The sequence below is a fragment of the Luteimonas sp. RIT-PG2_3 genome (genome assembly GCF_054902115.1).
This window is the reverse complement of the sequence record NZ_JBUBPF010000015.1, coordinates 1-57,671: the sequence shown is the minus strand read 5'-3', so window position 1 is coordinate 57,671 and position 57,671 is coordinate 1. Positions and strand designations below refer to the sequence as shown.

Annotated in this window: 45 protein-coding genes and 1 riboswitch (1 of these 46 running past the window's edge); of the genes, 20 read left to right on the top strand and 25 right to left on the bottom strand. The window is 67.7% G+C overall.

What is annotated here, in order from left to right; all coding sequences use genetic code 11:
• The 6 genes from ACYX7E_RS17340 to ccoN form a co-directional block, all read right to left on the bottom strand.
• Positions 1-499, bottom strand: partial view of a 4Fe-4S dicluster domain-containing protein gene (locus ACYX7E_RS17340; RefSeq protein ID WP_462081854.1) — the 5' end (the start) only. The gene continues 1,058 nt to the left of window position 1, outside the view; the window shows 499 of its 1,557 coding nt (coding positions 1-499); it begins with the start codon at positions 497-499; its stop codon lies beyond the left edge, outside the window.
• A 334-nt stretch (positions 500-833) separates the two neighbouring features.
• Complete coding sequence (locus ACYX7E_RS17335; RefSeq protein WP_462081853.1) at positions 834-1,133, bottom strand: hypothetical protein; 300 nt, start codon at positions 1,131-1,133, stop codon at positions 834-836.
• A complete protein-coding gene (ccoP, locus tag ACYX7E_RS17330; protein ID WP_462081852.1) occupies positions 1,130-2,074 on the bottom strand; it encodes a cytochrome-c oxidase, cbb3-type subunit III in 945 nt (314 codons plus the stop codon). Before ccoP ends, ACYX7E_RS17335 begins: the two co-directional genes overlap by 4 nt.
• Positions 2,074-2,214 (bottom strand): cbb3-type cytochrome oxidase subunit 3, encoded by a 141-nt coding sequence (locus tag ACYX7E_RS17325; RefSeq protein WP_462081851.1) that lies wholly within the window; start codon positions 2,212-2,214, stop codon positions 2,074-2,076. The genes ccoP and ACYX7E_RS17325 overlap by 1 nt, the downstream gene beginning before the upstream one ends.
• The gene (ccoO, locus tag ACYX7E_RS17320; protein ID WP_462081850.1) at positions 2,211-2,852 is read right to left on the bottom strand and encodes a cytochrome-c oxidase, cbb3-type subunit II; all 642 of its coding nucleotides are present in this window, start codon (positions 2,850-2,852) and stop codon (positions 2,211-2,213) included. Before ccoO ends, ACYX7E_RS17325 begins: the two co-directional genes overlap by 4 nt.
• A 12-nt stretch (positions 2,853-2,864) precedes the next feature.
• Positions 2,865-4,334 (bottom strand): cytochrome-c oxidase, cbb3-type subunit I, encoded by a 1,470-nt coding sequence (gene ccoN, locus ACYX7E_RS17315; RefSeq protein ID WP_462081849.1) that lies wholly within the window; start codon positions 4,332-4,334, stop codon positions 2,865-2,867.
• 251 nt (positions 4,335-4,585) lie between these two features.
• Here ccoN and hemN point away from each other — a divergent pair, with 251 nt between their 5' ends.
• The 5 genes from hemN (at position 4,586) to ACYX7E_RS17290 (ending at position 11,120) form a co-directional block, all read left to right on the top strand.
• The gene (gene hemN / locus ACYX7E_RS17310) at positions 4,586-6,004 is read left to right on the top strand and encodes an oxygen-independent coproporphyrinogen III oxidase (RefSeq protein WP_462081848.1); all 1,419 of its coding nucleotides are present in this window, start codon (positions 4,586-4,588) and stop codon (positions 6,002-6,004) included.
• Between the two features lie 32 nt (positions 6,005-6,036).
• Positions 6,037-6,789, top strand: coding sequence for a helix-turn-helix domain-containing protein (locus tag ACYX7E_RS17305; RefSeq protein WP_462081847.1), 753 nt, complete (start codon positions 6,037-6,039; stop codon positions 6,787-6,789).
• 178 nt (positions 6,790-6,967) lie between these two features.
• The gene (locus tag ACYX7E_RS17300; RefSeq protein WP_462081846.1) at positions 6,968-7,783 is read left to right on the top strand and encodes a YggS family pyridoxal phosphate-dependent enzyme; all 816 of its coding nucleotides are present in this window, start codon (positions 6,968-6,970) and stop codon (positions 7,781-7,783) included.
• On the top strand, positions 7,780-8,679 hold the full coding sequence (gene pdxK / locus ACYX7E_RS17295) for a pyridoxine/pyridoxal/pyridoxamine kinase (protein ID WP_462081845.1): 900 nt from the start codon (positions 7,780-7,782) through the stop codon (positions 8,677-8,679). The genes ACYX7E_RS17300 and pdxK overlap by 4 nt, the downstream gene beginning before the upstream one ends.
• A gap of 140 nt (positions 8,680-8,819) precedes the next feature.
• Entirely contained in the window at positions 8,820-11,120 is a 2,301-nt protein-coding gene (locus ACYX7E_RS17290; RefSeq protein ID WP_462081844.1) for a nitric-oxide reductase large subunit, read from the top strand.
• Positions 11,121-11,228: 108 nt separating this feature from the next.
• On the opposite strand, the gene thrC is transcribed toward ACYX7E_RS17290, so the two are convergent.
• The 3 genes from thrC to thrA all read right to left on the bottom strand — a co-directional run bounded on the left by thrC (position 11,229) and on the right by thrA (position 16,110).
• Positions 11,229-12,518 (bottom strand): threonine synthase, encoded by a 1,290-nt coding sequence (thrC, locus tag ACYX7E_RS17285; protein ID WP_462081843.1) that lies wholly within the window; start codon positions 12,516-12,518, stop codon positions 11,229-11,231.
• 123 nt (positions 12,519-12,641) lie between these two features.
• Positions 12,642-13,595 (bottom strand): homoserine kinase, encoded by a 954-nt coding sequence (locus ACYX7E_RS17280; RefSeq protein WP_462081842.1) that lies wholly within the window; start codon positions 13,593-13,595, stop codon positions 12,642-12,644.
• A 34-nt stretch (positions 13,596-13,629) separates the two neighbouring features.
• Positions 13,630-16,110 carry a bifunctional aspartate kinase/homoserine dehydrogenase I gene (thrA, locus tag ACYX7E_RS17275; protein WP_462081841.1) on the bottom strand — a complete coding sequence of 827 codons (2,481 nt, stop codon included), beginning with the start codon at positions 16,108-16,110 and terminating at the stop codon, positions 13,630-13,632.
• 545 nt (positions 16,111-16,655) lie between these two features.
• Positions 16,656-16,751: riboswitch (TPP riboswitch) on the top strand.
• Between the two features lie 82 nt (positions 16,752-16,833).
• On the opposite strand from thrA, the gene thiC reads away from it, so the two are divergent.
• From thiC to ACYX7E_RS17245, 6 genes are all read left to right on the top strand, one after another.
• Positions 16,834-18,750, top strand: a complete 1,917-nt coding sequence (gene thiC / locus ACYX7E_RS17270) for a phosphomethylpyrimidine synthase ThiC (RefSeq protein ID WP_462081840.1) — start codon at positions 16,834-16,836, stop codon at positions 18,748-18,750.
• 226 nt (positions 18,751-18,976) lie between these two features.
• Positions 18,977-19,582 (top strand): DUF4136 domain-containing protein, encoded by a 606-nt coding sequence (locus ACYX7E_RS17265; protein WP_462081839.1) that lies wholly within the window; start codon positions 18,977-18,979, stop codon positions 19,580-19,582.
• A gap of 260 nt (positions 19,583-19,842) precedes the next feature.
• Entirely contained in the window at positions 19,843-22,341 is a 2,499-nt protein-coding gene (locus ACYX7E_RS17260) for a winged helix-turn-helix domain-containing protein (RefSeq protein ID WP_462081838.1), read from the top strand.
• A gap of 138 nt (positions 22,342-22,479) precedes the next feature.
• On the top strand, positions 22,480-23,376 hold the full coding sequence (locus ACYX7E_RS17255) for a helix-turn-helix transcriptional regulator (RefSeq protein WP_462081837.1): 897 nt from the start codon (positions 22,480-22,482) through the stop codon (positions 23,374-23,376).
• A 677-nt stretch (positions 23,377-24,053) separates the two neighbouring features.
• Entirely contained in the window at positions 24,054-26,930 is a 2,877-nt protein-coding gene (locus ACYX7E_RS17250; protein ID WP_462081836.1) for a TonB-dependent receptor plug domain-containing protein, read from the top strand.
• Between the two features lie 392 nt (positions 26,931-27,322).
• Positions 27,323-30,022 carry a TonB-dependent receptor domain-containing protein gene (locus tag ACYX7E_RS17245; RefSeq protein WP_462081835.1) on the top strand — a complete coding sequence of 900 codons (2,700 nt, stop codon included), beginning with the start codon at positions 27,323-27,325 and terminating at the stop codon, positions 30,020-30,022.
• A gap of 121 nt (positions 30,023-30,143) precedes the next feature.
• Here the strand turns inward: ACYX7E_RS17245 and ppa are convergent, their stop codons facing one another.
• The 5 genes from ppa to ACYX7E_RS17220 form a co-directional block, all read right to left on the bottom strand.
• The gene (gene ppa, locus ACYX7E_RS17240) at positions 30,144-30,686 is read right to left on the bottom strand and encodes an inorganic diphosphatase (RefSeq protein WP_462081834.1); all 543 of its coding nucleotides are present in this window, start codon (positions 30,684-30,686) and stop codon (positions 30,144-30,146) included.
• Positions 30,687-30,844: 158 nt separating this feature from the next.
• Positions 30,845-31,594 carry a murein L,D-transpeptidase catalytic domain family protein gene (locus tag ACYX7E_RS17235; protein WP_462081833.1) on the bottom strand — a complete coding sequence of 250 codons (750 nt, stop codon included), beginning with the start codon at positions 31,592-31,594 and terminating at the stop codon, positions 30,845-30,847.
• Between the two features lie 102 nt (positions 31,595-31,696).
• Complete coding sequence (locus tag ACYX7E_RS17230; RefSeq protein WP_462081832.1) at positions 31,697-32,704, bottom strand: L,D-transpeptidase; 1,008 nt, start codon at positions 32,702-32,704, stop codon at positions 31,697-31,699.
• 176 nt (positions 32,705-32,880) lie between these two features.
• A complete protein-coding gene (locus ACYX7E_RS17225) occupies positions 32,881-34,911 on the bottom strand; it encodes a sodium-translocating pyrophosphatase (protein ID WP_462081831.1) in 2,031 nt (676 codons plus the stop codon).
• Between the two features lie 442 nt (positions 34,912-35,353).
• Positions 35,354-36,610 (bottom strand): 6-phosphofructokinase, encoded by a 1,257-nt coding sequence (locus ACYX7E_RS17220; RefSeq protein ID WP_462081830.1) that lies wholly within the window; start codon positions 36,608-36,610, stop codon positions 35,354-35,356.
• Positions 36,611-36,740: 130 nt separating this feature from the next.
• On the opposite strand from ACYX7E_RS17220, the gene ACYX7E_RS17215 reads away from it, so the two are divergent.
• Genes ACYX7E_RS17215 through ACYX7E_RS17200 form a run of 4 tightly spaced genes read left to right on the top strand, consistent with a single transcriptional unit; the run spans position 36,741 to position 39,894 of the window.
• The gene (locus tag ACYX7E_RS17215) at positions 36,741-37,319 is read left to right on the top strand and encodes an adenylate kinase (protein WP_462081829.1); all 579 of its coding nucleotides are present in this window, start codon (positions 36,741-36,743) and stop codon (positions 37,317-37,319) included.
• 23 nt (positions 37,320-37,342) lie between these two features.
• A complete protein-coding gene (locus tag ACYX7E_RS17210) occupies positions 37,343-37,855 on the top strand; it encodes a hypothetical protein (protein ID WP_462081828.1) in 513 nt (170 codons plus the stop codon).
• Positions 37,852-39,261 (top strand): UDP-N-acetylmuramate:L-alanyl-gamma-D-glutamyl-meso-diaminopimelate ligase, encoded by a 1,410-nt coding sequence (mpl, locus tag ACYX7E_RS17205; protein ID WP_462081827.1) that lies wholly within the window; start codon positions 37,852-37,854, stop codon positions 39,259-39,261. The genes ACYX7E_RS17210 and mpl overlap by 4 nt, the downstream gene beginning before the upstream one ends.
• 48 nt (positions 39,262-39,309) lie before the next feature.
• Complete coding sequence (locus tag ACYX7E_RS17200; RefSeq protein ID WP_462081826.1) at positions 39,310-39,894, top strand: LON peptidase substrate-binding domain-containing protein; 585 nt, start codon at positions 39,310-39,312, stop codon at positions 39,892-39,894.
• On the opposite strand, the gene ACYX7E_RS17195 is transcribed toward ACYX7E_RS17200, so the two are convergent.
• Positions 39,859-41,886 (bottom strand): bifunctional DedA family/phosphatase PAP2 family protein, encoded by a 2,028-nt coding sequence (locus ACYX7E_RS17195; RefSeq protein WP_462081825.1) that lies wholly within the window; start codon positions 41,884-41,886, stop codon positions 39,859-39,861. The two genes, ACYX7E_RS17200 and ACYX7E_RS17195, sit on opposite strands and share 36 nt — an antisense overlap.
• 135 nt (positions 41,887-42,021) lie before the next feature.
• Between ACYX7E_RS17195 and ACYX7E_RS17190 the strand changes: the two genes are divergently transcribed.
• Both ACYX7E_RS17190 and ACYX7E_RS17185 read left to right on the top strand, forming a co-directional pair.
• The gene (locus tag ACYX7E_RS17190) at positions 42,022-42,714 is read left to right on the top strand and encodes a phosphotransferase (protein WP_462081824.1); all 693 of its coding nucleotides are present in this window, start codon (positions 42,022-42,024) and stop codon (positions 42,712-42,714) included.
• Between the two features lie 219 nt (positions 42,715-42,933).
• Positions 42,934-43,752, top strand: coding sequence for an SDR family oxidoreductase (locus ACYX7E_RS17185; RefSeq protein WP_462081823.1), 819 nt, complete (start codon positions 42,934-42,936; stop codon positions 43,750-43,752).
• 73 nt (positions 43,753-43,825) lie between these two features.
• Here the strand turns inward: ACYX7E_RS17185 and ACYX7E_RS17180 are convergent, their stop codons facing one another.
• On the bottom strand, positions 43,826-44,959 hold the full coding sequence (locus ACYX7E_RS17180; RefSeq protein ID WP_462081822.1) for a trans-sulfuration enzyme family protein: 1,134 nt from the start codon (positions 44,957-44,959) through the stop codon (positions 43,826-43,828).
• 136 nt (positions 44,960-45,095) lie between these two features.
• Between ACYX7E_RS17180 and ACYX7E_RS17175 the strand changes: the two genes are divergently transcribed.
• Both ACYX7E_RS17175 and ACYX7E_RS17170 read left to right on the top strand, forming a co-directional pair.
• Entirely contained in the window at positions 45,096-45,533 is a 438-nt protein-coding gene (locus ACYX7E_RS17175) for a VOC family protein (RefSeq protein ID WP_462081821.1), read from the top strand.
• 126 nt (positions 45,534-45,659) lie between these two features.
• A complete protein-coding gene (locus tag ACYX7E_RS17170) occupies positions 45,660-46,871 on the top strand; it encodes an acetylornithine transaminase (protein ID WP_462081872.1) in 1,212 nt (403 codons plus the stop codon).
• A 105-nt stretch (positions 46,872-46,976) separates the two neighbouring features.
• On the opposite strand, the gene ACYX7E_RS17165 is transcribed toward ACYX7E_RS17170, so the two are convergent.
• The 7 genes from ACYX7E_RS17165 to thiE form a co-directional block, all read right to left on the bottom strand.
• The gene (locus ACYX7E_RS17165; RefSeq protein WP_462081820.1) at positions 46,977-48,881 is read right to left on the bottom strand and encodes a serine hydrolase domain-containing protein; all 1,905 of its coding nucleotides are present in this window, start codon (positions 48,879-48,881) and stop codon (positions 46,977-46,979) included.
• Positions 48,878-50,227, bottom strand: a complete 1,350-nt coding sequence (locus ACYX7E_RS17160) for a sensor histidine kinase (RefSeq protein WP_462081819.1) — start codon at positions 50,225-50,227, stop codon at positions 48,878-48,880. The genes ACYX7E_RS17165 and ACYX7E_RS17160 overlap by 4 nt, the downstream gene beginning before the upstream one ends.
• On the bottom strand, positions 50,224-50,955 hold the full coding sequence (locus ACYX7E_RS17155; RefSeq protein WP_462081871.1) for a response regulator transcription factor: 732 nt from the start codon (positions 50,953-50,955) through the stop codon (positions 50,224-50,226). Before ACYX7E_RS17155 ends, ACYX7E_RS17160 begins: the two co-directional genes overlap by 4 nt.
• A gap of 2 nt (positions 50,956-50,957) precedes the next feature.
• The gene (locus ACYX7E_RS17150; RefSeq protein ID WP_462081818.1) at positions 50,958-52,088 is read right to left on the bottom strand and encodes a type 1 glutamine amidotransferase domain-containing protein; all 1,131 of its coding nucleotides are present in this window, start codon (positions 52,086-52,088) and stop codon (positions 50,958-50,960) included.
• A 960-nt stretch (positions 52,089-53,048) separates the two neighbouring features.
• Positions 53,049-53,696: an HAD family hydrolase gene (locus tag ACYX7E_RS17145; RefSeq protein WP_462081817.1), complete on the bottom strand. Its 648-nt coding sequence runs from the start codon at positions 53,694-53,696 to the stop codon at positions 53,049-53,051.
• A gap of 62 nt (positions 53,697-53,758) precedes the next feature.
• Complete coding sequence (gene hemL / locus ACYX7E_RS17140; protein WP_462081816.1) at positions 53,759-55,060, bottom strand: glutamate-1-semialdehyde 2,1-aminomutase; 1,302 nt, start codon at positions 55,058-55,060, stop codon at positions 53,759-53,761.
• Between the two features lie 95 nt (positions 55,061-55,155).
• Positions 55,156-55,806: a thiamine phosphate synthase gene (thiE, locus tag ACYX7E_RS17135; protein ID WP_462081870.1), complete on the bottom strand. Its 651-nt coding sequence runs from the start codon at positions 55,804-55,806 to the stop codon at positions 55,156-55,158.
• Positions 55,807-55,947: 141 nt separating this feature from the next.
• Between thiE and ACYX7E_RS17130 the strand changes: the two genes are divergently transcribed.
• Complete coding sequence (locus ACYX7E_RS17130) at positions 55,948-56,139, top strand: rubredoxin (RefSeq protein ID WP_462081869.1); 192 nt, start codon at positions 55,948-55,950, stop codon at positions 56,137-56,139.
• A 59-nt stretch (positions 56,140-56,198) separates the two neighbouring features.
• Here ACYX7E_RS17130 and ACYX7E_RS17125 read toward each other — a convergent pair whose 3' ends face one another.
• The gene (locus ACYX7E_RS17125; protein WP_462081815.1) at positions 56,199-57,044 is read right to left on the bottom strand and encodes a SirB1 family protein; all 846 of its coding nucleotides are present in this window, start codon (positions 57,042-57,044) and stop codon (positions 56,199-56,201) included.
• A gap of 53 nt (positions 57,045-57,097) precedes the next feature.
• The gene (locus ACYX7E_RS17120; RefSeq protein ID WP_462081814.1) at positions 57,098-57,550 is read right to left on the bottom strand and encodes a DUF192 domain-containing protein; all 453 of its coding nucleotides are present in this window, start codon (positions 57,548-57,550) and stop codon (positions 57,098-57,100) included.
• Positions 57,551-57,671 lie beyond the last annotated feature (121 nt).

Here is a 57,671-nt window from a genome sequence, read left to right as displayed (position 1 = left end):
CGGTCCACAGCGCGAAGACCGCCCACAGCAGGTGTTTGCTGCCCTTGCGCAGCAGCTTCTCGCGGTTCCAGGGGCCGGCGTCGAGCTTCATGCGCTTGCTGCGGTCGCCTTCGGTGCGGCGCTCCATCCACAGGAAGACTTCGGTCCACACCGTCTGCGGGCAGGCATAGCCGCAGAACAGCCGTCCGGCGAGCGCGGTGAAGAAGAACAGCGCCATCGCCGCGATGATCAGCAGCAGCGCCAGGAACAGGAAGTCCTGCGGCCAGAACGTCAGGCCGAAGACATGGAACTTGCGCGCGGGCAGGTCGAACAGCACGGCTTGGCGCCCGTCCCAGCGCAGCCACGGGAAGGCGTAGAACATGCCCAGCAGCCAGATCACGGCGGCGATGCGCAGGTTGTTGAGGCGCCCGGAGACGTCGCGGGGATAGATCTTGCGCTCGCTGACGTACAGCGAGTTGCCCTGGTCATCGATGACGTCCAGAGGAATCCTGCGTGTCATGCCGCACCCGGAGACAAGGGGCGCAATGCCTGCGCTGACGCGGACAGCCATCGGTCGGGCGGGTGGTCGCGGAGATCGCTGCGCGCGCGATCCGTGCGGCGCGTGGGGAAGCTTGGCTGGATGCGTTTCATCTGGCTCACGGGGATCGCAATGCCGGCGGACGACGACATGCGGAAAGGACGGCAGCAGCGCTGCTGCTGCGGATTGTCCGCGCGTGGTATCGACGGTGGCAGTGACCGAGTGTCGCAGCGTGCCTGGATAGCGCGCCGCACGTGCGCGGCGATGCGTGGCGAGGCGGTCGGCAGTCGCACGGCGAGCGGCAGTGTGGCAGCGATCATCGGTCGGGCGGCAAAGCGCGGTTGAAACGGCTGGCCGGTCGCAGCAGGATCCAGGTGAACAGGCTCGACGACGCGGTCGCCAGCCAGAACATGAAGAAGCCCAGCGTATAGCCCAGCTCCCGCGTCATCGGCAGGTCGGGAAAGGTCATGTCGCGCAGCGTCAGCGGATCGACGATGGCGAAGAACACCATCGTCGCCACGCCCGCGGCGAAGAAGCTCGGCCACAGGATCGCACCGATCCGCTGCGCCAGCGGGCGCGGCGGATGGTCGAAGCGGGGCTCGGAGAAGTCGGTCATTGCGCCTGGGTCTGTGCCTGGGTGCCGCTGCCATTGGACAGCGACCACACATACGCCGCAACCAGTCGCGAACGCGTTTCGCCCAGCAGCTCGCGGTGCGCGGGCATGGTGCCGTGACGCCCTTCGTTGATGGTCTTGCGCATGCTGTCGGTGGTGTTGGCGTACAGCGTGCTGCGCTGGGTCAGGTCGGGTGCGCCAAGTTCCTGGTTGCCCTTGGCGTCCGGCCCATGGCAGGCGATGCACAGGCCCTGGTAGAGCTTCTCGCCGCGCGCGGCCAGATAGTCGCCGCGCAATGCGGCTTCCGGATCGGCCTGGCGCATCACGCGCACGTAGGCGATGACCTGGTCGACCGCAAGCTCGCCGCCGATGCCTTCGAGCACGCTGCCCAGCGGCGGCATGATGCCGTCGCGTCCGTCGAGCACGGTCTGCAGGATGCGGTCCGGGCTGCCGCCCCAGTTCCAGACCTTGTCGGTCAGGTTGGGATAGCCCGGTGCGCCGGTTGCCGACGAGCCATGGCAGGCCGCGCAGGTGTTGGCGAAGATCGAACGTCCCAGCGCCAGCGCCTGCGGATCGCCGGCGAGCTGGTCGATCGGGCGATTGGCGTAGACGCCGAAGGTTTCCTCCAGCCGCGCGTCGTTGCGGGCCTTGTCGGCATCGTGCTCGCTGGCCGAACTCCATCCGCTGGTGCCGGCCAGGTTGCCCAGGCCCGGATACCAGACCAGGTAGCCGATGCTGAAGACGATGGTCAGGTAGAACAGGTTGATCCACCACTTGGGCAGCGGCTTGTTGTATTCGGTCAGGTCACCGTCCCAGACATGGCTGGTGTCTTCCGGGCGCGGGTCGCCGGGACGGCGTTTGGCCGTCCACCACAGCAGCCAGACGCAGCCGACGATGTTGAGTGCCACCAACGCGATGACATACCAGGACCAGGCGTTGCTCATCATTTGCGCGTTTCCTCGTCTTCCGCCAGCGGCAGTTGCGCGGCGGCATCGAAATCCGATTTGCGTTTGGGGCTCCAGGCCCAGATCCAGCCGCCGAGGAACAGCACCAGCAGGCCAGTGGTGACGATGCCCGAGATCATTGCGGGCCTCCCTTCGGGGCGTGCCGCCCCAGTCCCTGCAGATAGGCGACGACGGCGTCGAGTTCGGTCTTGCCCGCCAGTGCTTCGGGGGCTTCGGCGATCTCCTCGTCGCTGTAGGGATCGCCCAGACGCTGCAGTGCCCGCAGGTTGCGCACGGTCTGCTTGACGTCGACGGTGTTGCGCGCCAGCCACGGATACGACGGCATGTTGGATTCGGGCACCACGTCGCGCGGGTTGATCAGGTGGGCGCGGTGCCAGTCGTCCGGATAGCGGCCACCCACGCGCGCCAGGTCCGGCCCGGTGCGCTTGCTGCCCCACTGGAACGGGCGGTCGTAGACCGATTCGCCGGCCAGCGAGTAGTGGCCGTAGCGCTCGGTCTCGAAGCGCAGCGTGCGCACCATCTGCGAATGGCAGTTGTAGCAGCCTTCGCGGACATAGACGTCGCGTCCGGCGACTTCCAGCGGCGGGTAGGGCTTGACGCCGGGCAGCGGCTCGATGGCCTCGGCCTGGTACATCAGCGGGATGATCTCGGCGAGGCCGCCGAAGGACACCGCGACTGCGATCAGCACCGCCATCAGGCCGATGTTCTTCTCGACCTTCTCGTGCGCGTGCGGTTTGTGCTCGTGTTCGTTGCTCATATGCGGGTGTCCTCAGCGGCCTGCGTCGGCGGCGATCGCCTGCGTTGGGATTGCCTGTGTCGGGTCGGGTGGCAGGACCGGCTGGTCTGCGACGACGCGTGCCTGCTGGTAGGTCTTGAAGACGTTCAGCGCCATCAGGAACATGCCCGCCAGCACCACCACGCCACCGAGCAGGCGCACCAGGTAGTAGGGGTAGGTGAAGTTGAGCGCCTCGACGAAGCTGTAGGTCAGCGTGCCGTCGGCGTCGGTCGCGCGCCACATCAGGCCCTGCATGACGCCGGCGATCCACATCGAGGCGATGTACAGCACCACGCCGATGGTGTGCAGCCAGAAGTGCGCGTCGATCCACTTGATCGAGTACATCTGCTCACGTCCCAGCAGCTTGGGCAGCAGCGCGTAGATCGAGCCGATCGAGATCATCGCCACCCAGCCCAGCGCGCCGGCGTGCACATGGCCGACCGTCCAGTCGGTGTAGTGCGACAGCGAGTTGACGGTCTTGATCGACATCATCGGTCCCTCGAAGGTCGCGATCATGTAGAACGACAGCGCGACGATCAGGAACTTCAGGATCGGGTCGGTGCGCAGCTTGTGCCACACCCCGGACAGGGTCAGGATGCCGTTGATCGCGCCGCCCCAGCTGGGCGCCAGCAGGATCAGCGAGAACACCATGCCCACCGACTGCGCCCAGTCCGGCAGCGCGGTGTAGTGCAGGTGGTGCGGACCGGCCCACATGTAGACCGCGATCAGCGCCCAGAAGTGCACGATCGACAGCCGGTAGGAATAGATCGGACGGCCGGCCTGCTTGGGCACGTAGTAATACATCATGCCCAGGAAGCCCGCGGTCAGGAAGAAGCCGACCGCGTTGTGGCCGTACCACCACTGCACCATCGCATCGACCGCACCGGTGTAGACCGGGTAGGACTTGGCCAGGCCGGACGGCATCGACAGGTTGTTGACGATGTGCAGCAGCGCGATCGCGATGATGAAGGCTGCGAAGAACCAGTTGGCCACGTAGATGTGCTTGACCCGGCGCTTGGCGATCGTGCCCAGGAACAGCACCGCGTAGGCCACCCAGACCACTGCGATCAGGATGTCGATCGGCCATTCCAGCTCGGCGTACTCCTTGCCCTGGGTCAGGCCCAGCGGCAGGGTGATCGCGGCCGCGACGATGACCGCCTGCCAGCCCCAGAACACGAAGGCCGCCAGCCGGTCCGACAGCAGCCGCACGTGGCAGGTGCGCTGCACCACGTGCAGGCTGGTGGCGAACAGTGCGCAGCCGCCGAATGCGAAGATCACTGCATTGGTATGCAGCGGTCGCAGTCGGCCATAGCTGAGCCAGCTGATGCCATCGGTCATCTCGGGCCAATACAGCTGGGCGGCGATGATGACGCCCACCAGCATGCCGACGATGCCCCAGACCACGGTCATCACCGAGAACTGACGCACCACCTTGTCGTTGTAACGCTCACTTGCGGCCTGCATATGGCCCACCATCTGCTGTGTACGGGTGGCGCCATGGTGGGGCGAGGCGCAGCGCGGCACATTGATCTGGATCAACGACAGCCGGCCGCAAGCGTGATTCCGGGCCGACGCGGGGCAGATTCCTGTGCCGATTTGTGGGAATGATTCGCAATCGCGCGTCCCGGGCGGCGATTCCCGGTTGCGGCTCCGCGTGCCCGGCACTTGATTCTGATCAAGGCGCGATCGCGATCCGGTCCGGATACTGCCGACCCATGAAGCCATCCGATACCACCGCCGCCCGTTCCTGGACCTTCGAGCCAGAGTTGTTGCGCCGCTACGATCGTCCCGGCCCGCGCTACACCTCGTACCCCACGGCGCCCAATTTCCAGGAGGGCTTCGGCGAGGGCGACTTCCGGACCGTCGCCCGCCGCAGCAACGAAGACCCGATCCCGCGCCAGCTGTCGCTGTACGTGCACATCCCCTACTGCCAGAGCCCTTGCTTCTATTGCGGCTGCAACCGCGTCATCACCCGCGATGCCGCCAAGGGCAGGATCTACCTGGACCGGCTGCAGCGCGAGATCGCGATGATCGCGCCGTTGTTCGAGCGCGACCGCGAGGTGATTCAGCTGCATCTCGGCGGCGGCACGCCCAATTTCCTGGCGCCGCAGCTACTGGGCGAGCTGGTCGACAGCCTCGGCCGCCAGTTCGGCTTCAGCCATGACCCGCGTCGCGACTTCTCGATCGAGCTCGACCCGCGCTTCGTGACCCCCGACGACATCGCGATGCTGTCGGCGATCGGCTTCAACCGCGCCAGCCTGGGCGTGCAGGATTTCGATCCCGTGGTCCAGCAGGCGATCAACCGCGTGCAAGGGGTGGACCAGACGCTGGCGGTCATCGATGCCTGTCGCCGCTACGGCATGCGCTCGATCAACGTCGACCTGATCTACGGCCTGCCCGGGCAGACGCTGCAGGGCTTTGGCACCACGCTCGATACCGTGGTCGCCGCGCGCCCGGACCGGCTGGCGATCTACGGCTACGCGCACCTGCCGCAGATGTTCAAGGCCCAGCGCCAGATCGACGAGGCTGCGCTGCCGTCGCCGGAGGACAAGCTGGCCCTGCTGGGGCTGGCGGTCGACAGGCTCGCGCAGGCCGGCTACGTCTACATCGGCATGGATCATTTCGCACTGCCGGACGACGACCTGTCGCTGGCCCAGCGCAATGGCAGCCTGCATCGCAACTTCATGGGCTACACCACGCATGCCGATACCGACCTGGTCGGCCTGGGCGTCAGCGCGATCAGCCATGTCGGCGACAGCTTCACCCAGAACCAGCGCGACCTGCCGGGCTGGGAGGCGATGGTCGATGCCGGCAAGCTGCCGATCTGGCGCGGCCTGATGCTCGGCAACGACGACGTGCTGCGCGCTGACGTGATCCAGCAGCTGATGTGCCAGGGCGAGATCGACGTGGTGCAGATCGAGCGCAGCTACGGCATCGCCTTCCACGACTACTTCAGCGAGGCCATGGCTGCGCTGCGGCCGTTGCAGCAGGACGGCCTGGTGGCCTGCCCACCGGGCAGCGGGCGCATCACCGCGACCGCGCGCGGGCGCGCATTGCTGCGTATCATCGCGATGTGCTTCGACCGCTATCTCGGGGGGCCGTCGCAGGCGCCGCGCTACTCCCGGGTCATCTGATGCAGTGCATGGACCGTGCACGGGAGGCAGGTTTGCGACAGACGCCGCACGACGCGCGCGCGGCCGGCGTCATCGCCGACGATGGCGACGACCTGCGTTTCTGCAGTACCTGCGCGTTCTCGGCAGCCTGCCTGTCCGAAGGCTATGCCAAGCCGGACCTGCGCGACCTGCACGTGCTGGTCGAGCATGTCGGCCCCTACCGGGAGGGCGACTACATCTTTCGCGAGGGCGATGCCTTCAACGCGATCGCCGCGGTGCGCGCCGGCACCGTCAAGACCTTCGTCAACGATGCCAGCGGCCGCGAGCAGGTACTGGGCTTCTTCCTGCCCGGCGAGGTCATCGGCCTCAACGCGATCCATGCCGAGCGTTATCCCTGCAACGCGGTGGCGCTGGACACGGTGATGCTGTGCCGGTTCTCGTTCCCGATGATGGCGACCCTGGCCGGACGCATGCCCGGCCTGCAGCGCCACCTGTTCAACCTGCTGAGCCAGGATATCGGCAAGGCCTCGCTGCTGGCCGGCAACTTCACCGCCGAGGAGCGGCTGGCGGCGTTCATCGTCACGCTGTCGCGGCGCTTCGCCGAGCGCGGCTTCTCGCCGCACCGGATGCGCCTGACGATGGCACGCACCGATATCGCCAACTACCTGCGGCTGGCGCCCGAGACCGTCAGCCGGGTCTTGCGGAAGCTGCAGGACGAAGGCGCGCTGCGCGTCGACCGCCGCGACATGGACATTCTGCAACCCGAGGTGCTGCAGCGGCTGGCGCACCACGTGCTGCGCAGCTGAGGGTCGGCGGAAGCACGCTGGCGCCGGCTTGGCCTGCTGTCGGCTCGCATGTCGCCTGCGGAAAGCGGAAAATGGGCGCTGGTTCCCGCCAGCCCGGCCGAGGATCCATCGCCTGCCAGGTGCGGGCGGCACGGCTGGCGGACATGTGACAGGTTGAGTGCGGCTTCTTGCAAGGGTGATGGCATTGGAGAGTTCGGACGTGGTGGCGATCGACGACGCGGCGCTGCTGCGCCACAACCTGGCGCAGATCGAGGCGCGGATCGCGCAGGCCTGCGCACGCGCGGAACGCGATCCTGCGACCGTGCGGCTGCTGCCGGTCAGCAAGACCGTCGACGCCGAGCGGTTGCGCCTGGCGCATGCGATCGGCATGCGCGAGCTGGGCGAGAACAAGGTGCAGGAGGCGCTCGGTAAGTCCGAGGCGATGGCCGACCTGACCGACCTGCGCTGGGTGCTGATCGGCCACCTGCAGACCAACAAAGCCAAGTACGTCGCGCGCTTCGCCAGTGAGTTCCAGGCGCTCGACAACCTGCGCGTGGCCGAAGCCCTCGACGCGCAACTGCAGAAGCAGGGGCGCGCGCTGGATGTGCTGGTCCAGGTCAATACCTCGGGCGAGGCCAGCAAATTCGGCCTGCCGCCGGACGAGGTCGCGGCCTTCGTGCGCCAGTTGCCGACCTTCTCATCACTGCGCGTCCGCGGCCTGATGACGCTGGCGTTGTTCTCGCCGGACGAAGCCCTGGTACGCCCGTGTTTCGTCGGCCTGCGCGAACTGCGCGATCAACTACGGCAGGACGCGCCGGATGGCATCGGCATGGACGAGCTGTCGATGGGCATGTCGGGCGACTTCGAGCTGGCGATCGCCGAGGGCGCGACCACGGTGCGCGTCGGCACGGCGATCTTCGGCAGCCGCGCGCTGCCCGACAGCCATTACTGGCCCGGATTCGCCGCTGCGCCTGCTGCAGCGGCCAAGCCCGACGACGGCACGTCCTCGCGATGACCACTGGGCGGACGACGGCGACCACGCCCGTGCCCACGCAACCGCCCACGCCGCCACCCGCGGTCGGCGAACGCGTCGTCGACGTGGTGTCGGTGCAGTCGCAGGTCGTCTACGGCAGCGTCGGCAACAGCATCGCGGTGCCGGTGTTGCAGGCACTCGGCCTGCAGGTCGCGCCGGTGCCGACGGTGCTGCTGGGCAATACCCCGCATTACCCGACGATGCATGGCGGGCCGGTGCCGCTGGACTGGTTCGGTGGCTTCCTCGAGGACATGGAAGCGCGCGAGGTCATCACCCGCGCGCGTCTGCTGCTGGTCGGCTACCTCGGCAGTCCCGGGCAGGGCCTGCTGCTGGCGCGGTGGCTGGATCGCATCCTTGCGCTGAATCCCGGGCTGCAGGTGCAGATCGACCCGGTGATCGGCGATCACGACTACGGCATCTATACCGATCCCGCACTGGTGCCGGTCTGGCGGGACCACCTGTTGCCGCGCGCCAGCGGGCTGACGCCGAACCATTTCGAACTCGAGCAGTTGTGCGGCGCCTCGCTGCGCAGCGTCGACGACTGCATCGGGGCCGCGCGCGGACTGCTCGGTGCGACCACGCGCTGGGTCGCGGTGACCAGCGCCGCGCCGGCGACCTGTCGCGACGGCAAGCTGCAGGTCGTCGTCGTCTCGCACGATATCGCGCAGGTGATCGAGCATCCGGCGATCCCGCATGCGGTCAAGGGCGTTGGCGACATGTTCGCCGCGCTGGTGGCCGGTCGCCTGCAATCGGGCGCGCCGTTGCTGCCGGCGGTCGCGCGCGCCTGCGACGATGTCGTCGCGGTGCTGCGCCATGTGCAGGCACAGGGCTGGCAGGAACTCGCGTTGCCAAGGCACCTCGGACGCCTGCTCGACTGAGGCCTGCGTGACGGGCAGCGGGCATCACGCCGTCCACGCAACACGAATGCATCGCCGATCCCGCGTCGGGTTGACGTGGATCAGGGCAGCGCCCAGACCTCGGCAGGAAGATGCGGCTGGTTATCCAACGGACCAGCCTCATGAATTCAACACGCAAGCTGTGGGCAGGACTGGCGGTCCTGCTGCTCAGCTCATTCGCCGTATTGCTGTGGGTCGGCAGCGAGGTGCACCGCCAGGCGCCACCGATGCCGGAACAGGTGGTCAGCACCGACGGCACCGTCCTGTTCACGCGGGCCGACATCGAGACCGGCCGTCAGGTCTGGCAGTCGTTCGGCGGCCAGCAACTGGGCTCCATCTGGGGCCATGGCGCCTATGTCGCGCCCGACTGGGGCGCGGACTTCATGCATCGCGAGGCCGAGGCGATCCTCGATCTGTGGGCACGGCGCGAGCATGGCGTCGATCGTTACCTGGACCTCGACGCACCGACGCAGGCGGCCTACGCGACGCGCGTGCAGGGATTGCTGCGGCCCAATACCTGGGATGGCACGGCCGGCACGATCACCGTCGATGCGGACCGCGCCGCAGCGATCGCTACGGTGTCCGCGCACTACGCCAGCCTGTTCGGCAATGCGCCCGAGACCGCCGCGCTGCGCGAAGCCTATGCGATGCGCAACGATACCGTGGCCGACGCCGCGCACCGCCAGGCCCTGCCGGCCTTCTTCTGGTGGGCGGCCTGGGCGCAGGTGACCGAGCGTCCCGGCGACAGCATCAGCTACACCGCCAACTGGCCGCACGATCCGCTGGTCGGCAATACGCCGCCGCCGGGTGCGTTCCTGTGGACGGTGTTCAGCGTGCTGTTCCTGATCGCCGGCATCGCGCTGCTGGGCTGGCATTACGCGGTCAGCCACGGCGACGGGATGGCGCCGGTGCTGCCCAGCACCGACCCCTTGGCATCGATTACGATCACGCCGTCGATGCGGGCCACGGCCAAATACTTCTGGGTGGTGATCGCATTGTTTCTGGTGCAGATCCTGCTCGGCGCCACCACCGCGCATTACCAGGTCGAAGGCCAGCAGGCCTATGGCTTCGCGCTGGCCGAGATCCTGCCGTATGCGCTGACACGCACCTGGCATACCCAGCTTGCGGTGCTGTGGATCGCCACTGCATGGCTGGGCATGGGGCTCTACATCGGACCAGCGATCTCGGGCCATGAGCCGCGGTTCCAGCGCCTGGGTGTCAACGTGCTGTGGACCTGCCTGATCGTCATCGTGGTCGGCTCGTTCACCGGGCAATGGTTCGCGGTGATGCAGAAGCTGGGCCTGGCGCACAACTTCTGGTTCGGCCACCAGGGCTGGGAGTACGTCGACCTGGGGCGCTTCTGGCAGTGGTTCCTGTTCATCGGCCTGCTCCTGTGGCTGGTCCTGGTCGGGCGCGCGCTGTGGCCGGCGATCCGGCACGGCGGGCAGTCGCGTTCGATCGTCAGCCTGCTGTTCCTGTCGGTGGTCGCGATCGGCATCTTCTACGCGGCCGGCCTGATGTGGGGCGAGCACACGCACCTGTCGATGGTCGAGTACTGGCGCTGGTGGGTCGTGCACCTGTGGGTCGAGGGCTTCTTCGAAGTGTTCGCGGTCGCGGTCATCGCGTTCCTGTTCACGCGGCTTGGCCTGCTGCAGATCCGCAGCGCGACCATCGCGGTGCTGTTCGCGACGATCGTGTTCATGGCTGGTGGCGTGCTGGGCACGCTGCATCATCTGTACTTCACCGGCACGCCGACCTCGGTGATCGCCATCGGCGCCAGCTTCTCGGCGCTGGAAGTGGTGCCGCTGGCCTATGTCGGCTTCGAGGCACACCACAGCTACAAGCTCGGCAAGGCCACGCCTTGGATGCACAAGTACAAGTGGCCGATCATGTTCTTCATCGCGGTGGCGTTCTGGAACCTGGTCGGCGCGGGCCTGTTCGGCTTCCTGATCAATCCGCCGCTGGCGCTGTACTACATGCAGGGCCTCAACCTGACCGCGCTGCATGGCCACACCGCGTTGTTCGGCGTCTACGGCATGCTCGGCATCGGTCTGATGCTGTTCTGCCTGCGCGGACTTAAGCCTGATCTTGTCTGGGACGAGCGCCTGCTGAAGTCGTCGTTCTGGGCGTTCAACATCGGACTTGCCGGCATGGGCCTGCTGACGCTGTTGCCGCTGGGCATCCTGCAGCTCAATGCCGCGCTGACGCATGGCTACTGGTACGCGCGGTCGGCCGAGTTCATGCAGCAACCGCTGATCGAGATGCTGGTCTGGATGCGCGTGCCCGGCGACACGCTGTTCAGCGTCGGCGCGCTGTTGCTGGCCTGGTTCGTGCTGCGCCTGTGGGTGGCGCCGCGGCGCGTGCCGCAGCCGGTCGTGGCATCGCCAGGCCCGGCCAGGCCGGTGTCCACGCCCGGCGCTTGAAGAGGCGTAGCGCAGGCACGCACCTGCGCGACCGCTGCCGGTCGACGTGCATGGGTGGACGTCGGCCGGCAGCGAGGGCGGTGGGGCCCCGGAAAGACGGTGGGGGCGTCAGCCCAGCAGCACGGCCCGCAACGCGTCGTAATCGGCGGCCAGCGCGGTGGCCGTGGCCGGCTGCGCGAGGCTTTCGGCCAGGGCCGGCGGCGGTTCGACGACATGCCCGACCAGCGGCTCGACGATGCTCTCGAACTTGGCCGGATGCGCGGTGGCGACCACGGCCCAGTCGCGGGCATCGCCGGCGGCGCGCAGGTCCTGCAGCAGCTTCAGGCCGGTCGCGGTGTGCGGGCAGGCAACGACGCCGTGACGCGCGGGTGCCTCGCGCAGGGTCTGGGTGATCGTCGCGTCGTCGACGGACTCGGCGACGAAGGCCTGGCGCAGCGAGGCGTCGTCGGCATGCCAGTAGCGCAGGCGTTCGAAGTTGCTCGGCGCACCGACATCCATCGCATTGGCCAGCGTCGATCGCGTCGGCTGGGCGGCGTAGTCGGCGCCATCGAAATAGCGCGGCAGGGTGTCGTTGGCATTGCAGGCCAGGCGGATCTCGCCGATCGGTGCGCCCATCGCGCGTGCGACCACGGCGGCGCAGGCATTGCCGAGGTTGCCGGTGGGAATGATCAGGTTCAACGGTGCGCCATGGTCTGCGGCATGCGCCGACGCGGCATGCGCGTAGTACGCCGCCTGCGGCAGCAGTCGGCCCAGGCTGATGCTGTTCGCCGAGCCCAGCCGGACCTGCTGGCGCAGTGCCTCATCGCCGAGCGCCTGCTTGGCCAGCCGCTGGCAGTCGTCGAAGGTGCCGTCGACACTGAACGCGCGGACGTTGTCGCCCCAGCAGCCCAGGCCATGCGCCTGGCGCGGCGAGACCTTGCCGTCGGGATACAGGATGACGACGTTGAAGCCTTCGCGGCGATGGAATGCCGACGCGACCGCGGCGCCGGTATCGCCGGAGGTCGCGACCAGGATGGTGGTCGGCGGATCATTCCGATCTTCGCGCAGCGCGCCGAGTGCGCGTGCGAGGAAGCGCGCGGCGTAGTCCTTGAACGCGGCAGTCGGGCCATGGAACAGCTCGAGCAGGAAATCCTGAGAACCGTTGAGCGCACGCAGCGGCGCGTCGAACGAGAACGCCTCGGCGCAGATCGCCGGCAGCCGCTCGCGCAGTGCGGACTCGGCGAAGTAGGGCGCAAGCACCTGCTGCGCGGTCAGCGCCAGCGTGGCGGCCGGCTGCGCGAACGGAACGGTCGGGATGCGCTCGGGAACGTACAGGCCGCCATCGGGCGCGAGGCCGGCGACCAGCGCGACATCGACGGGCGTGGGAGCGGTGTTGCCGCGTGTGCTGATGAAATTCATGGGTCGCTGCAGGTCAGGAGAGGGCGGGAGAGGGCGTGCATGTGCGTGCGGACGATGGCATGGCGCGGTCGCGCGCGCATCCGCATGTCCACCGGGATGGCCGGGCTGCGGCGGCCGGCCGGGTCAGACCTGTGCAATCAGATCGGCGCGCGGTCCATTGACCGGCGTGACGTAGGCGCGCGCATCGAAGCCGGCCGCCACGAAGCCGTCGCGCATCGCCGGGGCCGCGCGCTCGGCGGCCTCCCTGGAGGCGAACCATGCGAACACGCTGGGGCCGCCACCGGAAATGCTGGCACCGAGCGCGCCGTGATCGAGCGCGGCCGCCTTGACCGCGGCAAAGCCCGGAATCAATGGCGCGCGACGCGGTTCGACCAGCACGTCGCGCAGCCCGGCCTCGATCAGCGCCAGGTCGCCGCGCTGCAGTCCGATCAGGAACTGCGCCAGGTAGGTGGTGTGCTCGACGATGATCGGCAGCGGATACGGGTCGGCCAGCGCCGCACGCGAGCGGCGGGTCTCGAGCACCTGGTCGGGATGCACCACCACCGCATGCAGCGTCCCAGGTGCCAGCAGCGGGATCATCCGGGTCGCGGTCGCCATCGCCACGCCGCCCAGCAGCATCGGCGCGACGTTGTCGCCATGGCGGCTGCCGCTGGACACCGCTTCGCCATCGAGGGCGAAGCTGTACAGCGCTTCGCGCGACAGCGGGGCATCGAGCAGGGCGTTGGCGGCGACGATGGCGGCGACGCTGGACGCGGCCGAGCCGCCCAGGCCCGAGCCCAGCGGAATGCCCTTCAGCAGTTCGACCGCGAATCCGCGATCGGGCGCGTGCTGCTCGCGGAAGGCCATCAAGGCACGCCCGGCGGTATTGCGCCCGGCCTCCAGCGGCAGCAGGTCGACGCCGTTGACGTCGCCGCGGATCGCGTCGATGCGGACGATCGGCTCATCGATCAGGCGCACGATGGCGACATCGCGCGGGCCTTCGATGGCGTGGCCGAGCAGGTCGAAGCCGACGCCGATGTTGCCGACGCTGGCGGGTGCGAATGCGGTGGCTTCAGTCAACCGCTGGGGGGAAGTCATGTGCAAGGGTCGTGGTCAGGAGGGATGGGGCCGGTCACAGCGAACGGGCGATCGCCAGCACGTCGCCGAACACGCCGGCGGCAGTGACCTGCGGGCCTGCGCCCGGTCCCTGTACGACCAGCGGATTGTCGGCATAACGCGTGGTGGTGAACTGCACCAGATTATCGGTCAGTTTGGTGTGCCTGCAGGCATGGTCGTCGGGCAGGGCGACGACGCCGACGCTGGCCTTGCCCTCGCGCGACAGCTGCGCGATGTGGCGCAGGCCCAGGCCCTTGGACTGTGCCGCCTGCAGGCGCGCCTGCATCGGCGCGTCGAGTTCGTCCAGCCGTGCCAGGAACTCGTCCAGCCCGACCTGCTGCAGCGCCTCGGGCACCAGGCTCTCGACGGCGACATCGCCGATCGACAGCTCGCGCCCTGCTTCGCGCGCCAGGATCACCAGCTTGCGCGCGACGTCCAGGCCGGACAGGTCGTCGCGCGGGTCGGGCTCGGTGTAACCCAGTTCGCGTGCCTCGCGGACCAGAGCCGAGAACGGGCGGCTGCCATCGAAGCTGTTGAACAGCCAGGCCAGCGTGCCCGACAGCATGCCGTCGATGCCATGCAGGTCGTCGCCGGTATCGAGCAGGCTGCGCAGTGTCAGGATCACCGGCAGGCCGGCGCCGACGGTGGCCTCATAGCCGAAACGCGCACCGCTGCCACGCTGGGCCTCGCGCAGCGCGATATAGCGCGACCAGTCTCCGCTGCCGGCATGCTTGCTGGGCGTGACCACGTGGATGCCGGCGGCCAGCCACTGCGGATACTGCGCGGCGATGGCGTCGTTGCCGCTGCAGTCGACGATCAGCGCATGCGGGATGTGGTCGGCGCGCACGTGCGCGGCGAAGCCGTCCAGGTCCAGCGGCTGGGTGGTCTGGTCGTGCAGGCGTTCGATGGCGCCGGCGGCGTCGATCTCGAAATGATCGAGCACCATCTGCCGGCTGTTGGCAATCGCGCGCAGGCGCAGGTCGATCTGCGAACCCGCGCGCAGGCGCGGCAGCACGCTGGCCAGCTGCGACAGGAACGCGCGCCCGACCTGGCCCGGGCCGATGACGCCGATCGAGACCGTCTGCGGCGACAGCCAGAATGCCGAATGCACCGCACGCAGGGCGCGGGTGGCGTCGCTCTCGGAGATCGCGACGGAGATGTTGCGCTCGCTGGCACCCTGCGCGATCGCGCGGATGTTGACGCGCGCCTTCGCCAGTCCGCCGAGCAGGCGTGCGGACACGCCGGGCGTGCCGACCATGCCGTCGCCGACCGCGGCCAGGATGCTGATGCCGGTGGTGACGTTGACGGCCTGGGTGCTGGCATCGGCCATGTCGCCGGCGAACGCCGCGACCACTGCGTCGCGACCGCGCTCGACCTGGCTGGCGCGGACGATGCAGCAGATCGAGTGCTCCGACGATCCCTGCGAGATCATCGTCACCGAGACGCCGGCATGGTGCAGCGCTGCGAACAGCCGCTCGGCCGTGCCCGGGACACCGACCATGCCGTTGCCGACCAGTTCCAGCACGGCCATGTCGCGGACCAGGGTCAGGCCCTTGACCGGCGCGCCGTCGGGATCGCTCTCGGCGACAATCAGGGTGCCCGGTGCGGACGGGTTGAGGGTGTTGCGGATGCGCAGCGGGATGCCGCGCATCTGCACCGGCGCCATCGTCTGCGGATGCAGCACCTTGGCGCCGAAGTAGGCCAGTTCGCAGGCCTCGGCATACGACATCAACGGCAGGCAGACCGCGTCCGGCACCAGTCGCGGATCGGCCGACAGCACGCCGTCGACATCGGTCCAGATCGTCAGTTCGTCGGCATCGAACAGGTTGGCGAAGATCGCCGCCGAGTAATCGCTGCCGTTGCGGCCCAGCGTGGTCGCGCGCTGCTGCGCATCGCGTGCGACGAAACCGGTGACGACCACGCAGGTGGCCTCCGCATGGGCGGCGCGCCATGCGTTGAGGTTCGCGCGGCTGGCGTCCCAATCGACGCCGACGCCCATCTCGCCGGCATGCACGACCAGCACGTCGCGCGCATCAAGCCGCAACCAGCCGTTGGGGCGTCCGCTGAGGGCGGCCTGCACCAGTCGCGACGATGCGACCTCGCCAAGGCCATGCACGCGGGCGCCATGCATCTCGGGATCGTCGCTGCCTGCGGCCAGTGCCGACAGGTCGGCCTGCAGGTCGGAGAAGTCGGCGTCGATCGCCGCATGCAGGCCATACCGGCCATCCGGATCCAGCGTGGTCGCGGCCTGCAGGTGGCGTTCGCGCAGCGCGCTCCAGGCCGGGGCCCAGTCCGTGTTGGCGGTGGCCTCGTTGGCCAGTGCGACCAGGGCATTGGTGGTGCCCGACATCGCCGAGACCACGACCACGCGCGAACGCGGCGTCTCGCCGATCAGCGGCGGCAGGGCCTGGATATGGGCGGCATCGGCGAGGCTGCTGCCGCCGAACTTGTGGACGTGGCAGACGGCAGGCGCAGTGTTGCGTGGGGCGGACGACATCGGGAGCTCCAGTTGGGCTCCGCGTCGATTCGAGGTGGAAGCCAAGCGCTCCACACCCGGATCGGGTGCGGAGCGGCGTGATCGATCAGTTCAGCACACGCGCCCGCACCCCGGTCCGAATGGTACCGGTGGTGGTAATAATCGTCACGATTGCAACCATCCCCGCGCGAGGCGGGACGTGGCAGGTGGCGACAGGGGCGGGGGCGTGTGACATGGCCGACATCAATACCGGACGATGGTGCGGCGCGTCAAGCGTCCTTGTTGCGGGACGTGCGCTGCCCGTGTCGGGGGCCGTCGTGGCGGCCATGCGAGACACTCGTTGGCGGTCGTCTGGACGGCGGCATGCGGCAGTCAGTCGCGTAGGACGAAACGTGTCCCGGTATCCGAAGCCTCATCAGCCAAGGTAGACCGGAACTCGTTCCGGCACGCCACGGCCCCGCTGCTGTTGCGACCGCCAAGTCGTCGCAGGCGGACTGGACGTGAACGACCAACCGTCGAGGTGCCGGGACCGCCCTCCGCGTCGGCGGGCAGTTGTGGTCTAATCGCGGCCGAAGCGGGGGTACCGGCGGACGCCGGTTGAGACAGTCCCTTCGAACCTGACGCGGTTGATACCGCCGTAGGGAAGCTTCGCGACGCCAGCCCCGCCACGGGGCTGGCGATGCGTCTTCGCTTCGTCCAGCCACCGGAAATCCCTTCCGGTCCGCCACTGACAGGACGCTGCCGATGAACGCGATTGCCAAGCCCACCCAAAACGGGCCCGCCGAAGACCTGCTGCAACAGACCGAACAGTTGTCCGAGTCGGTGACCCGGCCCATTCCCGGCTCGCGCAAGATCTTCGTCGACGGCGCCGCCGAGGCCGCGCACGGACAGCAGGTGCGCGTGCCGATGCGCGAGATCGTGCTGGCGAAGACGCCGACGCTGTTCGGTGGCGAGGACAATCCACCGGTGACCGTTTACGACACGTCCGGTCCCTACACCGATCCCGATGCGCGGATCGACCTGCGCAGCGGCTTGCCGGCTTTGCGCGCGGCATGGATCGAAGCGCGCGGCGACACCGAGCGCCTGCCGCAGCTGAGTTCCGAATTCGGCCGCGGCCGCGAGACCAATGCGCGGCTCGACGGCGTGCGCTTCCCGGCCCGCGCGATGCCGCGCGTTGCCAGGGCCGGCGCCAACGTCACCCAGATGCATTACGCGCGCCAGGGCATCGTGACGCCGGAGATGGAGTTCGTCGCGATCCGCGAAAACCAGAAGCTGGACGCGGTGCGCGATGCGCTGCTGCGCTCGCAGCATCCCGGTGAATCGTTCGGCGCCAGCATCCAGCAGGTCATCACGCCCGAATTCGTGCGCGACGAGATCGCCCGTGGCCGCGCGATCCTGCCCAACAACATCAATCACCCCGAAAGCGAGCCGATGATCATCGGCCGCAACTTCCTGACCAAGATCAACGCGAACATCGGCAATTCGGCGGTGAGCTCGGGTATCGCCGAGGAAGTGGAGAAGCTGGTCTGGTCGATCCGCTGGGGCGGCGACACCGTCATGGACCTGTCGACCGGCAAGCACATCCACGAGACCCGCGAGTGGATCATCCGCAACTCGCCGGTCCCGATCGGTACCGTGCCGATCTACCAGGCACTGGAGAAGGTGGATGGCCGCGCCGAGGAACTGACCTGGGAGATCTTCCGCGACACCCTGATCGAACAGGCCGAGCAGGGCGTGGACTACTTCACGATCCACGCCGGCGTGTTGCTGCGCTACGTGCCGCTGACCGCCAAGCGCGTCACCGGCATCGTGTCGCGCGGCGGCTCGATCCTCGCCAAGTGGTGCCTGGCGCACCACAAGGAGAATTTCCTCTACACGCACTTCGAGGACATCTGCGAGATCATGAAGGCCTACGACGTCGCGTTCTCGCTTGGCGACGGCCTGCGGCCGGGCTGCATCGCCGATGCCAACGACGCCGCGCAGTTCGGTGAGCTCGAGACCCTGGGCGAGCTGACCAAGATCGCCTGGAAGCACGACGTGCAGACCATGATCGAAGGCCCCGGCCACGTGCCGATGCAGTTGATCAAGGAAAACATGGACAAGCAGCTGGCCGAGTGCGGCGAGGCGCCGTTCTACACGCTGGGGCCGCTGACGACCGATATCGCGCCCGGCTACGACCACATCACCAGCGCGATCGGCGCGGCGATGATCGGCTGGTTCGGCACCGCGATGCTGTGCTATGTCACGCCGAAGGAGCATCTTGGCCTGCCCAATCGACAGGACGTGCGCGACGGCATCATGGCCTACAAGATCGCCGCGCATGCCGCCGATCTGGCCAAGGGCCATCCGGGCGCGCAGGTCCGCGACAACGCGCTGAGTAAGGCGCGCTTCGAGTTCCGCTGGGAGGACCAGTTCCACCTTGGCCTCGATCCGGAGAAGGCCAAGGAATTCCATGACGAGACCCTGCCCAAGGACGCGCACAAGCTCGCGCATTTCTGTTCGATGTGCGGGCCGCACTTCTGCTCGATGAAGATCACCCAGGACGTCCGAGACTACGCCGCCGAGCACGGGGTCGAGGACACCGCCGCGCTGCAGGACGGCATGGCGGCGAAGTCGGCCGAGTTCCTGGCCCAGGGCGGCGAGGTCTACCGGCCTGGTTGAGCGCGGCCGACGGGTGGGCCGACAGGGCGCGCCCGTTGCATGGCGACGGCTGAACAGGTGGGGCCGCCGGTCATCTCCGGCGCCCTTGCACCGTCCGGCGGCGATTCGCTGCCGGTCGGCTGCCAGCCGGGGCGGATTCAGTCGGCGTATGCATGGCCACGACAGCGGCGTGATAGCGTTCGTCCATCACCACGTCCAGGCCCACGGCCTGCAACAGGAGCCCTCCATGAAGATTCCCCACGCCACGACCGGCCTGCGTCGATGGCTGCTGGCCGCCGCCGCACTGCTGGTGCTGGCCGGCTGCGCCACCGGCCCGCGCGTCACCACCGAAGCCGATCCGGAAGCCGACTTCTCGAAGTACCGCACGTTCGCATTCTATTCGCCGCTGGCGATCGAGAAGGACGGCTACAGTTCCGCCGCCAGCGAGCGCTTCAAGGCGGCGACCCGTGCGCAGCTCGAGTCGCGCGGCTACGTCTACAGCGCCGACAAGCCGGACCTGTGGGTCAATCTCAACTGGTACATCGAGCGTCGCACCGACGTCACCAGCATCCCGACCGTGGACTATGCGTATTACTACAGCTACCGCGCACGCGGTTACTACGCGGTGCCGTACTGGCGCGACCGCACCGATGTCTATCGCTACACCGAAGGCACGGTCAACGTCGACCTGGTCGATGTCGCGCGCAATCGGCTGGTCTGGGAAGGCATCGCGGTCGGTCGCGTCAGCAACCTGAAGCCCGAGGATCGCGACGCCCGCATCGACAGCACGCTGGCCAGCCTGTTCCAGCAGTACCCGTATCGCGCGGGACAGGCGCAGGGCAGCCTGCAGTAACGGCCGCACGCAGCCTGGCGCGGCCTGCCGCCTCGGCAGGTACGCGCCACCGGAGAAGCCGATGCAGCGCATCGGCTTTTTTCTTGAGCACAGTTCGCCCGTCGATTTCCAGTGCACAAGGTATCGGTGCTGGTCCTGCGGCCAGTCCACATTCATGGGCGTAGCGCATTCTCTGCCGGACTTTGCCGCATCCGCCCTGTGTCGTGACTTGATTCATTGCATAGGCGTTATCCTCGCCGCCCTGCCTTCACGCGCGTTGCATGACCGATCCGATCGCCAGCGTTGCCAGCGCCGTCCGCATGCGGGTGGGCGTGGCCGTGGTCGATCCCGATACCCGCGAGATCCTGATGCCGGGCGCGCGCGCCGCGTTCCGCGTCACGCCGAAGGCGATGTCGGTCCTGATGTTGCTGGCGGAAACGCCCGGCCGCGTGTTGTCGCGCCAGGAGCTGCTGTCGCTGGTCTGGCCCGACACGCTGCCGACCGACGACGTGCTGACGCAGGCGATCGCGCAGTTGCGCAAGGCCTTCGGCGCCGGTGCCGGCAAGGGCGAGGAAGGGCGCCGCTACATCGAGACGATCGCCAAGAACGGGTATCGGCTGACGGTCGAGGTGACCGCCCTGGGTGTCGAAGCGGATCCCGCGCCGACAGTGGAGGCCGAAGTCATCGCCGGCGGTGCCATTGTCGCTGGCGACCGGACGGGCGCAGGCCTGGCGACAGCGCTTGCGGCCACGCATGATGGCGCCGAGCCCGACGTCACGGCAACGGCGATCGCGAAGGCTGCCGTGCCGGAGGCGATGTCTGCATTGCCTGGCGACGCGGGGCTCCCTGCATCGATCTCCACCGACACGGGTGGTCCCGCCGCCATCGCAGCGGCTTCCGAAGCATCGCACGCGTCCCGCGCAGCCATGGCCGGAACGGAACGCGCCTCCTCCATCGGCGGAAAGCGCTGGCTGCTCGCGGCCGCCGTGCTCGCGGTCGCGGCGATACTGGCGGTCCTGATCGTGCTGCTCGGTCCGGGACGCCCGGAAGCGGGCAAGCCGGTCGCAACAGGCCCGCTGCAGCCGGTCAGTCCGGATCGGCCGTACCGGCTGATCACCACGACCGCCGGATTCGAGATGTCGCCGTCGCTGTCGCCGGATGCATCGATGGTGGCATTCTCCTCGCGCGTGAGCGCGGTGCGCGGACAGGCGTCGATCCGCGTGCAGACCACCGACAACGCGCCGTCGCGCGCGCTGACCAGCGGCGCCGAGGACGTCTTGCCGGTGTGGTCGCCGCTGGGCCACCAGATCGCGTTCGCGCGCCTCAACGACCGTCGCGACTGCGCCATCTTCCTGGTGTCGGCAGCGGGCGGTGATGAGCGCGAAGTCGCGCGCTGTGACAACAGCGAACTGCCGAGTTTCGACTGGTCCGCCGATGGCCGCGCGCTGTTGTTCGGTTCGATGAGTGGCGATCCGGGCGGACGCGGCATCCGGCGACTGGATCCGGGCTCGGGGCAATGGCAGGCCATCGACTACGACCTGGCCGACGGCGAGGTCGACTACCAGCCCAAGGAGTCGCCGGACGGCCGCTGGATCGCATTCGTCCGCAGTCCGCAGATGGGCGATCTGTGGCGCATTCCGGCGCAGGGCGGCAAGGCCGAACGACTGACCCATCTGGGCGCCGAGATCCGTGGCCTGGCGTGGCTGCCCGACAGCCGCACACTGGTGTTCGGCATGCGCGTGGACACCGAGTCGCGCCTGTATCGGCTCGATACCACGACCGGCACGATGCAGGACCTGGGTCTCGACGACGCGCAGGGCCCGGCGGTCGCGGCCAAGGGAGGGCTGATGGCCTTCGTGCATCGCAATCCGCAGTTCGGTATCTATCGTGTCGGCCTGGGTGCGCGGGCCGGCGAGGGCAAGCAGCAGTTGTTCGCCTCTTCCGGGCGCGATGCGCAGCCGGTGGTGTCGCCGACCGGGACCGAGCTGGTGTTCGCGTCCGATCGTGCCGGCCGCCTGGAATTGTGGTGGGCGGACCTGCGGGCGCCAGACAGCCTGCGGCCGATGTCGGGCATCCATCCCGATACCCAGCAGCCTGCGAGTTGGACGGTCGATGGCCAGCATGTGCTGGTGTCGGGCTGGAATGCCGAAGGCGAGTGGATCTCGGCCGAGATCACGCCGCGATCGGGGCGGCTGACGCCGTTGCCGATTCCTGGCGAGCGCGTGCTGCAGGCCATCGACATCGGCGATCCGCGACGTTTGCTGGTGCTGCAGGAAAGCGGGCAGGGTGGGACGCAACTGGTGTTGTACGACCGAACCGGGACGCCCTGGCGCCCGCTGAGCACAGTGCAGGGCGTGTCGCAGGCGCGCTACGACGCGGCGGGTAACAGTGTGTTGTTCACCCGCCTCGACGCCAGCGGACTGTGGCGGATCGATCCGGGGCTCGACACCGCTCGCCTGACCCGGGCCGTGGAGGATCAGCCGACGCGTTGGCGGTACCGCAGTTGGGCGGTCGACAGCACGGGTGGGCTGGCGTACCTGCGACCCGACCGCGACTGCAATTCGCTGCTGGGCCTGTCGCGTAGCGGGCGGGTGTCAGCGGAGACCTCGGAGCGGCAATGCCTGGATCCCGATGCCAACAACGCGGTCAATGGATTCAGCATCGACATGCGCAACAACGTCGCCTACGTCGCGCTGGCCCCCAGCGACGGCACCGATATCGGCATCATGCCGACGCCGCGCGGCGCTGCGCCGCGTGAGGGCGATGGATTAACGTATTGAAATTCAAGGTGAAAATTGTTTCGTAACTTCTTCGGAATGCTTTCGCACCGAATTCGGCAAAATCTCGTCCCACTTTCCGGCAAAGCCTGGCGCCACGTCGCATAAAGGACGCTTCGCAAGTGAAGTGGATGTCGAAAGATGCTGTCAGTCGGTTGGGCCGATCGCGGCCATGTGTTGAACGTCGAAATGCCCGAAGCCGCCGAAGCAGGTGCTGCGCGGGTGCTGGGCGCGGCGCGGCTGGGTTGCGTGAAGCTGTCGGCGCCGTTGCTGAGCGTATGGGTGCAGTTGCGTGGCAGCGGCTGGATCGAGTCGCGCGAGGGGCGTTTCCGCCTGCAGCGCGGCGACTGGATGGTGCTTGAGCGCGACTCGCATCCGTTGGTGCAGACCGATCCGCAGGGACTCTTCATCGGCGTGGCCGTCGGCGGCGAGGCGCTGGAGATGCTGGAAGCGCTGACCGATGGCGGCCTGTATGTGGGCCGTGGCAGGATGGACCTGACCCAGCTGCGCACGGTGCTGCGGTTGTGGCGCCAGGCCCGCAGCGGTCACGACGACGCGCTGTCGGTGCGCGCGTTCCTGATGCAGTTCGCCAACCTGCAGCGCGAGTTCGCAACGCGGATCAGGCGTTGCCCCGGTCGTTCACGCAGCCGCAAGCGCCAGGTGTTCGGGCGCATGCAGCGCGCCAGACTGTATCTGGAAGGCAATAGTCATCGCATCGTCCGCATCACCGAGCTCGCCGAGTTGACCAGTTTTTCGAGCTGGTACTTCTCCAAGGCGTTCCAGGGGCTGTATGACGAGACAGCGCAGTCGGTCGCGGTGCGCACGCGTCTCGATCGGGCCGCCGGTCTGCTGCGCAGTTCCTCGATGATGATCGGCGAGGTCGCCGCGGCCAGCGGTTTCGACAATTGCTGCAGCTTCGCGCGTGCGTTCCGCGCGCAGTTCGGCATGACGGCCAGTCAGTATCGCAATGGCAGCAGCCGTCCCGATGCCGGGAAGAGCGCTCCGGCGCCGCGACTGCTCGCAAACGCCAAGCCCTGAGTGGTTTGACGGGTTGAATGGCTGAAGAACGCCCTGCGCTTCATCGAAGCGCGGGGTTTTTTTGCCGTATCGGCCGGTGTCTTTTGGCCGCCGCAGGTCATCCATGGCCCGCTCTCCGCAATCCCCAGCCGAGGCGACGCACTGATGTCGGATGGGCCGATGTCTTCGACGGGGCCTACGTCGGAGACTTCACCGACGCCGCAATCCTGACGCTCGCGGCAGTGGTCACGGGCGGAGGCTGCGCCAAGCACGCCATGGATAGTGTGTGCCCGAGTCAGGGCAGGATGCCGTGACCGAGGGAAGAGCAGCCGCAGCCCGCGACCGCTGCGTCACTGAAGCCAGCAAGCCGCTGTCATTGCGGCAACATCAGCACTCGCAACAGCCCTTCAGTGACAACGATTCGTTTGAAGCATCTATTTGTGTGTCGTCCGCTTACCAGTGCCCCCCCAAAAGCACCTGCAAGTCGCACAGCTTGCGTGATTGATGAAGCGTTCGAGACTTGCCGACTGCGCAAAGTCAACGATTGCGTGATGTCTAAGTGAATCCCCGGTGACCCGACAAATTCTGCAAAAACATCGGGCCATCCTCGTAAAAACCTGTCTCCGATCGGGCCGTACCTTACGGCGGTGTTAACGCACCTGTAACTTTTTAGCTTTTTTTCTTGGAGAGAGACCTAGATGAAGTCCCGCAATCCAATCGTGCGGATGGGCCTGCTGCCCGCCGCCATCCTGACCGCGCTCGTGCCGGCTGCCGCGTTCGCGCAGGACAGCAACGACACCACGACGCTCGACCGCATTGAAGTCACCGGCTCGCGCATCCGCAAGGTGGACGTCGAGAACGCGCAGCCGATCCAGATGATTTCGCGCACCGACATCGAGAAGCAGGGCTTCCAGTCGGTCGGCGACATCCTGCAGAACATCGCCGCGACCGGCAGCCCCTCGCTGAGCCGTTCGACCCCGCTGAGCGCCGGCGAAAGCCCCGGCGGTACCTATGTCGACCTGCGCAACCTCGGACCGGAGCGCACCCTGGTGCTGCTCAACGGCCGTCGCCTGGGCGTCAACAATGACGGCCTGCAGGACCTGGCGACGATTCCGTCGTCGATGGTCGAGCGCATCGAAGTGCTGAAGGACGGCGCCTCGTCGCTGTACGGCTCCGACGCCATCGCCGGCGTCATCAACGTCATCACCCGCCGCAACTTCGAAGGCGCCGAGGCCAATGCCTATTACGGCCAGTACGGCGAAGGCGACGGCGCGACGCAGTCGTTCGACTTCACCGTCGGTACCCGTGGCGAGCGCAGCTCGATCGTCTTCGGCGCGCAGTACGACAAGGAAGAGCCGGTCTGGGCGCGCAATCGCAAGTGGGCGATCGACACCTATCCGGGCTACCCCGCGTACAGCTACACCGTCGTCGGCGCGATCGGCAACATCCGCAACCCGGCCAACCCCAACCAGTGGCTGGTGCTCAATGAAGGCGGCGACCCCACCAATCTGGCCGACTACCGTCCGCAGGTCGGTGGCCCGAACGGCGATACCAGCAACGCCGCCGAGCAGATGATGGTCAAGACCGGCATGGAGCGGACCTCGATCTTCACCAGCGCCGACTTCGAGCTGACCGACAAGGTCCGCCTGGTCACCGACGCCAGCTTCAACCGCCGCGAAACCAGCATCCAGGTCGCCGGCTATCCGTTGCAGAGTGCCAACCCGGACGTGCAGACGCCCATGAGCGCCGGCAGCTACTTCAACCCCACCGGTGAGTCGCTGGACTTCCGCCGCCGTGGCTCGGAAGTACCGCGCACCGTCGATCGTCGCCTTGATACCTACCGCTTCAATGCCGCGCTCGAAGGTTCGTTCGAAGTCGGCGAGAAGTACTTCGACTGGGATGTCGGCTACCTGTTCACGCGTGGCGACGCCACGATCCGGTCGCGTGGCGATTTCAACAAGATCGCCGTGCGCGAGGCCCTCGGCCCGTCGTTCCTGAACGCCGATGGCGTCGTCCAGTGCGGCACCGCGGCCAATCCGATCGCGCTCGCGAACTGCACCCCGTGGAGCCCGGTGCTCAGCTCGGGTCCCAACTCGCTGGCCAATCCGGACATCCAGAAGCGCTTCTTCTTGACCGAGACCGCCACGTCCGAGACCACCACCCACAACTACTTCGCCAACATCACCGGCTCGCTGGTGACGCTGCCGGCGGGTGAGCTGGGCTTCGCGACCGGCGTTGAAAGCCGTCGCGTCTCCGGCCGCTACTCGCCCGATGCGTTCGCGCAGACCGGCAACTCGACCAACCTCGCCGCGCAGGAAACCTCGGGCGGCTACAGCGTCAAGGAAATCTACCTGGAGCTGGACATCCCGCTGCTGGCGGACCTGCCGGGCGCGAAGGAACTGGCGATCAACGTCGCCAGCCGCTACTCCGACTACGATGTGTTCGGCGACACCACCAACAGCAAGGCCAGCTTCCGCTGGCGCCCGATCGAAGACCTGCTGGTCCGTGGCACCTGGGCGCAGGGCTTCCGTGCGCCTTCGGTCTCCGACCTCTACGGCGGCACCGGCCAGACCTTCGACTACTACGCCGACCCCTGCGACACCGTCAACGGTGCGGCCGCGTCGAACCCGGAGATCTACCAGCGTTGCTCCGCTGCGATCGCCGGTTATGCCGACTATACCTACGTCGACGACGAAGACGGCAACGTTGGCTTCCAGCAGACCGGCCAGGGCGGCACGCTGGCCTACGGTGGCCAGAGCGGCACGCCGTTCCTCAGCGGTTCCAACCCCGACCTGACCCCCGAGACCTCGGTCAGCCGTTCGCTGGGCCTGGTCTACAGCCCGCAGTTCGTCACCGGCCTGGGTATCTCGCTGGACTGGTGGAAGACCCGGATCGACAACGTCGTCACCGCGTTCAACGCCTCGGGCATCCTCAGCGACTGCTACGTCTACAACATCGCGTCGCAGTGCGCCTACTTCACGCGTGACGAGAACGGCGTGGTCAACACGCTGACCCGTATCGGCCGCAATGCCGGTTACTGGGAGATCGAAGGCTACGACTTCGAAGTCAACTACACGCTGCCCGAAACCAGCTACGGCCAGTTCGGCATCAACGTGGCGACGACGTACTACAGCAACTTCGAGATCAAGAGCGACAGCACCGACAACACCACGCCGCAGGCGCAGGTCGGCTTTGCCAGCGAAGACGGTGCGTACTTCCGGATCCGTTCGGTGGCGTCGCTGAACTGGGAGCGCGGCAACTTCGGTGCGACCTGGACCGCGCGCTACCACTCGGGCGTCAAGGAAGAGTGCTACTTCGGCGATACCTGCAACCTGCCCGACTATGTCGATCGCGACGGCAACGCGCTGGGTCAGAACAAGACCGGCTCGAACACCTTCAACGACGTGCAGGTGCGCTGGAAGACGCCGTGGGACGCGACGATCTCGGTGGGCGTCAACAACGTGCTCGACCGCGTCGGCCCGGTGATGTACACGCAGCCGTCCAGCGGCTTCTCGTACTACGGCGGCTTCGACATCGGTCGCTTCACCTACATGAAGTACCAGCAGCGCTTCTGATCCCTGACAGGTCAGGTTTTGCAACGGAAAAGCAGGCTTCGGCCTGCTTTTCCCGTTTTGAGGGCGCGGGTTCCGCAAGGGGGGCTGATAGGGCGCGCAGGGGGGTGGAAGGCGCCGGAGCCACGAGGTCCCGAAGGGCGGTCTTGGAAGGGGCGGATCTTCCGGCAAGGCCGAGCGGGGAATGGAGCCATCCTCATGAAACTGAAAATGTGATCCATATCAAGCATTATTTTTTCTAATTGGGATTAATGAGGCCCAAACGGGTTGCAATTGGATGTAAAAGAACTGTAAGTTCAAGGCGTGCCCCTGCTCTGGGGCCCGTGTGGCACCAGGCAGCGCGCGGCTGCACTGGACCTGCCCGCACGCCTGACAATCCAAGAAGGGGTCCCCGAATGCTTCGGAAACACACGTGTCTTGCACTGCGTCCACGTCTGCTGTTCACCGCTCTTTCCCTGGCCTGCAGCGCGACTGCGCTGGCCCAGTCGACCGACCCCGAGGCCACGGCCTCCCCGGACGTCAAATCCCTCGATACGGTCTCGGTGTCCGCGTCCCGGATCGATAGCGCCGGCTTCGTCGCTCCCACGCCGACCACGGTCATCGGCGCGGTCGAGCTGGAGCAGGGCGCGCGCCTCAATGTCGCCGCCGTGCTCAACGACCTGCCGATGTTCAAGGCCAGCGCCTCGCCGCAGACCAGCACCACCAGTACCAACAATGGCAGCGCGCCGGTGGACCTGCGTGGCCTGGGCGCATCGCGCACGCTGGTCCTGCTCAATGGCCGTCGTTTCGTCGGCAACGGCGACCTCAACAGCATCCCGTTCGCGCTGGTCAAGAGCGTCGACATCGTGACCGGCGGCGCCTCCGCGGCCTGGGGCTCGGATGCGGTGGCCGGCGTGGTCAACGTCGTCCTCGACGACAAGCTGGAAGGCTTCACCGTGCAAGGCAGCACCGGCGTGTCCTCGCGCGACGACAACGCGCAGTACCAGGTCAGCGCGGCCGGCGGCACCAGCTTCGCGGACGGTCGCGGCCATGTCGTGTTCGGCGGCGAGTTCCTCGACAACGACGGCATCTTCCCGAAGACCGCACGCAACAACATCGGCCGCTGGGCGCTGACGGCGAACCCCGCGTACTCGCCAACCAATGGCCAGGGCCTGTACCGGCTCTCTCCCAACGTGGTGATGGCCGGTGTCAGCCGTGGCGGACACGTCAACTCGGGCGTCCTGGCGGGCCAGACCTTCAATCCCGACGGCACCTTGCGTCCGTACCAGGTCGGCACCGACGGTGTGTCCTATGACGATGTCACCGCCGCGATCACGCCGCAGAAGCGCTATGCCTTCTATACCAAGGCCACCTTCGACCTGACCGACAACGTGCGCCTGTCGGCGGACTTCCGCTATACCAACATGTACAACCACTACAACTGGTTCACCGACAGCAACAACGGCCAGGCGCTGCGGATCTCGGCCGAGAATGCCTTCCTGTCGCAGGCGGTCCGCGACCGGTTGGCGGCCGCCGGTGAGACCAGCTTCACCCTGGGTCGTTTCAATGCCGATCTCGCCCAGCTCGGCGTCGACTTCAGTCGCCGCACGCGTCAGGCGACCGTGGCCCTGGATGGCGTGTTCGGCGACTACTGGCGCTGGGACACCTATGTCAGCCATGGCGAGGCGGTCAACAATTCGGCCTATGAGAACTTCCGCCTGACCCGGAACTTCGCGTTGTCAGTGGACTCGTTGCTGCATCCGGTCACCGGCCAGCCGATCTGCCGGATCGCCCTGACCGACCCGCAGACCAACTGTGTGCCGATCAACCTGTTCGGCGAGGGCAGCCCCACGCAGGCGGCGCGGGATTACGTCACCGGCACTTCTTATTCGACCGTCAAGACCACCCTCGATACCGCAGGCGCCAGCCTGCGCGGCGAACCCTTCTCGTCCTGGGCCGGCCCGGTGTCGATCGCCACCGGCCTGGAAGTGCGTCGAGAAAAGATGGAAGCGGTGGTCGACGCGCGCGCCGCCGCGAAGGAGTTCGCGCTGTTCAATCCGGCGCCGCTCAGCGGCAGCTACACGGTCAAGGAGGCGTTCCTCGAAGCGCTGGTGCCGTTGGCCAAAGACCTGCCGTTCCTGCGTGACTTCAACTTCAATGGCGCAGCGCGGATCAGCGATTACAGCACCAGCGGTTCGATCTGGTCCTGGAAGCTCGGCCTGACCAACCAGCTGACCGATGACCTGCGGCTGCGCTACAGCAAGTCGCGCGATATCCGGTCCGCCAACCTGGTCGAGCTGTACACCACCTCGACGACCCTCTACACACAGATCGCCGATCCGGTCACCGGCGTCGTTGAGCAGACCCTGAGCAATGGTGGCGGCAATCCGGACCTGATCCCGGAAACGTCGGACACCACGACCCTGGGCCTGATCTACGAGCCCGGCTTCGTGCCCGGGCTGACGGTGTCGCTGGATTACTTCGATATCGATATCAGGAACATCATTGCCGCTATCGGCGGTCAGGACATGGTCAATCGCTGCCATGCCGGCAACACCGCGTTGTGCAGTTACATCAATCGCGATCCGGTCACCAACCGGATCATCAACATCCGCACGCCCTATGTGAACCTGGCGCGCTACCAGACCAGCGGTTTCGATCTGGATGCGATGTACAACGTCGACCTGTCGGGGATCAACCTGCCCGGCAAGCTGCGGGTGCGCGGCATCGTGACCTATGTCGATGAGCTGGTCACCGACGATGGCGTCAACCGCTACGACCTGGCCACGTCGGTCGGCGGCAATGGCGTGCCGCGCTGGCGCACCAATGTCAGCCTGAACTACCAGAATGGCGGCTTCGGCGCCGACCTTCGGGCACGCTACATCAGTGGCGGCAAGTTCAACGTGCTGCTGGATATCGACAACAACGCGATCGGTTCGTACACCTATGTCGATGTCGGCCTGAACTACGACTTCGGCAATCGTGGCAGCGGCTTCGGCCTGTTCGGCGGTGTCAGCAACCTGCTCGACAAGGATCCGCCGATCGCGTCCTCGGCGGCGGTGTTCTACGACGTGGTCGGTCGCTACTACACGCTGGGTGCGCGCTACCGCTTTTAAGCGAAGTGCCTGGGGCGGCATGCCCTGGGCGCTGTGCAGAGGACACAAAAAAAGCAGGCTTCGGCCTGCTTTTTCTGTTGCGCCGGTTGCGCGCGCTGGGCGCGCAGCCGGCGGGACCTGATCAGGCCTTGGCTTCTTCGGCCTTGTCGCGTTCGATCGCGTCGAGCAGGATCTGCTTGGCTTCCTCGGCGCCGCCCCAGCCATCGAGCTTGACCCACTTGCCCTTCTCGAGATCCTTGTAGTGCTCGAAGAAGTGGCCGATGCGCTCGAGCCAATGCGGTGACACCTGCTCGATGTCGTTGATGTGGCTGTAGCCGGCAAACACCTTGTCGGTCGGCACGGCCAGCAACTTCTCGTCGCTGCCGGCCTCGTCGGACATGCGCAGCACGCCGACCGGGCGGCAGCGGATCACCGAGCCGGGGACCAACGGCAGCGGCAGGATCACCAGCACGTCGGCCGGGTCGCCATCGCCGCACAGCGTGTGCGGGACATAGCCGTAGTTGCAGGGGTAGCGCATCGGGGTCGACAGCACGCGGTCGACGAAAATCGCGCCGCTGGCCTTGTCGACCTCGTACTTGACGGGCTCGGCGTCCTTCGGGATCTCGATGATGACGTTGATTTCGTGCGGCGGATTCTTGCCGGTTGGGACGAGGTCGAGACCCATGGGGTAGCTGCTCCAGCGTTGCGTGACGGGAAACCGCCATTCTAACCGGGGCAGATGCTGCGTAGCAGCAGGGCCGATGGCCTGTGATACAGGGCGGCTGGCCGTCGTGCCGGCTGGGGGAGGCCGCGGATCAGCGCCGCGCCGTCGCCGCGCGCAGCTCAGGCGCCCGGATCGACCGTGGGCGCGGCATGGCCGAGCCGGTCTTCGCCGCAGGCGTTCTGCAGCAGGGCAGAACGTCGCAGCCACTCGGGATCGGGGTAGTAGGCAAACACGAACGAGCCGCCACGGATGCGGTCGATCAGCGCCTGCGCGATCGCCGGGCGCACCGCAGGGCAGCCCAGGCTGCGGCCCAACCGGCCCTGGCGCTGGATCAGGTCTTCGCTGACATAGGGGGCGCCATGGATCACGATCGCGCGCTCGCGGGCGAGGTCGTTGAAGCCCGGTTCCAGCCCGCGCAGCCGCAGCGAGTAGCCGTTGGCGCCGACGTAGGCTTCCTGGGTCTCGAACGCGCCCAGGCTGGACATGAAGCTGCCCTCGGTATTGGAGAAGCGGCTGGCCATGTTCTCGCCGGTATTGCGTCCGTGCGCGACCAGCTCCTGGTAGATCAGTCGTGGCTGCGCGAGGTCGAAGACCCACAATCTGGGCCGGGTGGACGGCAGCGAGTAGTCGATGACGCTGAGCGTGGCCGGCCTCGGCTGGGCGTTGCGCATGGCGCAGGCCATCGCGCTGGTGGCCAGCCGCAGCACCTTGCGGTCCAGGTCCGGAGCGGCCTGCGCGAGGGTGGTGACCAGGGTGTTGTCATGCGCCATCGTGGGTGTCTTCGCGGGCGCCGCTGCCTGCGCTCCGGAACAGGCGGCCAGTGCGACCAGGGCGGCTCGCAGCAGCAGCGCGGATAGGGAAGAGGACATGATCGGCCGAGCATATCAGCGCCCGCTCTGCTGGCAGCTGAGCAAACTTCACCCCCTGGCCGGAGGCTGGGTTGCGGATCTGGGACCTGGCGCCCGGGCCGTTCAGGGTGTCTCGTCGGACTCCAGTACCGGCTGCAGCGGCTGTGCGGCGGGATCCGGGCGCACGGCCGGCAGGTCGGTCAGCAGGATCGTCGAGCCCGGCGCCAGGGCGGCGTAGAGCCGGCGCGAGAAGGCGGCATCGACCTGCAGCGGCATCGACTGCAGGCGCAGCTGCAGCATTGCCAGCGCGTCGGCGTCCACGCCCAGGATCGGATAGGCCGCCCAGCGTCGGCGCGGCTGGTCGGGGTCGAGCAGGCTGGGGGCATCCTCGGTATCGCTGCCCATGACCATCAGCACCGAGCCGTTGACGGTGAAACCGTCGGCCACCTGCAGCGGCGCGTCGCCGATGCGCACGCCATTGCGCAGTACGGTGACTCGGCGGTCGAGCATGCTGACCAGCACGCTGACCGGACCTTCCGGGCTGGCAGCGTCGTCCCACTGCGCGGCATCGGTGGCGGGCGGCAGACCGGCGACGCCGCTGCGGTCCACCGGTGCCAGCACGGCTGGATGCACCACGCTGGCCGACGAGGCCTTGGCATCGGCGACGACCACGGTGTCGCCATTGCGCGTTTCCGCGAACAGCAGCTTGGCGAATGCCTGCGGCAGGCGCACGCAGCCATGCGAGGCGGGGTAGCCGGGCAGGGCGCCGCCATGCAGTGCGATGCCATCCCAGGTCAGCCGCTGCATGTAGGGCATCGGGGCGTTGTTGTAGAGGTTGGAGCGGTGATCCTTGTTCTTCTGCAGGATCGTGAAGACGCCGGCCGGCGTTTCCTTGCCCTCCTTGCCCGAGCTGATCGTCGAGACGCCGATCGCGATGCCGTTGCGGTAGACGTAGGCGCGCTGCTCGTCGAGGCTGACGACCAGCACGATCGGACCGCTGGGTGCGATCTCGGGATGCCACAGGTACTGGCCTGGCGTCAGCGAGCGTGGATCCACGCTCGCGGTCTGCGCCGACGTGGCGGCGGACAGCAACAACAACGAGGCTGCGACGAAGGAGCGGAAACGGACCATGCGGGACACCGGGCGCGCGAAGGTGCGGTGATTGTCCCACGCCGCGCGCGGGCGCGCGGCCTGTCGTGCCGCTGCAGATGCCGGCGATGCAGCCGGTGACGAAGCACGGCGTTTACCGCAGGGCCCTTCCCCCGCGGAGGGGGAAGGGCCGGGTCACGGAGGATGCGTTCGTGCCGTTACAGCAGCGGCACCAGCAGCAACGCCACGATGTTGATGATCTTGATCAGCGGATTGATGGCGGGGCCAGCGGTGTCCTTGTAGGGGTCGCCGACGGTATCGCCGGTCACCGCGGCCTTGTGCGCCTCGCTGCCCTTGCCGCCGTGGTGGCCATCCTCGATGTACTTCTTGGCGTTGTCCCACGCGCCGCCGCCGGTCGTCATCGAGATCGCGACGAACAGGCCGGTGACGATGGTGCCGATCAGCAGGCCACCCAGTGCCTTCGGGCCGAGCAGCAGGCCGACCACGACCGGTACCGCGACCGGCAGCAGCGAGGGCACGATCATTTCCTTGATCGCCGACTTGGTCAGCATGTCGACCGCGCGCGAGTAGTCCGGCTTCGCGGTGCCCTGCATGATGCCGGGGATCTCGCGGAACTGGCGGCGGACTTCCTCGACCACCGAGCCCGCCGCACGACCGACGGCCTCCATCGCCATCGCACCGAACAGGTATGGGATCAGTCCGCCGATCAGCAGGCCGATGATGACGGTGTGGTCGGACAGGTCGAAGGTGAACACCTCGCCCGGATTGCTGGCCTGCAGGTTGTGCGTGTAGTCGGCAAACAGCACCAGCGCCGCCAGCGCCGCCGAACCGATCGCATAGCCCTTGGTCACCGCCTTGGTGGTGTTGCCGACCGCGTCCAGCGGATCGGTGACGTTGCGGACCTCGGGCGGCAGTTCGGCCATCTCGGCGATGCCGCCGGCGTTGTCGGTGATCGGGCCGTAGGCGTCGAGCGCGACGATCATGCCCGCCATCGACAGCATCGCGGTCGCAGCGATCGCGATGCCGTACAGGCCGCCGAGCAGGTGGCAGCACCAGATCGCGATACAGACTGCGATCACCGGCAGCGCGGTCGACTTCATCGACACGCCGAGGCCGGCGATGATGTTGGTGCCATGGCCGGTCGTCGATGCCTGTGCGATGTGCTGCACCGGCTTGTACTGCGTGCCGGTGTAGTACTCGGTGATCCAGACGATCGCGCCGGTCAGCACCAGGCCGATCAGTGCGCACCAGTACAGGTTCATCGCACCATGGCTGTTGGCGGCCATCAGCTCGGTGGTGATCGGGTAGTACGCGATCGCCGCCAGGACGCCGGACACGATGACGCCCTTGTACAGCGCGCCCATGATCGAGCCGCCGGGCTTCACCTTGACGAAGAACGTGCCGATGATCGACGCGATGATCGACACGCCGCCCAGCACCAGCGGATACAGCACGCCGTTGCTGCCGACCTCGCTGACCATCAGGTAGCCCAGCAGCATCGTCGCGATGACGGTAACCGCGTAGGTTTCGAACAGGTCGGCCGCCATGCCCGCGCAGTCGCCGACGTTGTCGCCCACGTTGTCGGCGATGACCGCCGGGTTGCGCGGATCGTCCTCGGGGATGCCGGCCTCGACCTTGCCGACCAGATCGGCACCGACGTCGGCGCCCTTGGTGAAGATGCCGCCGCCCAGTCGCGCGAAGATCGAGATCAGCGACGAGCCGAAGGCGACGCCGACCAGGGCGTGCAGGACTTCACTGGTGGGCAGGTGCAGCCACAGGTTCAGCACCGCCCAGTAGCCGGCCACGCCGAGCAGGCCCAGCCCGACGACCAGCATGCCGGTGATCGCACCGCCGCGGAACGCGACATCCATCGCCGGCCCGAGGCCATGGCGCGCGGCTTCGGCCGTGCGCACGTTGGCGCGGACCGAGACATTCATGCCGATGTAGCCGGCGGCGCCCGAGAGCACCGCGCCGAGCAGGAACCCTACCGCCGTCGGCCAGTCCAGGAACAGCCCGATCAGCACGAACAGCACGGCACCGGCGATCGAGATCGTCAGGTATTGCCGGTTGAGATAAGCGCGGGCGCCTTCCTGGATCGCCCCTGCGATTTCCTGCATCCGTGCATTGCCGGCGGGTTGCCGGTTGATCCAGCGTGCGGAAACGATGCCGTAGAGGATCGCGATGACCGCGCATCCCAGTGCAAGCCATAAACCGTAGTGCTCAAGCATGAAACCCCTCCCAGAGTGGATGCCAAAGACAACAGTGGTGCCCGGCGACTATCGCACAGCGTCGGGTGGCGGGGGAACTGTGTGTGGGGGCATTGCGACGCGGGACGATGCGATGCCGCGATGCCGGATCGCTCGAATGCGCCACCGGATCGCGATGATCCGGTGGCGGTCCTTCCGCGAGGGCGGTGTCCCGGGTGGCGGCGATGTCCGCCAACCCGCCGCGTTCTGGGGCAGGAGGCGTCATCGTCGTCGATGCGCCTGCCTGCGGTGGATCAGATGTTGGAACAGATGCCTGTGGCTCAGAACCTGTTCAAAGTCTTGCTGCGCTTGCCATCTGGCGCGCGTAAGGTGCTCGGTTGCTCATTACCTCCACGTACACTGCGCTTTCTGCGCTCCGCCACGCGCCATCTCGCTGCGCTCGCGACAGATCGTGAGCAGGTTCTCAGCCTTCCCAGGCCGGCAGCTTCTTCTTGACCGCGACGTTCTTCAGGCTGACATACGCGGGGATGCCATCGCGGCCGTACGGCGGCGGCGCTTCGCCACGGATCAGCGGCTCCAGGTAGGTACGCGCCTTGGCGGTGATGCCGTAGCCGTCCTTGCGGATGAAGCCGGCCGGGAACTTCTTCTCGTGGTTGGCGACCTTGTCCAGCGGGGCGCTGCCGATCTTCCAGCGGTAAGGCGTGTCGGAGGTACGTACGATGACCGGCATCGTCGCGTTCTGACCCTTCAGCGCGAACTGCACCGCGGCCTTGCCGACCGCCAGCGCCTGGTCGACGTCGGTCTTGGATGCCAGGTGGCGGGCCGAACGCTGCAGGTAGTCCGGCAGGGTCCAATGGACCTTGAAGCCGAGCTGGTCCTTGACGCGGCCGGCCAGGTACGAGGCGACTCCGCCGAGCTGGGTGTGGCCGAACGAGTCCTTGCCGCCGCCGGCGTCGGCGACGAACTTGCCGTCGCGGGTCTGGATGCCTTCGCTGGCGACCACGACGCAGTAACCGACGCGGGCCACGACCTTGTTGACCTGGGCCAGGAAGTCGGCCTCGTCATAGGCGCGCTCGGGGAACAGGATGATGTGGGGGGCGTCGTCAGGGCCTTGGCCGGCCAGGCCTGCGGCCGCCGCGAGCCAGCCGGCGTGCCGGCCCATGGCCTCGTAGACAAAGACTTTGGTCGAAGTCTCCGACATCGCGGCGACGTCCAGCGCGGCCTCGCGCACCGACACCGCGGTGTACTTTGCGGCCGAGCCGAAGCCCGGGCAGGTGTCGGTCACGGCGAGGTCGTTGTCGACCGTCTTGGGCACGCCGATGCAGGTCAGCGGGTAGCCGAACTCCTTCGCCAGCTTGGACACCTTGTTGGCAGTATCGGCGGAGTCGTTGCCGCCGTTGTAGAGGAACCAGCGCACGTCATGTGCCTGGAAAACCTCCAGAAGTCGCGTGTATTTGGCGCGATCGGCTTCGATCGTCTTCAGTTTGTAGCGGCAGGATCCGAACGCGCCGCCGGGCGTATGCGCCAGTGCGCGGATCGCGGCCGCCGACTCCTTGCTGGTGTCGATCAGTTCCTCGCGCAGCGCGCCGAGGATGCCGTTGCGGGCCGCCAGCACCTTGACCTTGCGGGCGCGGGCCTCGCTGATGACGGCCGACGCGGTGGCGTTGATGACGGCGGTGACACCGCCGGACTGGGAGTAAAGCAGGGTTCCGGAGGACATAGGCGCCTTGCAGGTCGTGATATGGGGGCGTGTCGATGGGTTAAGCTGGTGGCAGCGTTCGCGGCTGCAGCGGCAGTGTACCGTCCAGCGCGCCCCGACTCGAAATTCCCGTTTGGCTTTGGAGTGATCGATGCGATTGGTATTGCTAGGAGCGCCCGGTTCGGGCAAGGGCACCCAGGCTGCGCGCCTGAAGGAGCATCTGCAGGTGCCGCACATCTCCACCGGCGACCTGCTGCGGGCGGAAGTCGCCGCCGGGTCCCCGCTGGGTCTGCAGGCCAAGGAAGTGATGGCCCGTGGCGACCTGGTGTCCGACGAGATCCTGCTGGGCATGCTGAAGGAGCGCTTCTCGCGCGACGACACCCGCGGCGGCTTCATCCTCGACGGCTACCCGCGCAACCTGGCGCAGGCCGCGGCGCTGGACAAGCTGCTGGCCGGCCTGGGGCAGAAGTTCGATGCTGCCGTGCAGCTGACCGTCGACAACGAGCAGATCATCGAGCGCCTGGCCGGACGCGCCAAGGCCGAAGGTCGCGCCGACGACAGCCCGGAATCGGTCCGCCACCGCCTGAACGTCTATGACCAGCAGACAGCGCCGGTCATCGACTTCTATCGCCAGCATGGCCAGTTGACCGTCGTCGACGGCGTCGGCTCGCTGGATGACGTGTTCACCCGCATCATCGAAACGATCGCGCCGGGCAAAGACGTCGGCTGAGGCGCACAGCCGCGAAGCGTGCCATGCAGGCATCCCGCCAAAGTCCCATCGACGGCATGCGCGCCGCGTTCCGGTTCCTGACGTTCAGGGCGTCGCCGGCGGTCCTGCCGGCATCGCAACGGGCCGCCTGGATCTCCATCGCGGTCGCGCTGGTGCTGGGCGCCTGGGCTGGATACGAGCCGCCGTTCGATGCCTACACCGGTGTCGCCGGCCTGCTGATCGCGGCGTTCTTCCTGTGCGTGGTGCCGTGGCTGCTCGCGCGATGGTCTGGGCTGGTCGAACGCTATCCGCGTGGCCTGCTGGCGCTGGGACTGGCCGATACGCTGCTGATGCTGGTGGTGCTGCCCGTGATCACCAATGTCGCGGCCTTGCCGACCCTGGTGCTGCTGGTGGTGACCGTCGTCGCGGTGCTGTGGATGCTGGTGCTGCGGGTCCGCATCTGGACCTACCTGACCGGACAGGACTGGGTGCGCTGCCTGCTGCTGGCGGTGCTGCTGCTCGGACTGGAGACCGCTGCCCAGTATTCCCTTGGATGACAAATACCGGGAACATTGGCAGCATGAAACTCCATATCCTCGGTATCGCCGGGACCTTCATGGGCGGCGTGGCCGCCCTCGCGCGCGAGCTCGGGCATGCCGTCGAAGGCAGTGACCAGGCCGTCTACCCGCCGATGTCGACCCAGCTCGAACAGCTCGGCATCTCGCTCAGCCAGGGCTACCTGCCCGGCAACATCTCGCCAGATTGCGACAGCATCGTGGTCGGCAATGCGCTGTCGCGCGGCAATCCCGCGGTCGAGCATGTCCTCGACCAGGGGCTGCCCTATACATCGGGCGCCGAATGGCTGCGCGAGCACGTGCTGCCCGGTCGCGACGTGCTCGCGGTCGCCGGCACCCATGGCAAGACCACCACCACCACGATCCTGGCCTATCTGCTGCAGGCCGCGGGGCGCGAGCCGGGCTTCCTGATCGGGGGCGTCGCCGAGGATTTCGGTGTGTCCGCGCGACTGGGCGGGCCGCCGCCGCAGGAGCAGCGGCCGCTGTTCGTCGTCGAGGCCGACGAGTACGACACCGCGTTCTTCGACAAGCGCAGCAAGTTCGTGCACTACCGCCCGCTGGTCGCGATCCTCAACAACCTCGAATACGACCACGCCGACATCTTTCCCGATGTCGCCTCGATCCAGCGCCAGTTCCATCACCTGGTGCGCACCATCCCCGGACGTGGGCACCTGATCGTCAACGGCCACGATGCGCGGCTGGCCGAAGTGTTGGAGATGGGCTGCTGGACGCCGGTCTCGCGCTTCGGCTTCGACGCCGCCTTCGAGTGGAGCGCGCGCAAGCTCGATGCCGATGGCAGCCGCTTCGTCGTCAGCCATCGCGGGCGCGAACTCGGCACCGTGCGCTGGCCGCTGCTCGGCGACCACAACGTCCTCAACGGCCTGGCCGCGCTGGCCGCCTGCGATGCGGTCGGCGTCGACGTTGCGCAGGTCGTTCCGGCGCTGTCGGCGTTCCGTAGCGTCAAGCGGCGGATGGAGGTGCTCGGCCAGGCCGGTGGCATCACCGTCTACGACGATTTCGCCCATCATCCGACCGCGATCCAGACCACGCTGGCCGGCCTGCGCGCGAAGGTCGGCGATGCACGGATCGTCGTCGCGATGGAGCCGCGCAGCAATTCGATGCGCCTGGGCGCGCACGCCGATGCGTTGGCGCCGTCGCTGGATGGCGCCGATGCGGTGGTGTTCCTGCATCGCCCGGAACTGGCCTGGGATGCCGGCAGCGTGGTCGCCGCCGTGCGCGGCGATGCGTCCACGGCGGCGGATGTCGACCAGTTGCTGGCGGCGCTGCAGGCCCGCGTGCGTCCAGGCGACCATGTGGTCTTCATGTCCAATGGCGGTTTCGATGCGGCGCCACGTCGCTTCCTGACCCTGTTGCGTGCGCCCGCATAGACCCTGTGCAGGATGTGCCGGCGCCACGATGGCGCGGCGGCCCGCTGGATGGAGGTGCCCGTGAACCAATCCCTGCCGTTGTTCCCGTTGCAGACCGTGCTGGTGCCCGGCGGGGCGCTGGGCCTGCGCGTGTTCGAGGCGCGCTATCTCGATCTGGTCCGCGATTGCGGCCGCCACGGCCACGGCTTCGGCGTCTGCATGATCGTCGAGGGGCGCGAAGCCGGGCAGCCCGCGGTACCGGCCGCGTTCGGGACCGAAGCGCTGATCGAGGATTTCGACACCGGTCCGGATGGCCTGCTGCACCTGCGCGTGCGCGGCGCGAGACGCTTCCATGTCGAACGCACGCGCGTGCGCGACAACGGCCTGATCGTCGCCGACGTGCGCTGGTGCGCGCCCGATCCCACGGTGGAGCTGCAACCGCAGCATGCGCTGCTGGGCGAGGTGCTGGCGAGGATCATCGAACAGATCGACACGCTCGACATCGACGCGACCCGGCAGCAGCTCGACGATGCCGCCTGGGTCGGCTGGCGACTGGCGGAACTGCTACCGCTGACGCTCGCCCAGCGTCAGGCGCTGCTGCAGGAGGACGATCCCGATCTAAGGCTTGACGCGCTGGTCGGGCTGATCGACTGACGGCAGTCGCTCGTCGGTGCGCAGGCGCAGGATCGGCGCGCCGCTGACCGGATGCACGTCCTCGCGTTGCGCGAACATCGTCAGGCCCTTGCGCAGGTCGCGATACGAGGCGTGTTCGTCGGCCTCGGGCAACCAGATGCCGAACAGGCCGAACGGACGCGAATAGCGCAGCGTCTGCGTCGTGCCGATCCACAGGGGCGTTTCGTCGGCCAGGCGCGCGGGCGCACGCCACAGGCGCAGCACTTCGGCGTGGTCGTCGTCGAGGTGACGGCGCAGCATCAGCGTCTCGGCCTCACTACCCAACGTCGCCGGCAGCACCGGCTGCTGCGATGGCGGCGTGTCGTCGTCGAGCAGGCCCAGCGTCGCGGTCCAGTCGGCCTGCGGCTGCGGTTGCCAGCCATGCGCGAGCAGTTGCTGCTGCAGGGGCGGCAATGGGCCGGCGATCTGCACGTCGAGCGTCCAGCGCTGGCCGGGATCGCGTTCCTTGCGCTGCGAAGGCAGCTGCGACCACTCGCTCTCCCACCAGTCGGCCGGCTGCAACAACAGCGCCGGCACGTGCGGGGCGAAGCGCGCCAGCAGTGGATCGACCGCACGCGGGGCATGCCACAGCGCGGCAGCGATGAACGTGATGTAGAACACCAGCGCCAGCGGGCGCATCCAGAACGAACGTGCCACGTGACGCCGGTAGGCGATGCCCAGCAGCAGCAGCCAGGCAACGCCGAGCAGGAAGCCGCCGACGATGTCGCTGAGCCAGTGCGCGCCAAGGTACAGGCGCGCGAAGCCGAGCATCGCGACGATGGTGCCGGCCACCAGGTAAGGCCAGACGCGCGAGCGGCCGGGCAACTCGCGAGCGATCAGGACCGCGAAGAAGCCGAACGTGATCGTCGTCATCGTCACCGACACCGACGGGAAGCCGAAACCGCCCGAGGCCGTCGGCGGACGCGGCATGTCGATGACCGCTTCCAGCAGCGAGGTCAGCACCAGGCCGAAGGCCAGCGCGGCCAGCCAATGCGCGGCCGCGATCCAGCGCCGCCGCCAGACCAGCCAGGCCAGCGCCAGCGCGGCCGCCGGTGCCAGCACCGCGAAATCACCCAGCGAGGCCAGCGCCGCCATCAGGCGATCGGCCAGCGGATTGCGCAGTTCGTACATCACGTGGAAGACCGTGAGGTCGATGACCAGCGGCTCGCCGCGCATCAGCACCGTGGCCAGCAGCGTGAACCAGGCCCAGCTGATGCCCAGCAGGCAGACCGCCAGCACCAGCAGCGATGCCGACTCGGGGCGGTTGGGATCGATCAGCGCCTCGGCATAGCGGCCCAGCCGCGGATGCGCGCGGGTCCACTTCAAGGCGCGCGCCAGCAGGCTGTTGGCGTGGTGGTCGAACCAGCGGTAGGTGTACAGCACGCCGAACCAGGCCAGCGCGAACACCACCAGCAGTCCACCCAGCACCAGGAACAGGCGGTCGGCGACCGCGGCCACCGCATCGTAGGACGCGCCGAACAGCCAGCCCGGCGCCAGGAACAGCGCGCCCCAGGACACGCAGGCGACGATGCTGATCGGCAGGTAGCGGCGCATCGGCATCCGCGCGATGCCGGCGATGGCCGGCACGAACGGACGGATCGGGCCGACGTAGCGCGCGATCAGGATGCTCTTGATCGCGTTGCGGCGGAACAGCACCTCGCCACGGTCGAGCAGTTGCGGATAGCGCTGGAACGGCCAGATGTTGCGCAGGCCATGGCCCCAGCGATGGCCGATCCAGTAACTGACGCCATCGCCGGCCAGTGCGCCCAGTGCGGCGCAGATCACCGCATACGGCCCCGAGATCTCGCCCAGGCCGACCAGCACGCCGATGCCGAACAGCAGTGGCAGTGCCGGCACGATCGCCCCGAGGATGATCACCGAATCGGAGAACGCGATCAGGAAGATGACGATGCCGGCCGCGACCGGATGGTCGCCGATCCAGCTCACGGTATTGTTGAAGAGGTCGCCAAGCATCGGCGCATTATGGCAGCGCCCTGATGACTGCGAACCCATCGCGACCGCCGCGATCGCGGCATCGGCCGTCGAAGCCCGGGGCGGGCCGGCCGCACCGGGACAGGGCTGCACGCGGGCAGGGCCTACAATAGGCCAATGTCATCCGAGTCCCCGTCCCACACACGCCCGCCTGCCGACCAGGCCATCGAACTGCGCGCGCTGAAATCCGACAGCTTCGGCCGGATTTCGCTGATGCAGGCCGGTGACGAGGTCTTCGTGCGCCGCGACCTGGCGCATGTGCCGCTGTGGCTGCGGCTGCCGGCCTGGTGGCTGGCGCGACGCGAGGCCAGGGGATTGCAGCGCGTCGCCGGCATGGACGATGTGCCGCAGCTGCTGCGCTGGGATGGACGGCGCCTCGACCGCAGTTACATGGAGGGCGCCGCGATGTACCAGCGGCCGCCGCATGGCGATCTGGCGTACTTCCGGCGCGCGCGCCGCCTCCTGCAGCAACTCCACCGGCGCGGACTGGCCCACAACGACCTCGCGAAAGAGGCCAACTGGCTGGTCCAGGCCGATGGCACGCCCGGCATCATCGATTTCCAGCTGGCCACGCGCGGCGATCCGCGCTCGCGCTGGATGCGCCTGCTGGCCCGCGAGGACCTGCGGCACCTGCTCAAGCACAAACGCATGTACTGCCGCGCCGCGCTGACGCCGGTCGAGAGGCGCGTACTGAAGCGGACTTCCTGGCTGCGCGATGTCTGGTTCCGGACCGGCAAGCCGGTCTACCGGGTCGTGACCCGGAAGATCCTCAAGTGGGAAGACAACGAAGGCCAGGGCCCCAAACCGTAGCGCCGCCGATGGGCGCGGCGGGCGCACCCTGTAGAAGCGCTCCTGGACGCAATCGAGTGGCAATCCCTTGAGTGCTGGGTGCATGGCCATCGCGACCAGGGCACCCGGACGAGTCGATATGCATGCGCGTGGCGACGCGTTCATTGCAATCACGGCGACACGGCCTGCCTGGCGCGTCCGCGTCCTACAATGCCGCTTCCGTTGAGCAGGAGCGCTGCGATGTCCTCATTGTCGGGCAAGACCCTTTTCATCACCGGTGCCTCGCGTGGCATCGGCCTGGCAATCGCGCTGCGCGCCGCCCGCGATGGCGCCAACATCGCCATCGTCGCCAAGTCCGACGTGGCCAATCCGAAACTGCCGGGCACGATCCACACCGCGGCCGATGCCGTGCGCGCCGCCGGCGGACAGGCACTCGCGCTGAAATGCGACATCCGCGAACCCGAGCAGGTACGCGCGGCCGTGGCCGCGACCGTCGATACCTTTGGTGGCCTGGACATCCTGGTCAACAACGCCAGCGCGATCTGGCTGCGCGGCGTGCTCGATACCCCGATGAAGCGCTACGACCTGATGCAGGAGGTCAACGCGCGCGGCAGCTTCGTCTGCGCGCAGGCCTGCCTGCCGCATCTGCTGGAGTCGCCGAACCCGCACATCCTGACCCTGTGCCCGCCGCCGTCGCTGGACCCGCGCTGGTGGGGGCCGCACACCGGTTACACGCTGGCCAAGATGGGCATGAGCTTCGTGACCATCGGCCTGGCCGCCGAGTTCGGTCCGCAGGGCGTTGCCGTCAATGGCCTGTGGCCGCGCACGCTGATCGCGACCGACGCGTTGAACATGATCCCCGGCGTCAGCACTTCCAACGGACGCACGCCGCAGATCATGGCCGATGCCGCGCAGGCCGTGCTGACGCGGCCATCCGCCGGTTTCAGCGGCCGGTTCCTGATCGATGACGACGTGCTCGCGGAGGCCGGCATCACCGACCTGTCGGGCTATCGCGTCGATCCTTCTCAGCCGCTGTTGCCGGACCTGTTTCTCGATTGAGTCTGCTTTCGATTGAGTCTGCTCCGGACTGATTCTGTTCTGGCGACCTGCGGCCAACCGCGCTTGCAGGCTCTCAGCCCAGCGCCTGCGCCAGGTCGTCGATCAAGTCCTGCACGTTCTCCAGTCCGATGGACAGTCGCAACAGTCCCTGCGGCGACATGACCCGCGGCGACTCGATCGACGCGCGGTGCTCGACCAGCGATTCGGTCGAGCCCAGCGAGGTCGCGTTGATGAACAGTTTCAGCCGCGACGCGGTCTGCAAGGCGGCCGCGCTGCCGCCCGGCACTTCGAACGACAGGGTGCCGCCGAAACCGCCGCGCATCTGGCGTACCGCGACCGCATGCAGCGGATGCGAGGCCAGGCCGGGATAGTGCACGCGCTCGACCGCGGCATGTCCGGCCAGGAAACCGGCGACCGCCAGCGCGCTTTCGCTCTGGCGCTGCACGCGGACCGGCAGGGTGCGCAGGCCGCGCATCACCAGCCAGGCCGAGAACGGCGACGCGGTGGCGCCGACGCTGCGGCGCAGGTCGTCGCAGGCGGCGGAAAAGTCGTCGTTGGCCGCGAACACCAGCACGCCGCCCATGACATCGCCATGGCCGCCGAGGTACTTGGTGGCCGAGTGCAGCACGATGTCGGCGCCCAGCGTCAGCGGCTGCTGCAGCACCGGCGTGGCGAAGGTGCTGTCGACCAGCAGGCGTGCGCCGGCCGCATGCGCGATGTCGGCCAATGCTGGCAGGTCGCAGATCTTCAGCAGCGGGTTCGATGGCGTTTCCGCCCACAGCAGGCGGGTGTCGGGGCTGATCGCCGCACGCACGGCATCGAGGTCGCTCATGTCGACGACGCGATGGCGCACGCCCCACTGCGTCAGCCACTTCTCGCAGATCGCGCGATAGCCGAAATAGGTATCGCTGGAGATCAGCAGCTCGCTGCCCGGCGGCAGCGCCTGCATCGCGGTCGCGCCCGCGGCCATGCCGGTGGCGTAGAACTGCGCGCTGGCGCCGGCATCGAGCGTGGCCAGGATAGTCTCCAGCTGCTGCTGGTTGGGGTTGTCGTAGCGCTGGTACAGATAGCCCAGTGGCGACTGCGCGTCGGGCGTGTGCTCGAATGTCGTCGACAGCTGCAGTGCCGGCGTCAGTGCGCCATTGACCGGGTCGGGCTGGATGCCGGCATGGGCGGCGAGGGTATCGAAATGCAGCGGACGGACCATGGACACGAGCCGGTGACGTGGGAAGCGCGATAATGCCATCACATCGCGGGCCCGCGCCCGCATCGGGCCGTGATGCCGGAGCCCGCCGGCCGCTCCTGCGTCCGCCCCCCTTCCGTCATAGATCAGGTGACCGACCATGAAATACCTGCACGCGATGATCCGCGTCCACGACCTCGACAGTACCAGCCGCTTCTTCACCGAAGGCCTTGGCCTGCAGCAGACGCGGCGCATCGACAGCGAGGCCGGCCGTTTTTCGCTGGTGTACTTCGGCGCGCCGGCCAATCCCGAAGCCGAGATCGAGCTGACGCTGAACTGGCCGCCGCTGGACGGCTCGCCCGGCGAGGACTATGGCAACGCCCGCAATTTCGGCCACCTCGCCTTCGAGGTCGACGACATCCATGCGACCTGCGCGCACCTGCAGTCGCTGGGCATCACCATCAACCGGCCGCCGCGCGATGGCCGCATGGCCTTCGTGAAGACGCCCGACGAGATTTCGATCGAGCTGCTGCAGAAGGGCGCCGCGCTGACCCCGGTCGAGCCCTGGCTGTCGATGCCCAATACCGGCGACTGGTGAGCTGCGGCGTGCTGCGGGCGGCACGCGGCGCACGACTGTAGAATCGCCAGCCTGCCCCGCAACCCACAGGACGCCATCGTGTCATCGCCCGTGCCACCCATCGCGCCATCGCCGGCCGCCGCCGATCTGCTCGCCCTGGGCGACAGCAGTTACCTGCCGGTGTATCGCCCGCGCCAGCTGATCCTGGCCCGTGGCCAGGGTTCGCGGGTCTGGGACGATGGCGGCCGCGAGTTCATCGACCTGTCGGCGGGCATCGCCGTCAGCGGCCTCGGCCACAACCATCCCGAGCTGGTCGCGGCGCTGACCGAGCAGGCCGGCAAGCTGTGGCACACCAGCAACGTGTTCTACAGCGAGCCGCCGCTGCGGCTGGCGCAGGAACTGGTCGCGGCCTCGCGCTTCGCCGAACGTGTGTTCCTGTGCAACTCCGGTGCCGAAGCCAACGAAGCGGCGATCAAGCTGATCCGCAAGTGGGCGACCGCGCAGGGGCGCGAGCCCTCGCGCCGGGTCATCGTGACCTTTCGCGGCAGCTTCCATGGCCGCACGCTGGCCACGGTCGCCGCGACCGCGCAGCCCAAGTACCAGGCTGGCTACGAGCCCTTGCCCGGTGGGTTCCGCTATGTCGATTTCAACGACGCCACCCAGCTGGAAGTCGCGATGGCCGGCGGCGATGTCGCTGCGGTGCTGGTCGAGCCGATCCAGGGCGAGGGCGGCGTGATGCCGGCGGCCTCGGGTTTCCTGCGCCGCGTGCGCGAACTCTGCGACCACCATGGCGCGCTGCTCGCGTTCGACGAGATCCAGACCGGCATGGGCCGCACCGGTACCCTGTTCGCGCACTGGCAGGACGAAGTCGTCCCCGACATCGTGACCCTGGCCAAGGCGCTGGGCGGTGGTTTCCCGATCGGCGCGATGCTGGCTGGCCCCAAGGTGGCGCAGGCGATGCAGTTCGGCGACCACGGCACCACGTTCGGCGGCAACCCGTTGGCCGCTGCCGTCGCCCGCACCGCATTGCGCCTGCTGTCGTCGACCGCGATCGCCAGCAACGTCAGCCGCCAGTCGGCGGCGTTGCGTGCCGGCCTCGACGCGCTCGACCACGAACTCGGCCTGTTCTCGACCGTGCGCGGTCGCGGGCTGATGCTGGGCGCTGTGCTGCGTCCGGAATTCGCCGGGGGCGCGTCGGCCATCCTCGACTACGCCGCTGCCCATGGCCTGCTGATGCTGCAGGCCGGTCCTGACGTGCTGCGCTTCGTGCCCGCGCTGAACATCACCGATGAGGAAGTCGCCACCGGCCTGCAACGCCTTGGAGACGCCTTGCGCGACTTCGTGGCCAATCGCGGCTGATGGCCCGCCTCGCGCGCTGCTGTCCTGCAACCTGCCGGACAGCCGCGCGCGCTCCGATCAAGCTGCGGTCGCGTGCTTGGGACAGCCGGAGGTGTGTGTGGCGAATCAATGCCACAGACGGAAGGGCAACATGCCCCAGGCGACCAGCACCAGCAGGCACTGCAGTGCCGCCAGCAACGCCAGCGCGTCGCGGTACACTCCCGGTCGTCGCGACGCGTGCGCGCACATCCCCATCCCAAACAGGAGGGCGAGCGGCAGCAATCCAGTGACCGCTGCGAGCAGCACGCTGGCAACGGTCCTGTCGCCGAGCGCGAGTACCGGCTGGGCCAGGAAGAACGACAGCGGCAGCAGCAAGGCGAGCGTCGCGAGCCACGGGGCGAACAGGGCGTCCGCAGTCCCAAGTCGGCCGCGTAGCCGTCGCGCTGTGCCGACCGCCAGCACATAGCCCAACCCCAAGACGCCGGCCAGCAGGCTGGACCACAGCAGCACGATGCGGTGGGTCTCGATCCGGATCAGGGTCTGCAGCCCGTTGCTGACGACACGTTCGCCGGTTGTCCAGGTCAGCAGGACATGCGAGGCCTGGCGGCGATATCTGGCGCGGAACAGGTGGCCGCCCAGCGGTTGCAACTGGACGCGCTTGGACTGCAATGATGCGATGTGCAGCCGGGTGCCATCCCATTGGATGCGGCTGACCCCGAGCACCGTGTCGATCCATGCGAAGGGCCGCATCGACAGTGGTTGCGGCACGTAGAACCCTTGCCAGTCCGCGATGTCGCCGGATGCCTCGCCGTCTTCCGCCGGCCGCGTTCCGGCGATGCCCAGCGAGCGGATCAGCAGGGCATGGAAACGCTCGTAGTCGGCGGTCTCGCTGTCGGCATTGAACGCGATGAAGAAGGCTTTGTCTTCGCGCGGAAACAGGCACAGCATCGCCATGAAGCCGATGGTGTTGCCGGGATGGCATTCCGCGGACACGCCGTGCCGGTCGCGTCCTGCCAGCAGCAGCCCATGGCCGATGCGGAGCCCGGCCTCGGCGGCCTCGGTCCGGCCGGGTGAGGTCGTGGCGGATGAGGTCATGTCGGGTGAAGTCATGGCCTGCAGCAACTCCGGATCGATGAAGTCGTGTCCGTCGACGCGGCCATCTCCCATCAGGAAGCGCGAGAACGTGGCCATGTCGCGGGCGGTGGTCGTGAACTGCGCGGCCGGCCGCAGATGGAGTGCGATGGCCGCCTGCGGCCTGCCGTCCTCGAAGTGGCCCATGGCCAGCCGATCGTCGGCATCGGGGCCGGTCTGCGCGGTGTAGGCGAACGTACTGTCCGTCATCGCCAAGGGACGCAACAGGTGGGCATCCAGATAGTGTTCGTAGCGCTGGCCGGTGACCGACTCGATGACCATGCCGAGCAGGCTGTAGCCCAGGTTCGAGTAGCGGAAACGCGCGCCCGGCCGCGCCTGGACGCGAAGCACCGACGGGTCGCGCGTGAACAGCCGCGACAACGGCGCATCGGCATCGGCCTGCAGGCTGAAGAACTGCCACATGCGCAGGTTCTCGAGCCCTGCGGTGTGTGCGAGCAGGTGACGCACGCGGATCGGGTCGCTTGCCTCCCAGGGATTGTCGAATGCCAGCGATGGCAGCAGCGACGCGACCGGCGTGTCCAGCGACAGTCGGCCCTCGCTGATCAACCGCAGGACGCCTGCGCCCAGCACGACCTTGGCGACAGAGCCGACATGGACGCGGGTGTCGCCGGTCATCGCACGCCCGGTCTGGCCATCGGCGACGCCGGCCGCGGCCACGTCCACGGCGCCATCCTGGTCGATCGTCGACCAGACCGCGCCGACCAGGCCTTCTTCGGGCAATGCCTGCGCGATCTGTTGCTGGTGTGCCGACGATTCCTGTGCCGAGGCGGACGCGGATGCGGGCAGGACGAGCGGACACGCCAGCACGGCCACCATCATCCCTGCCAGCACCATCGTGCGCTTGCGGCCGGATCGCCGCGTTGCTCGAGACAGGCTCACGTCGCAGGGCCCGGACTCGGGTCGAGTGCAAGGCTTGCGACCGTCGTGGCCACGGCGGGCCCGCGGGCACGGTCAGTCCCGTCAGACCCGGTCAGGGTCTCGATCTCCAGGTCGATGTCGTGGCGTTCGCACAAGCGGCGGACGATCGCGAGTCCAAGTCCGAAGCCCGCACTGGACGCGCCCCTGACATGCGGTTCGAAGTCGGCATCGCGGATCGCGCCGCCGGGATTGGCGATGCGCAGGCGGCCATGTTCGACGTCGATGCGGATACGCCCGCGGGGCGTATGCGCGAATGCATTGCCGACCAGGTTCGACAGCAGGATATGCAGGACGGGCGACGGGACCGTCAGCCTTGCATCGCCGGGGACCTCTGCGTCGACGTCCACCGGCCGGCCGTTGATCAGCGCGGCCTGTTCGACGATGACGCGTTCGAGGACGGGCAGGATCGCAACCGCGGTCGCGGTCCCGGCCTGCCGCTCTTCGCGCGCCAGCGCCAGCAGCGTCGTCACGGTCTGCTCGAGCTGCCAGGCCGATTGCCGGACATGCTCCAGGTACTGCCGGCCGGCGGCGCTGAGCGAGGTTTCGCAGGCCAGTTGTTCGCAGGCGCCACGGATCACCGCGAGCGGCGTCCGCAATTCATGGCTGGCGTCGCGCGTGAACTCGCGTTCGCGTGCAATGAAATCGTCGACACGCCCGATCAGGGATTCGAGCGCATGCGCCAGTAGCCCGACTTCATCGTTGGGAAAGTCCGCTGCAAAGGACGTCGGCAGCCGCGTGGGATGTGAACGGTCGACCAGCGACGCCAGCCGCGACAGCGGGGCCGCGGTGCGTTGCGCAAGCCAGCCGCCCAGCAGCAATGCCAGCGCAACGACCGCGGCGCCCGACCATGCCAGCCACTGGAAGAGCGCAGCGCGCCGTGGCCGTATGACGAGTTCTTCGCTGACCTCGGCGACCAGCCATGCAGGCCCGTCCTGCGCCGTGGCGTCCGCCGGGCCCTGCGCGTCCGTGGCCGTGAGCGGCCGCAGGTGATAGTGGTGCCCCTGGGCGCCGCCGAACTCGCGACGCTGCGGTTCCGCCGCAAGCCGCGCCGACAGGTCTTCGGGCAGCGCGCTGGCGTCGGCAATCACGGTGATGAAGGGCTCGTGGGGCTGGGCCCATTGTCCGGTGCGCGCATGGTGCTGCTGTTGCGCCTGCGCCTCGCGGTCGAGGATGCGGGTGAAGAACAGGTCCTCGACCGAATAGGCGAACATCGCGACGTAGAGTCCGAACAGTGTGGCGACCACGATCGTGAATCCGGCGAAGGCCAGCATCAGTCGATTGCGCAGATGGCGACGATGTCCATTCATGCGCGCGCGTTCCCCGGGGACGATGTTGCATCGGAGGCCGGCTGATCCGACTCCAGCCGGAAGCCGACCCCATGCACGGTTTTCAGCATCGGCACGTCGAAGGGTCGGTCCAGTGCCTGTCGCAGCAGGTACAGATGCGACCGCAGAGGATCGGAAGCGGGCGCCTGCTCCCCCCACAGGCGCTGGATCAGTTCACTGCGTGTCAGGGTGCGCGGCCAGGCTTCGGCCAGCGAGACCAGGATCTGCAGGCTGGTCTGGTGCAGGTGCAGCGGCATCCCATGGCGTGTAGCTTCGCCGCGACGGCGGTCGATGCACAGAGATCCGATCTGCAGCAGGTGCTTCTCCCCGACACGGTGGCGCTGGGCGAGCGCGAGGCAGCGCGCCGCCAGCTCGGCGCCGGCGAACGGCTTGACCAGATAGTCGTCCGCGCCATGCTCGAAGCCCCTGAGCTTGTCGTCGAGGGTGTCCCGCGCAGTCAGCATCAGGATGGGGACATGGCGGTCGGACTGTGCACGCAATCGCGCGCAGACCTGCAGGCCATCCAGTCCGGGCAGGTTGAGGTCCAGCACCAGGATGTCGGGTGGATCGGCCAGCGCAAGCTGCAGTCCGATCCTGCCATCGGCCGCGAAGTCGACAAGGTGGCCCTGTGCCGTCAGCAGTGCAGCCATGCTGGCCTGCAGCGCGAGGTTGTCCTCGACGACCAGGATGCGGAGACATTCACGGATCATGCTCAACCGTCGATCTGCTGCAGGAGCTGCCTAGCTTCTGTCATCTCCGGCTTGGCTTCCAGCAAGGCCGCCAGGATCTCGCGCGCGCGGCGGTTGTCTCCCAACCGGTGGTGGGCCTCGGCGCGTGCCAGTTTCAGCTCCGGTGCTTCCATGTAGGGGGCGGCCAGTTCCATCACCGACAGGGCGTCGCCGATCTGTTCGGCCGTTGTCGCAGCCTTCAACTGATAGAAGCCGAGGATGCCGATCAGTTCGACGTGATAGTCCGCCTTGTGCTCGGCCAGTATCGCTGCAGCCCCGGTATCGCCTTCCAGCCGGCGCTGGACCAGTGCCATCGTGCGCTCGTCCCGCCAGGGGGCGCGAGCCACGGGGACTCGACCGGTCGCACGAACCACTGCTTCCGCCACCGCGGTGGTGGAGTAGGGGTTCTGCCCGGTGATCAGGCGGTCGTCGACGACCAGTTTGGGCATCATCAGCGGGGCTTCCTGCCAGCGTGCGCCACGTTCGCGCAGTGCGTCTTCGAGCAGCCAGGGAAACTCCTTGGCCCATGTCTTGCCGAACAGCGCTTCTTCCTCGTTGCTGAAGCCTGTCATCGCGCGGCCGGCGACCAGCCATTCGCCGTTGCCAAGACGCACATCGGCCAGGGCGGCAGGGCCATGGCAGACCGCGGCGACGATGCCACCCTGGTCATGGATGCGTGCCAGCAGGTTGCGCAGGGCGGCATCCTTGGGCAGGTCGAACATCGCGCCCTTGCCGCCGACGATGTAGATGGCGGCATAGTCGCGTGCGTCGAGGTCGCGCAGGGCTCGGGTGTTGGCCAATGTGTCCATGGCATTGGCATCTGCCAGGAACGCGGCGTTGAAGGGTTCTTCGGGGTTGTAGCGGTCGGCTTCCACGGGGCCGCCTTGTGGGCTGGCGACATCGACGTCCAGGCCGTTGTCGCGGAAGATCAGCCAGGCCTGAGACAGTTCGTCGAATTCGTAGCCGGGGCGCGTGCGGCCCTGGTCGCGTCCTTCACCGCTGACGACGATCAGGACGCGGTCTGCGGCGTGGGCCTGGGCCAACAATACGCAGGACAACAGTGCAGCAGACAGGCGCAGCGTCCATGACCGCAAGACGAAGCTCGGCATTCGCATCGGAACAAACTCCAGAATGGGGCAGAGCCTGGAGTCTGGAAGACAGATGTGAAACGGAGTTCAATTGCCGCGTTGCCGTTTGTGGGTCTGGGGTTGGCGCGATCCCGGCCGAGGTGAAGCCCTGATGTCCGATGGGCCGAGGTCTTCGATGGCGGGCATGCGTCGATAACCTGCCGACGCCGCAATCGTGATGCCCGCTTTAGATCCGACCTCAGTGATGCGGCTTTGAGGCCTTTTCTCGCGCGTCAGTACAAACAGGCACTATTGTCGGCGTCGGACGCTGCGTCCCCCGTTCAAGGATTGCTCCTGGGCTCGGTCAGCCCGTGCCGCTACGCGGCCCGGTCCGGCCCGACGCAGCACGCCGGGCGTTCGCATGGGCTGCGCGGCAGTGCCACGCAAGCAGCACCTGCTCACCCTTGGCTGACTCGCCGCCGCGGGCCATTCATGGCCCGCTCTCCGCAATCCCCGGCCGAGGCGACGCACTGGTGTTGGATGGGCCGATGTCTTCGATGGTGGGAATGCGTCGATAACCTGCCGACGCCGTAATCGTGACGCTCGCGGCAGTGGCGGGGCGGGCGGAGGTTGCGCCAAGCACGCCATGGATGGCGTGCGCCCGAGTCAGGGCAGGATGCCCTGACCGAGGGAAAAGCAGCCGCAGCCCGGCACGCTGCCGCAAACCCGACACTCGCGATCCGGAAAAAAAGCCCTGGCAGATGCCGGGGTGCGACATCTCCGCACTACCAGTCCTGCGGTCAGAAGCGGAAATCCGCACTGAGCAAGTACGCGCGCGGCGGTCCCAGGAACACGCGCTTCGTCGGCCACCTTCCGGACGTGGCGTAGCTCGTTGGCGATGTTATCCACGCTCAGGCGAAGCGAACGTTGTCATTGAACCGACCGAACGCCATCAAGCTACCGATCATGTAACCAGCAAATTGCCGTCCGCCTGCGATCCGCCGTGGGTCAGCGCAGTCCGTGGGCCTGCAGTGCCCGCGTCAGCGTGGCGGCGTTGGTGACCTGCTCGGCACGGAGGCCGGCCGTGCGTGCGGCTTGGACATTCTGGAAGACGTCGTCGACGAACAGCACTTGGCCCGCCTCGACGCCGAAGTGCGCGACCGCGAGCTGGAAAATGCGCGGGTCGGGCTTGCGCACCGCCAGCGCCCCCGAGCACAAGACGTGTCCTTGCAGCGCCGGATACAGCGGCGCGACGATCGTGCGGGCGGCGTCGGCCAGCAGTGCACCATTGTTGGTCAGCACGCCGATCGGCATCTGCTGCGCGATGTCGACGGCGAGTGCGAGCACGCCCTCATCAGCGACGCTGCCGGCCACGCGCGCCGCGATCCAGGTGGCGCGATCGACGGTGGCGCCGAGGCCGGCACCCAGGCGGGCCAGGTAGGTGTCGGTATCGATCAGGCCGCTGTCGTACTCGGTTTCCAGCCCGGATTCGAACAGGACCGCCGCGACCCGTGCCGCGGACGCGCCGGTGGCGTCGGCCAGCGATGCGATCCGCAGGCCGTGATCGTAATGTGCCAGCACATGGTCGAAATCGAACAGCACCAGCGCGATGCCGGTCTGGCGGGTGCTGCCACGATGGCCGTCCCGCTGGATCATGCGACGGTCAGGTGCTGGTCGGTCCGGGGCAGGCCGTGGAGCATGTCCGGGTCCTCTCTCGATCAGGCCTGGTGCGCGGCAACGACCGCGAACGCCTCGCGCGCGGCCGCCAGCGTGCGCGCGATCACCGCCTCGTCGTGCGCGCTGGACATGAAGCCGGCTTCGAACGCCGACGGTGCCAGAAACACGCCGCGTTCCAGCATCGCGTGGAAGAAGCGGTTGAAGGCGGCGGTATCGCAGGCCACGGCCTGGGCGTAAGTGTCGATGTAGGGTTCGCTGCTGAAGAACAACCCGAACATCGCGCCGACGCGCGTCGTCGAGAACGGCACGCCGGCGTCGCGCGCGGCCGCTTCCAGTCCATCGCACAGCGCATGCGTGCTGGCTTCGAGGCGGGCATGGAAGTCCGGTGCCTGGACCAGCGTCAGCATCGCCAGGCCTGCGGCCATGGCCAGCGGATTGCCGCTTAGGGTACCGGCCTGGTAGATCGGGCCAGCGGGGGCGATCTGCTGCATCAGGTCGCGGCGCCCGCCATAGGCGCCGACCGGCATGCCGCCACCGATGATCTTGCCGAACGTGCTCAGGTCGGGCGTGACGCCATAGCGGGCCTGGGCGCCGCCCAGCGCGACGCGGAAGCCGGTCATCACTTCGTCGAAGATCAGCACGGTGCCGTGGCGCGTGCACAGCTCGCGCAGGTGCTGCAGGTAGCCCTCGCGCGGTGGCAGGCAGTTCGCGTTGCCGACCACGGGTTCGATGATCAGTCCGGCGATGTCGTCGCCGGCTTCATCGAACAGTTTGGTGGCGGCATCGAAATCGTTGTACGGCAGCGTCAGCGTCAGGTCCGCCAGCGCCTTGGGCACGCCGGGCGAATTCGGCACGCCGAACGTCAGCGCGCCGCTGCCGGCCTTGACCAGGAACGAATCGCCGTGGCCGTGGTAGCAGCCCTCGAACTTGACGATGCGCGTGCGTCCGGTCGCACCGCGCGCCAGCCGGATCGCCGACAGCGTGGCTTCGGTGCCGGAATTGACCATCCGCACCATCTCGCAGGACGGGATCAGGCGGGTGATCGTCTCGGCCATCGTGACCTCGGCCGGGCAAGGCGCACCGAACGACAGGCCATCGCCGATGACGCGCTTGACCGCCTGGCGCACGTCGGGATGGTTATGGCCGACGATCATCGGGCCCCACGAGCCGACGTAGTCGACGTACTGGTTGTCGTCGACGTCGTAGAGATACGCGCCGTCCGCGCGCTGTACGAAGAACGGCTCGCCACCGACCGACTTGAAGGCGCGCACGGGGGAATTGACGCCGCCGGGCAGCAGCTCGCGGGCACGGGAGAACAGGGCTTGGGATTTGTCGTGGTTCATCTGCGGGATCTGAGGGGCTTGGGAGCGCGCTGGCGCGCTGGGCGGGGAGCGGAGCGGCCCGAAGGCATTCCGTGCGGGAGTGCGATGGGTGTTGGCTAGGCCTGGGCCGGCGGGAGAAAGCAGGCCAGATAGGTGCGCGCCGCGGCAACGGGATCGGGTGCATCGAAGACACCGCTGATCACCGCCAGCAGGTCGGCGCCGGCGCTCACCAGCGGGGCGGCATTGTCCGGCGTGATGCCGCCGATCGCCACGCGCGGCAGTCCGAGTGCGGCGCTGTCGGCCAGCAGACCGAGGTCGGCGCGACGGGCGAGCGGTTTGGTCGGCGACGGGAAGAACGCGCCGAACGCTACGTAGCTGGCGCCGGCGGAGGCGGCCGATCGTGCCAAGGCAGCGTCGCCATAACAGGAGGCCCCCAGGATGGCATCCTCGCCCAGACGGGCGCGTGCGAGCCGCAGGTCGCCGTCGTGCTCGCCCACGTGCGCGCCATCCGCGCCGACGTCGCCGGCCAGCGCCCAGTCATCGTTGAGCAGCAGCGGAACACCCGCGGCGCGGCACAGCGTCAGCAGCGCCGTGGCCTGCTGCCGTTGCAGGACGGGGGACGCCGCCTTGTTGCGGTACTGCAGCCAGGCCGCAAACGGCAACAGGGGGGCGACGCGGGCCAGCAGCGCCGGGGTGTCGGCGATATCGGGGGTGATCAGATACAGGCCACGCGGGCGTGCATGCGGGGAGGTGGTTGGGCTCACGATGTCGGCAGCGGTGCCTGGAGGGATGCATCGGCGATTGTGGCATGTCGCCGTCGCAGCCCCGACGCATCCGGGCCGTCGGTTCCTCGCAGGCGGGCAGCGTGGGACAATGGCGCGCCTGTTTGACGACCCTGGTCCACCGATATGAATGCTGCAGCGACCCAGACCGGATTCCGCACGTGGATGTGCGTGGTCTGCGGCTTCCTCTATGACGAGGCCGTGGGCCTGCCGGAAGAAGGCATTGCCGCCGGCACGCGCTGGGAGGATGTGCCGGAGACCTGGACCTGCCCGGATTGCGGGGTCACCAAGGACGACTTCGAGATGATCGTCGTCTGAGGTCGGGCCGACGCTGTCGGGGCGTTGCGGTGGCACCACGCACGCCGGCCCTGGCAGGATCAGTTCAGCCGGCTCGCACCGGATCCGGTCCCGATCAGGTGTTCGCGGATCGTCGCGATGTCGTCTGCGTCGGGATGGCGCAGCAGGTAGCGCGACAGATCCTGGCGGGCGCCCGAGACGTGCCCCAGTTGCAGGTAGGCCAGACCGCGGTCGCGCAGCGCGTCGGGGTTTTCGGGCGACAGCTTCAACAGCCGGTCGGCGCAGCGGACCGTGCGGCCCCAGTCCTGCTGGTCGGTATAGACGCCCTGCAGGTTGCGCAGCATCCGCGTCAGGATGGCCCGGTGCGAGGCCGGATGCAGGATTTGGTGCAGCGCCTCGTCGTCCGGCGCGTCGCCGCCCAGGTGCGGACGTGCGCGCTGGCGCAGTTCGTCGACATCCAGCGGGCGCCCACGGTTGAACGGGTCCATGACCAGGACGCCGTCGTCGATCGGCAGGCGGACCAGAAAGTGGCCGGGGAACGACACGCCGTCCAGCGGGATCCCGAGCCTGCGCGCGACCTCGATCTGCACCATCGCCAGAGAAATCGGGTTGCCGAGCCGCCGCTCCAGCACGTCGTTGACGTAGCTGTTGCGGGGGTCGTAGTACTCGTCATGGTTGCCGGCATAGCCGAGCTCATCGAAGAGGTGGCGATTGATCGCCTGCATTTTCAGCGCCCAGTGCTCGATCGCATTGACTTCGACACGCAGGTGGTCGGTGTGCTGGCTCAGCAGCGCGTCGCAGCGGGCAAGGTCGAGTTCCGGATATTCGTCGCGCGCGATCAGCAGGGCGACATCGAGCAGCGGCAGCGACGCGTCCTCGATCGTCGCCAGGGCGCTCCAGTCGGGCAGCGTGTCGGAATCGATCATGGCCACAGACTGCTCCGGCCCGCGGCCGGGTGCAAGCCTGCGCGGGCAGAGGCTCAGCGAGCGTTCTGCAGATCCGGCGAAACCTTCAGCTCCTCGCCGTCCTTCAGGCCAATCGCCTGGGCCTGGCCGGCATTGAGCTCGAGTACGTAGAGGGCCGGCGCGTTGCTCGGATAGGGCGGACAGGCATTGCCCGCCGAGCACGGCGGCACGTCGCGCTGCTGCGACACCAGCTTGCGCTGGGCGTCGAAGTACAGGATGTCCAGCGCGATCCGGGTGTTCTTCATCCAGTAGGCCTGCGGCTCCTCGCTGTCATGGATGAAGAGCATGCCCTGCGACGACGGCATGCTGTCGCGGAACATCAGCCCGCGGGCGCGCGACGCGTCGTCGGCCGCTACTTCCACCGTATAGCGGTGGCCCGCCAGTTCGACCCAGGCGCCGTCCGCGCTGGCGCAGCCGGCAAGGCTGGTGAGCACGGTCGCGGCAAGCAGCATCAGCAGGGATCGCATCGGATGGGTTCCTTCAGGTGTCGTGGGGCTGGAGTGGATCCGCGCAGAAATCGGGCGGGATGGCGTGAAAGGCACATTCGATCAGGCCATGAACGCCGTCAAGCGAACAATTTTCACATTC

Excerpts from the sequence above, each read along its gene's own strand:
- ACYX7E_RS17200 (WP_462081826.1), top strand. The coding sequence starts at position 39,310 with ATGGAGGTGCCCGTGAACCAATCCCTGCCGTTGTTCCCGTTGCAGACC.
- ACYX7E_RS17260 (WP_462081838.1), top strand. The coding sequence starts at position 19,843 with ATGACCGATCCGATCGCCAGCGTTGCCAGCGCCGTCCGCATGCGGGTG.
- pdxK (WP_462081845.1), top strand. The coding sequence starts at position 7,780 with ATGACCACTGGGCGGACGACGGCGACCACGCCCGTGCCCACGCAACCG.
- thiC (WP_462081840.1), top strand. The coding sequence starts at position 16,834 with ATGAACGCGATTGCCAAGCCCACCCAAAACGGGCCCGCCGAAGACCTG.
- ACYX7E_RS17145 (WP_462081817.1), bottom strand. The coding sequence starts at position 53,696 with ATGATCCAGCGGGACGGCCATCGTGGCAGCACCCGCCAGACCGGCATC.
- ACYX7E_RS17335 (WP_462081853.1), bottom strand. The coding sequence starts at position 1,133 with ATGACCGACTTCTCCGAGCCCCGCTTCGACCATCCGCCGCGCCCGCTG.
- ACYX7E_RS17225 (WP_462081831.1), bottom strand. The coding sequence starts at position 34,911 with ATGCTTGAGCACTACGGTTTATGGCTTGCACTGGGATGCGCGGTCATC.
- ACYX7E_RS17280 (WP_462081842.1), bottom strand. The coding sequence starts at position 13,595 with ATGACTTCCCCCCAGCGGTTGACTGAAGCCACCGCATTCGCACCCGCC.
- ACYX7E_RS17180 (WP_462081822.1), bottom strand. The coding sequence starts at position 44,959 with ATGGTCCGTCCGCTGCATTTCGATACCCTCGCCGCCCATGCCGGCATC.
- ACYX7E_RS17245 (WP_462081835.1), top strand. The coding sequence starts at position 27,323 with ATGCTTCGGAAACACACGTGTCTTGCACTGCGTCCACGTCTGCTGTTC.
- thrA (WP_462081841.1), bottom strand. The coding sequence starts at position 16,110 with ATGTCGTCCGCCCCACGCAACACTGCGCCTGCCGTCTGCCACGTCCAC.
- ACYX7E_RS17195 (WP_462081825.1), bottom strand. The coding sequence starts at position 41,886 with ATGCTTGGCGACCTCTTCAACAATACCGTGAGCTGGATCGGCGACCAT.
- ACYX7E_RS17185 (WP_462081823.1), top strand. The coding sequence starts at position 42,934 with ATGTCCTCATTGTCGGGCAAGACCCTTTTCATCACCGGTGCCTCGCGT.
- ACYX7E_RS17175 (WP_462081821.1), top strand. The coding sequence starts at position 45,096 with ATGAAATACCTGCACGCGATGATCCGCGTCCACGACCTCGACAGTACC.
- ACYX7E_RS17220 (WP_462081830.1), bottom strand. The coding sequence starts at position 36,610 with ATGTCCTCCGGAACCCTGCTTTACTCCCAGTCCGGCGGTGTCACCGCC.
- hemL (WP_462081816.1), bottom strand. The coding sequence starts at position 55,060 with ATGAACCACGACAAATCCCAAGCCCTGTTCTCCCGTGCCCGCGAGCTG.
- ACYX7E_RS17190 (WP_462081824.1), top strand. The coding sequence starts at position 42,022 with ATGTCATCCGAGTCCCCGTCCCACACACGCCCGCCTGCCGACCAGGCC.
- hemN (WP_462081848.1), top strand. The coding sequence starts at position 4,586 with ATGAAGCCATCCGATACCACCGCCGCCCGTTCCTGGACCTTCGAGCCA.
- ACYX7E_RS17230 (WP_462081832.1), bottom strand. The coding sequence starts at position 32,704 with ATGGTCCGTTTCCGCTCCTTCGTCGCAGCCTCGTTGTTGTTGCTGTCC.
- ACYX7E_RS17300 (WP_462081846.1), top strand. The coding sequence starts at position 6,968 with ATGGCATTGGAGAGTTCGGACGTGGTGGCGATCGACGACGCGGCGCTG.
- mpl (WP_462081827.1), top strand. The coding sequence starts at position 37,852 with ATGACAAATACCGGGAACATTGGCAGCATGAAACTCCATATCCTCGGT.
- ACYX7E_RS17250 (WP_462081836.1), top strand. The coding sequence starts at position 24,054 with ATGAAGTCCCGCAATCCAATCGTGCGGATGGGCCTGCTGCCCGCCGCC.
- ACYX7E_RS17235 (WP_462081833.1), bottom strand. The coding sequence starts at position 31,594 with ATGTCCTCTTCCCTATCCGCGCTGCTGCTGCGAGCCGCCCTGGTCGCA.
- ACYX7E_RS17155 (WP_462081871.1), bottom strand. The coding sequence starts at position 50,955 with ATGATCCGTGAATGTCTCCGCATCCTGGTCGTCGAGGACAACCTCGCG.
- ACYX7E_RS17325 (WP_462081851.1), bottom strand. The coding sequence starts at position 2,214 with ATGATCTCGGGCATCGTCACCACTGGCCTGCTGGTGCTGTTCCTCGGC.
- ccoN (WP_462081849.1), bottom strand. The coding sequence starts at position 4,334 with ATGCAGGCCGCAAGTGAGCGTTACAACGACAAGGTGGTGCGTCAGTTC.
- ACYX7E_RS17290 (WP_462081844.1), top strand. The coding sequence starts at position 8,820 with ATGAATTCAACACGCAAGCTGTGGGCAGGACTGGCGGTCCTGCTGCTC.
- ACYX7E_RS17265 (WP_462081839.1), top strand. The coding sequence starts at position 18,977 with ATGAAGATTCCCCACGCCACGACCGGCCTGCGTCGATGGCTGCTGGCC.
- ACYX7E_RS17130 (WP_462081869.1), top strand. The coding sequence starts at position 55,948 with ATGAATGCTGCAGCGACCCAGACCGGATTCCGCACGTGGATGTGCGTG.
- ppa (WP_462081834.1), bottom strand. The coding sequence starts at position 30,686 with ATGGGTCTCGACCTCGTCCCAACCGGCAAGAATCCGCCGCACGAAATC.
- ACYX7E_RS17125 (WP_462081815.1), bottom strand. The coding sequence starts at position 57,044 with ATGATCGATTCCGACACGCTGCCCGACTGGAGCGCCCTGGCGACGATC.
- ccoP (WP_462081852.1), bottom strand. The coding sequence starts at position 2,074 with ATGAGCAACGCCTGGTCCTGGTATGTCATCGCGTTGGTGGCACTCAAC.
- ACYX7E_RS17120 (WP_462081814.1), bottom strand. The coding sequence starts at position 57,550 with ATGCGATCCCTGCTGATGCTGCTTGCCGCGACCGTGCTCACCAGCCTT.
- ccoO (WP_462081850.1), bottom strand. The coding sequence starts at position 2,852 with ATGAGCAACGAACACGAGCACAAACCGCACGCGCACGAGAAGGTCGAG.
- ACYX7E_RS17255 (WP_462081837.1), top strand. The coding sequence starts at position 22,480 with ATGCTGTCAGTCGGTTGGGCCGATCGCGGCCATGTGTTGAACGTCGAA.
- ACYX7E_RS17150 (WP_462081818.1), bottom strand. The coding sequence starts at position 52,088 with ATGCGAATGCCGAGCTTCGTCTTGCGGTCATGGACGCTGCGCCTGTCT.
- ACYX7E_RS17215 (WP_462081829.1), top strand. The coding sequence starts at position 36,741 with ATGCGATTGGTATTGCTAGGAGCGCCCGGTTCGGGCAAGGGCACCCAG.
- thrC (WP_462081843.1), bottom strand. The coding sequence starts at position 12,518 with ATGAATTTCATCAGCACACGCGGCAACACCGCTCCCACGCCCGTCGAT.
- ACYX7E_RS17160 (WP_462081819.1), bottom strand. The coding sequence starts at position 50,227 with ATGAATGGACATCGTCGCCATCTGCGCAATCGACTGATGCTGGCCTTC.
- ACYX7E_RS17210 (WP_462081828.1), top strand. The coding sequence starts at position 37,343 with ATGCAGGCATCCCGCCAAAGTCCCATCGACGGCATGCGCGCCGCGTTC.